Genomic DNA, 56719 nt, shown 5'->3' on the forward strand with positions numbered 1-56719 from the left:
CGCCCGGACGCCCCGGACCCCGCGCACGCCCCCAGGGGCGGGGTGCCGCCTCGCCAGGCCCCGCACGCGCCCGGGCCGATGCGGCCCGTCCGGTCCGGCGCGCCCCACGCTCAGGTCCGGCAGGGAACGCCGGTGCAGCGACCGCAGAGCGCCCCGCCTCGGGCGCCCCACCTGCGCACCGCGGATTCGCCCCGCACGCCGATCCCGGCCCAGCGCGCTCCGGAAACGCCGAACAGCCTTGCTGAGCAGCCAAAACTCGATGAGGCGAAGGTTTCGACGGCGGAGTCGATGGCGGCCGAGACGCCGCCGAAGGACCAGTGGCAGGCCGGGCACCACATGGTCGACCACACCCCTCGCCTCAACATCTCGCCCGAGCTCCGGGACAAGCTCGGGCCGTTCCGCCGCGACATCGAAGCCACCGGCGCAGGTCTGTCGTTCACCAAGCCCCCGGTGACGGACTACTTCGGCCGGGCCGAATGGGCGCACAAGCGCCCCAGGTGCTCGGTCGACCCGAACCGGTTCACGGTCGAGATGCACGGCGGCCCGAACGGCGTGAAGTTCAAGCACATCGATCTCGACGCCAAGGAACTCGCCGAGATCATCAGGGGCTCCTCGGGCTACAAGGAAGGCACGCCGATCCGCCTGGTCTCCTGCGAGACCGGCGCTGACGTGCCCGACGGCTCCAAGAACTTCGCCCAGCAGCTCTCCGAAGAACTGGGCGTGGAGGTGCTGGCCCCGAACACCAACGCGTGGGTCGACAACCACGGCAACATCTACGCCAGCGAATCCAGCGCCAAGTTCGACAAGGACGAGTCAGGCACCCCGAAACCCCGCCTCGACTCGCCCGGCGAGTGGACCGCCTTCCGCCCCGACGGCACCAAAGCCGTCCACAGCAGCCCCTACCCCCCAGGCCACCAACCGGAATGGGTCCGCCACGGCGTCCAAGCCGAGAGCGCCCAGATCCGAGGCATCTTCGGCCGACGCAAGGACGAAGATTTCTCCATCGACCCGGTCACCGGCCACAACTACAGCAACGCACCCCCACAGGGGCACTACGGCCCGCCACCGCAGAACCACGGCTACCACCCGCAGCAGCCGCAGGCCTACCCCCCACACGGGAATCCCGCGCCTCCACAGCAGGGCTTCCCGCAGCAGCAGCCGCCGCAGCAGGGCTTCCCACAGCATCAGGGCTATCCGCCCCAGAACTTCACACAACCGAACCAGGGCTTTCCGCAGCAGGGATACCCGCCCCAGGGCCACCCGCATTCGGCCCAACAACAGGCCTACCAACCCCCGGGCCAGCAGCAGAACCCACAACCGAACCCACCCCACAACGGCGGCTACCTCCCGCCGCAGCACCAACACGCCCAACCACAGCCGGGTTACCCGCCAGCACCTCATCAAGGCGGTTACGGGCCAGGTGCGCAGTCGCACCCGGGCGGTTACGAACCGCCGCAGGTGCCCTCGGGGCCGCGTGTGCCCCAGTCGCAGCCGGGAACTCAGCCTCCGGCCCCTGCGTCGCCGCCTCCCCCGGGGCCACGGATGGGGCCCAGCACCACGCCGCCACCAGCCGCCCCGCGCCCGCAACCGACCGCTGCTCCGCAGGCTCCCCGATCTCAGCCGATGCAGCAGACAACGGGCGCGCCCAGTGCTCCTCAGCCGCCGAGCATCCCGCAGGCCGGTATGCGCCAGGGCCCGACCGCTCAACCCGCTCTTGGGAACCCGCAGGCACCACGCCCTTCGCAGCCGCTCGACAACCCTCCCGGAGGACCTCGCCAGACCCCCTCGCATCAACAGCCTGCACCGCCGAAACAGCATCCCGCTTCACCCAGCCCGGAGCACGTCGCTCCGAGGCAGGCCGCAGAACCGCAGCGCGCGCACGATCGGGGGCCGACGCCGAACACCCCGGTGGCGCCGCAGACACCGAAGCTGGACGACTTCGAGCCGACCGCAGCCGCCCCGGCTCCGGAAGTTCCCGAAGTTCAGCGCCACCGCGCCCCGGAGCAGGAGAAAGGGTTCGACCCGCAACGCGGAACGGGTGCCGCTGCCTCCCAGACACAGCCCGAGAAGATCCTCGATGACTTCGCTCCGGTAGAAGCTCGGGAACGAGTGCTGAAAACCCCGGACGGCACGGACGCGAAGAAGGTGTTCGACGACTTCGCTCCGTCGAAGCCGGCCGACGCTGCTCCCGAACGTCCTCCTCATGCGGAGCGGGCTCCGGTCAATGATGACTTCGAGCCGAAGCCGTTCGGCAAGGAAGAACCGTCCTCAAGCCGGATCGAGGACATGCTCGGCGGGTCGGGCTCCTCGCACTCGTCGCCGGACGGAGATGTCCCCGACCGCCTCGACACGCAGTCGGCGGACGCGGACGCGCATGGACGAGCGGCAGCAGAGCCGGAAGTTCCAGCTGATGTTCGGATGGCGCTCGATCACTTCGATGGACGTTTGGCGCAGGACTACCTCGAAGATCCGGACTTCCGCGTGTCGGATCAGGATCGTGCCGACTTCCGCGACCAGTTCGGCAGCTACACCAACGGCAGGACCCAGGATTACGAAGACGTGCTGCCGGAGATGCGTGCTGCCCTCGAAGAGCGCTATCCGCGGGAGCAGTACCCGGAGGTTCACGAGATCACCGACGAGGAGTTGCTGGGCCTGCGGTTGTACACGGAGCAGGGGTACAAGATCGTCAACCGAGCACAGCGGGAGACCGACCTGTTCAAGTTCGCCAACGCGGCGCAGCACGCCGATCCCATGACGAGGTGCGTGCAGTCCGCGCTGAACCGCCTTCCGAAGGAAGAGGGCTGGGTTCGGCGGAACATCGGAGGGCACACCCCTGGAAGCTACGAGATGTACCAGCAGCGGTTCGCACCCGGAAAGGCCTCGGTGGAGAACGCCTTCTCCAGTTCCAGCGACCTGAGCTACAACTACATCCCGGACAAGGGCGCTCCCCGAGTGCGTATGGAGATCTTTTCGCGCACCGCTGCGGACATCGACTTCCTGTCCGGGAACAGGGGGGAATCGGAGTACCTCTTCGGGGCGCGTTCGTACTTCTTGACCCGCGAGGTCGAGACTCGCATCGAGGAAATCGACGGGGAGCAGATGGAAGTCATGTACGTCAAGGTTGAGGAAATCCTGCCGTCTGAGCTCACCCCCGAGATGCTCGAGCAGATCGGACCGAGGCTGTCCTACACGGACGACGGCGGGAACGTGGTGCCGCTCGCCAACGACCTGCTCGCTGGGAGGACGCCGTGAACCTGAGGCCGCTCGTTCGAGATGAGCGACTGGTGCCCGAGGTGATCAGCAAGTGGGCAAGAATCGACGACGCCGGGCGTCATGATCCTTGGGACCTTGTGGTCGTGCGGCGCGCGTTCGGGCGCAGCAGCGATGAGTTCTGCACGGTGCCCGCTGCAGTGCTATCCGAACTCACCGACTTGATGTTGGTTCACGGTGTCCGATCGAACTTTCGGGCTGCCGTGCGTGCCGCAGCGGTCGCTGATGTGGCGGTGCATGGAGGGGGCAGTTTTTCGGCGGCAGCGCAGCAGATGCTGTTCTGCCTCGACGCCGTTCTGCGTGCCGAGACGCTGTATCGCGAGGAGAGGAAGGTCAGTCCGCGCAACGCCGCGTTCTTCGGTCTGCTCCGGTGGCTGCACACGCAAGGTATCCCGTGGCCGTCGGCGGCCGGGGCTGCCGCCGCGGTCGTTCCAGAGCCGACAGGTTGGCTGGTCGCTGACTCGCGGCTGTTCGAACGGCGAGAAAGTGACCCGGTGTGCGCGACCGCCTTGGCCAGGTTCGCTGCGGAGGGGGTCGCCGGCTCCTTCCACAATCGCGTCAACGACGCGGTGACCGCCTCGGCTCTGCAGCGGGCCGTCGCCTTGTCGGTCTGGTCTGACGATCCCGGGGACGTGTTTGCACAGGCCGTGGCGAACGCCCTTCTCACGCACGGTGGGCCGGACGCCTTCCTCAGCGCGGGTGCGTTCGCGCTGGTGGTCAATGTCATGCTCCGGGGCGGGGATGTCGCGGATGCTCGCCACTTGGCGCTCGACGAGCTCAGGTCGTGGCCGGAGAACGAGAACGTCCTCTTGGCGTTCGATGTGGCTTGGGACGCCGTTGAGCACCGGTCGCCCGACATGCTGACCGCGGCGGGGGACCCAGGCTCTGCGCCTGGAGCGCTGGCTGCTGCGCTCGCCGCTGTCCGGACGAATCCAGATGATTTCGACGGAGCCATCGGTTTCCTGAGCAGGAGGTGTCCTGCGGCGGCGGGCCTGGCCGGTGCGATGCTGGGTGCCGCGCAGGGTGATGCCATCGTCCCTGCACAACGACTCGTGACCCTCGAACTCCGGGACGTTGTCGATCGGCTGGCTGAAGACGTCGTGGCGGTGCGGACCAGCCCGGAGTGGCCGTCGAGCTGGTCGACGGACTATCCGGCGTTCTGAATCTGGGGAGATGACGGTGGGCGAGAACAGTGCCGAGGTGCGGCGACATCTGGTGCGCGCGTGGCGGGAGATCAAGTCCCGGCCCGCGCTACTACCCCTGTCCTGGTTCACGCACGTGGACGACAGCTACAACAACCTGGAATCCCGTTCCCGGTTCGGGGGAACAGCACTTCCGGTAACCCCCAGAAGGGCCGATGAGTGGGAGTTCGTGACGTTCGGCCGCGTTCTGGGAATGCTCGTCGGCGGGGCATTCGGTGACGCCGCCGGGTCGATCGGCAGGATGCCGATCGAGGACCTGCTGAGCACGTTTCGCTCGGCGTCGCCGGATGGTTCCGAAGTGATCCGCGACATCGCGTCGTTCGCCGGTCTGGCCGGTGACGTTGCGGCGGTTCCGGTCGATGCCGCCGCGTTGGATCCGGCGCTCGTGCCGGGTCTCCGGACGAAGAATCCGGGCGAGCTTGGGTGTCTCGCCGCCTCGGTTCCCGCCGCGTTGGCGGGGGTATTCGACAGCGAGCGCGACCTGTTCCGCAGGACGAGGGCGGTCGCCCGTGCCCTCGGTGATGACGACGCGAGCGCTGGAGTGCTCGCAGTTGCGTTGCAAACACGACTCCGTGATGCCGGTACCGACCTGAACCGCTTCGTGCGGCGAGCGCTGAACCTGCTCGACGACGGCGACGCTGACATGCGAGCGCGGTTGGAAGCACTCCTCGACGTCGCTGGGACGGGCTTCGATCTCTCGTTGCCGGAGGCTATGGCCAGGCTCGACGGCAGCGAATCGGTTCCTGCGGTCGTGGCGCGAGCGTTGCTGCTGGCCTGGCGTTTCAGTTCGGCGGACCGAGCAGTGATGAACGCAGCTGCGGGCACCGATCGGCTCACTGCGGTGATCACAGGGCTATTGGTCGGCGCACGAGATGGCGCGGGGGCCTTCCCCTTGTTGTGGCGTCGCAGGTCGGAGGCCTTGCCGTCGCTGGAGGCGCGCGCTGAGCAGCTGTTTCGAAGGTTCGGGCCGGCTGACGGGTTCATTAGGCAGACCGTGTTCGGGCTCCGTGGCGAACCCACCGCCAGTCGGCGTTTCCTCGGCGCCGTCGTCGGAGCGATGATCGGCGAGGAACTCGGACGCCAGGTGTCGTCTGAGTCGCTGCCTGAGATCGTCGCTAGATTCGGCGACACCGATGCCGGCCTGCTGCGTCCTACCGAGGACGAGTTCATGCCCGACGGCATGGCCCTTCTGGTGGTGACGCTGGATGCCCGAATCAGGCTCGATCGGGCACTGGTCAGCGGCCAGGACCCGATCGGTGAGATGCGCGCCACCTATGAGCTCTGGGCGTCTGCGGAAGTCCCCGCACCCGAACGAGCTGGGTGGTTGGGCGAGCATCTGCCACAGCGACTGGCCCGCACGGGCGTTCCGCCCCTCCTCGCGGAGGGCTTGGCTGGGAACGCGTCCGGACGTCCCGAATTGCTCTACACGGCACTTCCTGCCGGCCTGTGGGCGTGCAGCAGTCGCGATGTCATCGCGCACGCGCGCGACGCGGTGGGAGCGCTGGGTGAGAGCGGGAATGGGATTGCTCCAGCTCAGGCGCTGGCGGTGATCCTCTCGCAGACCGTCGTGACGGGGAACTACATCCGCGGCCTCGGGCACGTGATCGAAGCGAATGCCGAGGAGTTCGGTCCTGGCCGCGAGGAGATGCTGCGCTTGATGCGAGCTGCTGAATCGTTGGCGCAGCGCACGATCGCACCCGAGCAGATCGCGAGTCTTGGCGACGGCTCGACGCCCGAGTCGGCACTCGCGATCGCGGCGTGCGCCGTCGAAGCCTCGGAAGGCCGCTTCGACGAAGCCCTGCGCATCGCGGTCAGCCACCCCGGCGACAGAGTGATCACCGGCGCGCTCGCCGGCGCGATCATCGGAGCGAGCTTCGAAGGCATCGACAGGCTCCCGCACTGGGTCGAAGCCCTCCCGGACTGGGCGCAACTCGTCTTCCGCATCGCAGAGGACGTTCCGGTGCAACTCGGTGACAACCCGCCTGACCACATCGATTGGAACCGGCGATACCCGCTGTCTAGCGAAGTGCCTGCGCACACCAATATGCCAGCCGCTGCGGGGAGTGAGCAGAAGTCTCGCTCGAGCCAGACGCATGCGAATGCCCCGGAGCCTTCGAGTGCGTCATCACCAGTTCGGGAGGTCACCGTGACGCAGCCACAGCCGCCGATCGATGCTCACGAGCGGTTCCTCGGCTCGATGCTGGGTGGGGCGATGGGGGATGCGCTGGGGTATGCGATCGAGTTCAGCGACATCGGGATGATTCGTCACCACCACGGCGAAAACGGGCTCGCCGAACCCGTGCTCCGGGATGGGGTCGTGCAGATCTCCGATGACACGCAGATGATGCTGTTCACGCTGGAGGGGTTGGTCCGGGCGCATGTCGCGCGGCGGGTGGAGCCGCGGGACAACGACCCGATTCCTGAGGTGCAGCACGCGTATCAACGGTGGTTCCACACCCAGAACCAGGCGTGGGAGGTGGCCGGCGGGCCGTACGCGCGTCAGCTGCAGCGGCCGGATGGTTGGTTGATCACGAACTGGGAGCTGTTCGCGAGTCGGGCTCCGGGCAGCACCTGCATGTCGGCGTTGGCGAACTTCGCGCAGACCGGTGTTTTCGCGACTCCGCAGCACCGGATCAACAATTCCAAGGGCTGTGGTGGGGTGATGCGGGCTGCGCCGGTGGCGGCGTGGTCCAACGATCCCAGCGAGGTCTTCCTCGTGGCGGTGCGGACTGCCGCGCTGACCCACAGCCATCCGAGCGGGTTCTTGTCGGCCGGGGTGTTGGCGGTGGTCGTGCATCAGCTGATCCGCGATGTTCCGCTGCGGGAGGCCGTGCGGTTGGCGCGGGAGTTGCTGACGCGGTGGCCGGAGCACGAGGAGCAGTTGCGGGTCCTCGATCGCGCGGTGGCGTTGGCTGAGCAGGGTCCCGTGCCGCCGGAGGAGTTGAAGGCTGAGCTCGGTGAGGGCTGGGTCGGGGAAGAGGCATTGGCGATCGGGCTCTACGCGGTGCTGGCCACCGACAACCTGCGGGATGCGCTGCTGCTGTCGGTGAACCACTCCGGTGACTCGGATTCGACGGGGATCGTGTGCGGCAACATCGGCGGCGCGGTGTACGGGACTCGGGCCATTCCGCCGGAGTGGTTGCAGCATCTGGAACTGCGCGAGGTGATCGAGACCGTCGCCAACGACGCCCTGGCGGAGTTCAGCCCCGGTCCTCTGACCGACCCCTCGTGGACCCAGCGCTACCCCGCCTGGTGAGCCCGGTGCATGTCACGCGGAGGACTCGGGGGCGTCCTGGTTTCCTCGGCGGAAGTGGGGTAGCGCGAAGCGACGAGCGACGGAGTCGGGAAGCCCTCATCTGGCACAAGGAGTGGACGAAGCGGCTCGATATTCGGGAGCACTATCCGGAGAAGCGCGACCGCGGATTGGCTTCGGCGCTGGACTTCGCCCCGAAGCCTCGGAAGCTCCAGTGGCTCGACCCCTATACGAAGGAGCCATTGCCGGAGCCGAACACCTTCCAACACCATCGTGGCTCCTTTGCAGGGGCGGCGATCGGTGATGCTGACGCGCCGGTTATCCGGGTTGGTGACGCGTGAGGGCGGAGATCCAGTTGACGGCGCTAGCGAGGTCGGTACCAGGGCGAGGGCACTGCGTGGGTCTGGTGCTGGTCGCCGATGAGCTGCTGGTAGGGGAGGTGGCATGAACGCGGGGTCCGTTTCGCGTGATGAGCGGCTTGTGCCCGAGGCGATTAGCCGGTGGTCGAGCATCGACGACACCGGTGGTGGGACGACCGTGATCGGGACCGTCGGCGAGCCCGAAGTGTGCCAGCGGTTCCTCGGCGCTGTCGCTGGGGCCATGATCGGTGAGGCGCTCGGACACCAAGTGTCCTCGATGACAGTCCCGGAAATTCAAGCGCGATTCGATGACCCCGATACCCTCCCACTGCAACCTGTTGAGGGTGACGAGTCGAGTCCGAATTGCATGGCGATGCTGGCGGTAGCGTTGGATGCCCGGACCAGGCTTGATCGCGCTCTGGTCAACGGCCAGGACACGTTCGGCGAGCTGCGCGCCGCGTACGACCTATGGGCATCGGGAGGCTCCACGGCGTCCGAGCGCGCGGGGTGGTGGAGCGAGCATCTGCCGCAGCTGCTCGCCAAAACAACCGTCCCTGCGCTCCTCGCCTCTGGTCTGGCCGGAACATCAACTGCACAGCCCGAAGTTCTCCTCGCGGCTGTTCCCGCCAGCCTCTGGTCGCGGCACAACGACGAAATCATCAAGCACGCGCGCGAAACTCCGAATCCAGTCCGGCGGAATGGTGTCGATACCTTCGAAGTCAGCTCCGATGATCGCCCCGGCAAGTGCGCCGGTGACCACTCGGTTTCCAGGGTGGCTGACCGCGACTCGCAGCGCCTCGTCGAAACGCCCTTCCGAGGACTGCAAAGCGCAGGAGGCGATCGCGAGTGCCGAAGCCGGTGTCTTACCGTCGCCGAGACTCGACATCGTCTCCGGGGTGACGTGGTGTCCGGCCAATCGGCTTGCGGACCGCATCGGGCGCAGGATCTCTTCGTGCCCGAACTTGGTGTACTCCGAAGCGATTTGACCGAGGCCGCGGCTGTACTGCCCGGTCATGATGGTGTTCGCGAGGATCAACGCCAAAGCCTGTGCCGACTGGATCGCCGGTTCACGTTCACCGAGAGCCGCGACTCATCGAGGCGATCACCAACGACGCCCTGGCGGAGTTCAGTCCCGGCCCGCCCACCGACCAGTCCTGGACCCAGCGCTATCCCGCCTGGCGATGTCGATGTACGTCGGTTACAGCAACGCGGTGGTTACGGGATTTGCCTTGGTATCAGCGGGGCGGTGTCGCTGTAGCGTCACCCGGGCTGGTGACGGATGACGAACACTGGGGAACAGGTGCACATTTCTACTGGTGAAGGGCAGGCAGGGATGTCTGGTTCGGGTGATCGGCCCAGCCAGGAGCCGCGCGCGGAGGTCGTCGAGCTCACTCCGGAGGAGGCCCAATTCATCGATGCCTGGCGCCAGTACTGGCGCGGCGGCTCGGTCAACGAGGCCGAATCGGCCGTGTTCGACGACATCGCGCGGAAGGTTCTGGGTGAGGGGTTCGTGCGGCAGCGGTTGGTCCCGGACGCATCGGGTTTTCTCGCGCAGCGACGAGTGGTTCCGGTATACGACGAGACGAGTTGCGGGGAAATCGCGCGCAATCTCCCCGGCGGCGTTCTCGGAGGGATGATCGGGGACGTTCTCGGGTCGCCGGTCGAATTTCAGACTTGGAACGACATTAAACGCGACTGCGGTGGATCGGGGTTGACCGACTACATCTACCCGCACTGGGGAAAGGGTTCGATCAGCGATGACAGCCAGATGATGCTTTTCGTCCTGGAGAGCCTGATCATGGCTCGTGTCAGGTTACGCGAGGCGGACTTCGACCAGCGGGTGCAGCCGCGTCTCGAGACTCAGATCGCGCTCGCGCAGTGGCTGCACACCCAGGGCGTCGAATGGAATGCCGTGCTGCCTCCCGATATGCGTCCTGAACCGGCGAAGCGCTACGGGAAGCTCATCGCGTACCCCGAGCTTTTCGTCCAGAGGGCCCCTGATGTCGTGTCGATGTCGGCGCTCGGTGCGTTCGCGTCGAGCACTGCCAGCGATCCAGGCGAGGGATTGAGTTCGTTCACCTTTCCAATTAACGATTCTCAGGAGGCCGGGGGCCTCGCCCGCGCTGCGATGACCGCGATCTGGACCGATGTGCCGGAACGCGCGTTCAAGATCGGTGCGACGACGAGCCTGATCACGCACGGTCACCCGTCCGGATACCTGCCGGGCGGAGTGCTCGCGGTCCTCGCTCAGCACCTCCTCCACGACCAGTCCTTCGATGTCGCGCTGCAGGCCGCGATGTACCAGTTGGGCCGGTGGCCCGGCCATGAAGACACCACGAGGGCCTTGAACGCTGCGATCGAGCTGGGGCGTTCCGGACAGGTGAGCGCCGAAGCCCTCGACGAGCGCTTCCGCCGTCCCAGGTCGGCGCCGGGTGTGCTCGGGGTCGCTGTAGCCGCAGTGCTCGCGTACCCCGAGGACTTCGCCGCGGCCGTCTGCGCGGCGGTCAATCATTCCGGCAACAGCGCTACCGCTGGGGCGGTCTGCGGCGTGCTCATGGGGCTGAAGCTCGGACGAAAGGCCATTCCGCAACCGTGGCGGTTGCACATGGAGCTTCGGTATGAAGCCGAAGAGCTCTTGCGTGATGTCGTCGCCGAGTTCTGCGCACCGCAGCCGCCCGAGTCCCAGGAGTGGCGCGAACGCTACCTGGTCTCGTTCTGAGCGCTCATAGAACCCGAAGGCATCGCCATGACACAAGACCGGACCGTCCGGATCCAGCTGGACGCGACCGAACGAGCCGCACTTGCCGAGTGGCGGTCGATCTCGGGTACCCCGGAGGCCAAGAGGGCGCTCGTCGCAGCACACCCCACTGCCCCTGCCACTAGATTCCCGCCGCTTGACGATCGGGTGTCGATGTCGCTGACTCCTGAGGAGCAGGAGGCTCTCGAGGAGTGGCGAAACCGGTGCACCGATCCGATCGTCCAGACGGTCACGGACGCGGTCGTGCAGCACCGCTTCGAGCAGCGTGGAATCGGGTTGCCTCGTCCAGAGGGTCACCTCGCGAAGAACTTGACGTCAGCCGTGCCCTCCGGTTTCCAGACGATGTGGAGCACGCCGAGACGAATTCCCGTACACATCACCGGTCTGCTGGCAGGAGCGACATTCGGCGATGGGTTCGGGCTCGCCCGTTTTCAAGGCGAACCAACTCCCGAGCAACCTGATTTCAGCTCGCCGCTGGTGCGCGGAACGCTGTTCGTGGCGGAGGCCGTTGTCCGCGCGCACACCCGGCTTCGCCGCACCAATGAGGACGCGATCGCCGAGGAAGTTTCGGCTGCCCTGGCCGCGTGGCGTGCCTTCGAGAGCGGCCGTGGCGTGCAGCCCCCGAGGGTGATCACCGGATACCTGCCGGCGAGACCCACAGGGATCGAGGCTGTTCCAGCAGAGGCGCACGCGCTCGTCCTTTCCGCACTCTCGCTGTGGTGGGGCGGCGCCGACCAGCGAGTCGGGAGACGACCGGATGAGCCACTTCTCGACCTCGTTCGCGAGGCCGCCCGCGGCCAGTACGAGAGCGGGTTCGGGGCGGCGGGTCTGCTCGCGGTCCTGCTGCGCGAGATTCCGGAACGTGGCTTGGCGAGCGCGTTGAACCACGTTCGCGAGACAGCGCGGAACCTCGGCAGCGCTGACCCGGTCGCCCACGCGGTCGTTCGCGCGGTGGAGCTGCGGATCGAGCACGTCAACGGTGACGTCCCATTGGAGGACGGGCTGACCGAACTGGCCGTTCCGGGCGGCATCACCTCCGCTCTGGCGGTCGGCATGTTCGCGGCGGCGTGCGCGTCGTCCTCCACTGAGGCGTTGAAGGTCGCGACCGTGCACGCCGATCCGGTAGTCGCTGGTTTCGTCTGCGGAGCTGTCAAAGGCACTGCTGAAGGCGCGGGCGCCGTTGACCGCACGGTTTGGCGCCACCTGGAAATGATCGCTGAGGGGGTCCGTCAACTCGCGTCCGACGCAGCACGCGAACTTGGGCCACTCCCTGCGAACACGCACGAGTGGTTCGCTCGGTATTCCCCGACCAGTACCACCCGGGCCGAGCAACCGTCGGACGTTGTGGCCTCAGCTGCTCCGGGAGGGAAGTCGGTCATGAACCAACTACCACCGCGCCCGGTTGACCCACCCATCGACGCGCACGAGCGCTTCATGGGGTCGATGCTCGGGGGTGCGATGGGGGATGGGCTCGGGTATGCGATCGAGTTCAAGGACATCGAGGTGCTTCGGCGGGATTACGGGCCTGCCGGGGTCACTGGGCCTGTGCTTCGGCAGGGGGTTGCTCGGGTTTCGGATGACACGCAGATGATGTTGTTCACGCTGGAGGGGTTGATTCGGGCGCATGTGGCTCGGCGGGTGAAGCCGACCGACAACGATCCGGTTCCTGAGGTGCAGCATGCGTATCAGCGCTGGTACCACACGCAGGGGCGGGACTGGTTGACCGCGGGTGGTCCCTACGCGCAGCACCTGCAGCGGCCGGACGGCTGGTTGATCACGAACTGGGAGCTGTTCGCGAGTCGGGCTCCGGGCAGCACCTGCATGACGGCTCTGTCGAACTTCGCGCAGACCGGTGTCTTCGCGACTCCGCAGCGTCGGATCAACGACTCCAAGGGCTGCGGCGGGGTGATGCGGGCTGCGCCGGTGGCGGTGTGGTCGAACGATCCTGCTGAGGTGTTCTACGCGGCTGTCGGGACTGCTGCGCTGACCCACAGCCATCCCAGCGGGTTCTTGTCGGCCGGGGTGTTGGCGGTGATCGTGCATCAGCTGATCCGCGAGGTTCCGCTGCGCGAGGCCGTGCGGATGGCGCGGAACCTGTTGACGCGGTGGCCGGAGCACGAGGAGCAGCTGCAGGTCCTCGACAAGGCGGTCGCGCTGGCCGAGCGCGGACCCGTTTCGCCCGAGGAGATCGCGCAGGAGCTGGGTGGCGGCTGGGTCGGCGAGGAGGCTCTGGCGATCGGGCTCTACGCCGTGCTGGCCACCGACGACCTGCGCGAGGCACTGCTTCTTTCGGTGAACCACTCGGGGGACTCGGACTCCACCGGGATGGTGTGCGGCAACATTGGCGGGGCGCTCTACGGGGCCCGGGCCGTTCCAGCGGACTGGTTGGGGACCCTCGAAATGCGCGGACTGGTCGAAACCGTGGCCGAGGACGCGCTGGCGGAGTTCAGCCCGGGCCCACCGACGGACCCGGGGTGGGCGCAGCGCTACCCCGCCTGGTGAGCAACGAGGAGAAGGCGATGACCGACCCGCAACGGCAGCTGAGCTGGGCCGATCGTTTCCGAGGTGCGCTGCTCGGCGGTGCCGTGGGCGATGCCCTCGGTGCCGGGGTCCGGCACACCTCGACCGCCGAGATACAGCAGTGGTTCGGTCCGCGCGGCGTCGTCGACTACCTCCCCGTCTACGGGCGGCGCGGTGCCGTCACCGACCTGACGCAGCTCACCGTGTTCACCCTCGAAGGCCTGCTGCGCGCCAAGGCCGAGGGCTGCACCGGCTTACCCACCGAGTTCGTCTTCGCCAACCACTTGCGCTGGCTGCACACCCAGGGCGTGCCGTGGGAGTACGCGATGTCGGCGTTCGCGGCGACCGAACCCGCGCCCACCAGCTGGCTGCTGGAACGCCGCGAGCTGTACTCCACCCGCAACCCGGCCGGCAACGCCCTCGGACTGCTCGGGCGCATGGCGGCGCGGTCCCCGCTGGGAGCCGACGGCCGTCTGCACCCGCCGGTCGACGCCGACGGTTCCGCCGACTACCCGGTGCTGGCAGCCCCGGCGATGGTGTGGTCCAACGTGCCCGAAGGCGTGTACGCGGCCGGCGCGGGCATCGCGAACCTCTACACCTCCGGCGCCAACTCCGTCGGCGCTGCCGGTGTGCACGCCGACGTGCTGGCGCAGCTCATCCGCGGTATCCCGCTGTGGGACGCCGTCACCAGTTCCGATCAGCGTCGGCTCAACGCCGCTTACCGGGTGGCCGGGGTACCCGCCGACGTGCGGCGGACCGTGCACGCGGCCATGTTCACCGGACAGCGCGGCGGAACACCCGGACCGCTGGACATCGACATCGAGTTCGACGTCGCCGACAAGCCCGGTGAGCTCGGCATCGCGCTCGCCGCGGTCGGCAGCACCCGCACCTTCGCCGACGCCGTGCAGGTCGCGGTGAACAACTCCGCCGATAGCGCCGTCACCGGTGCGCTCGCCGGACAGCTCGCCGGTGCGCTGCACGGCCCCGCCGCGATTCCCGCGCAGTGGCTGGACGAACTGGAACTCCGGCAGGTCATCGAGACGCTGTGCGGCGATGCGACCGAAGCGTTCGCGCCGCCGCCACCGCCGCAGTGGGCGCAGCGCTACACGCGCGGACCCCAGCAGACCGGACCCCGCCAGATCCCCGCCGGACCGGCGAAGACCGTCGATGGCTCCGCCGAGCAGACGATGGTGATGCCGGCGATCACGGCCGACACCCCGCCGCCCGCTACCAAGCACGCCTCGCCGCAGCCTGTCGCGCCGGAGCCGCCGGTCGCTCAGCGGCCCGTCGCGCCGAAGCCCCCGGTCGTCCCGGAGCCGCCGGTCGCGCAGTCCCCCGCGCCCGAACTGGCCGTCGAGCCGGAACCGCCTGCGCGGGAGGGGGTGCCGCACTTCGAGGCGCGGAGCACCGGCCAGCCCGGCGCTCCGACGTTCCCGGCTGCGTCGCCCGCTCCCGACGCCGAGCGGGAAACCGAGACCACCGCGGTTTTCGCGGCCATCGGCTCCGATCCCGAGCCGGAACCCGATCGGGCCCCCGTCGACCTCGAACCGCGTCCCCGCGCGCCCATCGACCTCGACCCGGGCGAAGCCGAAGAACCGGAGCCGGAGATCGCCGAACCCGCGCCGATCCCCGAAACACCCGTGGTCGACCTCGCACCCGATCCGGAACCCGCGTCGGAAACCGGGACGGCGCAGGTCGTGGAGGCCGCGTCGGACTCCGGTGAGCCCGCGCGCTCGACCGTCGTGGACGTGAGCGGCATCGGTTCGCCCTTCGACCTGATCACCGTCCCCACGCGCGACGACAACGAGCCCGAGCCGGACGCCCGCTTCACCCGCGACTCCGATCCCGAACTCCGCTTCGCCGACGCCGAGCATGAACCGTCGCCGATCGACCTGAGACCGGACCCCGACGTGGTCCCCGATGTGGTCCCGGCGCTGGCGAAGCTCTCGTCGATCGAGCCGGAACCCGAACCGGTCGACGAGGAAGTCGAAGTCGTCGCGGATGAGGCGGACGGAGTCACCGCCGAGCCGGAGGACCCCGAGCCCGAGACCACCGCTCCGCAAGTCGCCGAGACCGAGGTCATCGAGCCGGACGACACCGAGGCCGAGGACACCGAGGCCGACGTCGCCGAAGAAGTTGAGAACGAGGCGGCGGAAGAACCGCAGGAAGTCGAGCGGGACGAAGCCGAGCGGGACGAAGCCGAGCGGGACGAGGTCGCCTCCTCCGAGGGGCCGGAGGACGTCGCTCGCGCCCTCGTCGAGGAGCCAGCAGTGACTGTCCCCGCCGACCTCGTCGAACCAGCAGTGGACATCGCTCCCGCCACCGAGGACACCGCGACCGCCGAGGACACCGCCGCAGACGCCGCGGCCGAACCCGAAGACACCCCGGCCGACGCCGCCGAGGACATCCCGGCCGACGCCGCCGAGGACATCCCGGCCGAGCCGGAACTGCGGGTCGAGGCCCTTCCGGTATCGGTCGGCCGTCGCGTGCACGGCAAGAGCGATGGACCGGGCGATGCCGCGCCGTCGCTGACCGAGCGGGTCTTGGGCTGCTTCCTCGGAGGCGCCCTTGGCGACGCGCTGGGCGCGGACCTGGAGTTCATCACCGCCGCGCAGATCACCGAGCGCTTCGGCGCGTCCGGACCGAGCGGCCTGCGGGAGGCCTACGGCGTGCACGGGGCGATCACCGATGACACGCAGATGACGCTGTTCACCGCGGAGGGCCTGATCCGGGGCAGCGTCGCCGCGCGCACCCTCGGGGCCGGGGACCCGCTGCCCGAGGTGCAGCTGGCCTACCAGCGCTGGCTGCACACCCAGGGCGTCGAGTGGGACGCGGCGGCCGGCGAGTTCTTCGCCGACCACCCGGTGCCGGACGGCTGGCTCGTCGAGGTCGCGGGCCTGTTCCACACCCGCGCACCGGGCAAGACCATCTTCCGGGCGCTGACCGCCTTCGGCGACGGTCACCGGGCCGGTTCGCTGACCGACAAGATCAACGACTCCAAGGGCTGCGGCGGGGCGATGCGCGCGGCACCGGTCGCGCTGACCTCCACGGATCCGGCCGAGGTCTTCGAGTTCGCGGTGCGCACCGCCGCGCTCACCCACGGCCACCCGGCCGGATACCACTCCGCGGGCGCGCTGGCGGTGATCGTGCAGCAAGCGCTGCTGGGCCGCAGCCTCGACGACGGCGTGTGGCTGGCGCTGCAGGTGCTGGAGACCTGGGACGACCACGAGGAAACCTCCGCCACGATCAAGGCCGCCGTGGACCTGGCGGCCGAGGGCGTGCCGACGCCGGAGCGCGTCACCGAGGTCCTCGGCGGTGGCTGGGTCGGCGAGCAGGCCGTGGCGATCGCGGTGTGCGCGGCGCTGGCGGCCGGTGAGGACGTGGAACTGGCGCTGAAGATCGCCGTGCACCACGACGGCGACAGCGACTCCACCGGCGCGATCTGCGGCAACGTCGTCGGCGCGCTGCAGGGCGTGGGCGCGCTGCCGCTGGACTGGCTCGCCGAGCTGGAGCTGCGCGACGTCATCGAGCAGATGGCGCTGGACTGCGTCGCCGAGTTCGGCCGCGGCGGCTTCCAGCCCGGCCGCGCCGCCATCGACCCGCCGTCCGACCAGGACTGGAACGAGCGCTACCCGGTGCGGCCGCAGTGGTCGGCCGAACCGGCGACCGTCGGTGCCGACGCCGGGGGTTTCCCGTCGCCGAAACCGGCACCTCGCCGCCGCCTCGACGGGGTGGCGAGCACCGACACCGTTGAGGGGGACAGTTGATCAACGTCAGGCAGGGTGGCCCGTTACCGGTGCACCCGCCGTTCCCGGCGCCGGCCGCGTTCGGCGCGTTCCCGGACCGCACCGCGCAGGTGGCGGAGCTGCTGCAGGCGTTGCGGGCGGCGGCGGGTTCCACCGAGGTCCGCTGCACCGCGCTGGGGACCCGCTTCGAGACCGACGCCAGCGATGAGGTCTTCGAGTTGCTGCGCAGGATCCGCGACGTCGGCTACCGCCCGGACACCGGCGCCTGGACCTCCGCGGTGTTCTCCGGCGGCGAGCTGCACACCTCCCACGCCGAGCCGCAGTGGCAGAACGCGCCCGAGGACGGCCGTGCTCACCTCGACGAACTGCGGCTCTACCCGCGCCGCAACCCCGAGCAGTGGCTGCTCGCCCCGGCCTGGGACTACTTCGTCGACGCCGTCACCTACCCGGACGGGGCGACCGGCCCGCTGCGGATGCTCCCGGTGTTCGACGGCCGCGACGCGCAGGGCAGGCCGCAGGTGTTCCGGCCGGCGGTGCCGTGGATCGAGAAGCGCGAGGTGTTCAGCTACCTCAACGGCGGTGAGATCGTGCTGTCCGCGATGTCCACCGATGCCGACGAGCTCGACCCGGCGCGCGGCTCCGAGGTGCCCAAGCAGTTCCACACCGACGGCGTGTGGGTGTGGCCGCAGGCGATGGCCTACTACCTCGAAGAGCACGACATCGCCCCGCCGCCGGAGTTCCTCGACCACATCCGCCGCGCTCGCTACCAGGCGCCGACGACGGTCGCCGACGTCAAGTCGGCCGAGGCCAAGTCGCTGATCTTGGCCACCGATCCCGCCTCGATGCTGGCCCACCGGCCGGAGGACGCGTTCGCAGCGGTCGGCGCGCACCTGGCGGCGCAGGGCGTGAGCAGCCGGTTCTACAGCTTCCACGAGCCGGTCGGCGGCGGCTGGAGCATGCGGCCGGAGCCGGACGGCTGGTGGGCGGTGGAGGCCCACGACGACCGGCCGAACCCCAAGCAGCGCTTCCCGGACCCGTGGACGGCGGGGTTCTTCCTGATCGGCGCGATGACGGTCGAGCGCGACCGCTACCTCCGGGAGCCGGACGAGGCGCTGCTGGACTTCGAGTGCCCGTGGCCGGAGATGGCCGACGAGCCGCCGCTGTCGTCCTACGACCAGAAGTTCGTGGTCCAGCTGCAGCCCGGTGACGAGCTCGACCGCTTCGGCGAACCGGTCGGCAACACCGCGTTCGTCGCGGGCACCACCATCCCGCAGCGCAGCATGCCGCCGGGCCGCCAGCCGGGGCAGTACCGCCGCTACCGGGTCGCGAAGGCGTTCGACGCCATCACCGGCGTGGTCAAGCCCGAGCACGGCCAGGTCGGCGGCGGGACCGCCTACGTCCTGCCCAACTCCTTGGAGGTCCTGACCGAAGAGGGATGGCTGACCGAGGCCTGAGCCTTCGCCGAGAACGGGGTGTCCGCGCGGACACCCCGTTCTCGGCTGGCGGAGGGTCTTGTCACACGGGGTAGAATCCGTGAGAAGTCGATGACAGCTCGCACCTCATCTGTGGCGCGGAGCCCGCGCCGGGTGATCGAGCAGGTCAAGGGGACCCCGTTTTGACCCTCTGAGAACGGGGCGGGTATCTTTGTTTATCGGACCCGACGCCAATCGGGTCGATCCGCATGCCCGTGCATGACGTGGCCGCCCGAGCGGAGGGCCGCGGCAGCGCCGAGGATGTGTGGAACTCTTCCGAAAACCCTCTGGGGTCTACCTCGGTTTCGGCCGGAACGGGCGCTGTGAGGGCCGAGGAGCGGGCGACACGCCCGACCTCGTGTGCGGGGGAGTCCCGAAACACAGTGCCTGACAGGTGCTCGACGCCCAGGGCACGCCGAAGCTCGAACGAGCGGCTGCTTGGTCGAGTACCTAAAAGACGCGAACGCTGACAGAAAGCCGGTCCATGCCCACCATCCAGCAGCTGGTCCGTAAGGGCCGCCAGGACAAGGTCGCCAAGACCAAGACCGCGGCGCTCAAGGGGAGCCCGCAGCGGCGTGGCGTGTGCACCCGCGTGTACACGACCACCCCGAAGAAGCCCAACTCGGCCCTGCGCAAGGTCGCTCGTGTCAAGCTGACCAGCGGCATCGAGGTCACGGCCTACATCCCGGGTGAGGGCCACAACCTGCAGGAGCACTCGATCGTGCTCGTTCGTGGCGGCCGTGTGAAGGACCTGCCCGGCGTGCGCTACAAGATCATCCGCGGTTCCGCTGACACCCAGGGTGTGAAGAACCGCAAGCAGGCTCGCAGCCGCTACGGCGCGAAGAAGGAGAAGAGCTGATGCCCCGCAAGGGTCCGGCCCCGAAGCGGCCGCTGCACGCTGATCCCGTGTACGGCTCGCCGCTGGTCACGCAGCTGGTGAACAAGGTCCTCGTGGACGGCAAGCGCTCGCTTGCCGAGAAGATCGTCTACGCGGCGCTGGAAGGCTGCCGGGAGAAGACCGGCACCGACCCGGTCGTCACGCTCAAGCGTGCCCTGGACAACGTCAAGCCGACCCTGGAGGTCCGCAGCCGCCGCGTCGGTGGCGCGACCTACCAGGTGCCGATCGAGGTGCGGGCCGGTCGGTCCACCACCCTCGCGCTGCGCTGGCTGACCACCTACTCGCGGCAGCGTCGTGAGAAGACCATGGTCGAGCGCCTCATGAACGAGCTGCTGGACGCGAGCAACGGCCTCGGCGCGAGCGTCAAGAAGCGCGAAGACACTCACAAGATGGCGGAGTCCAACAAGGCCTTCGCGCACTACCGCTGGTGACATCTGGTGGGTCTTGCCCGCCAGCCGAACCGATTCGACAGCTTTGCACCTGTCACCGCGACTTGCACCTGCTGTTAGGGAACGGGGAAGAATCTCGTGGCACGCGACGTGCTGACTGACCTGACCAAGGTCCGCAACATCGGCATCATGGCCCACATCGATGCGGGCAAGACCACCACCACCGAGCGGGTCCTGTACTACACCGGGATCACGCACAAGCTCGGCGAGACGCACGACGGTGCCTCTCAGATGGACTGGATGGAGGAGGAGCAGAAGCGGGGTATCACCATCACCTCGGCTGCTACCACCACGTTCTGGGGCGACCACCAGATCAACATCATCGACACCCCGGGCCACGTCGACTTCACCGTCGAGGTCGAGCGCTCGCTGCGCGTCCTCGACGGCGCGGTGGCGGTGTTCGACGGCAAGGAAGGTGTCGAGCCCCAGTCCGAGCAGGTCTGGCGCCAGGCGGACAAGTACGACGTCCCGCGGATCTGCTTCGTCAACAAGATGGACAAGCTGGGCGCGGACTTCTACTACACCGTGAGCACCATCGAGGACCGGCTGCACGCCACGCCGCTGGTCCTGCAGCTCCCGATCGGTGTGGAGTCCGAGTTCGAGGGCGTCGTCGACCTGGTTCAGATGAAGGCTCTGACCTGGCGTGGTGAGGTGTCCAAGGGCACCGACTACGAGGTCGAGGAGATCCCGGCGGATCTGGCCGACAAGGCCGCCGAGTACCGGGAGAAGCTCGTCGAGGCCGTCGCTGAGACCGATGAGGCCCTCATGGAGGCCTACTTCAGCGGCGAAGAGCTGACGCAGGAGCAGATCAAGGAAGGCATCCGCAAGATCACCGTCGAGCGCAGCGCGTTCCCGGTGCTCTGCGGTACCGCGTTCAAGAACAAGGGCGTTCAGCCCATGCTCGACGCGGTCGTCGACTACCTGCCCTCGCCCCTGGACGTCCCCGCCGTGCAGGGCACCCTGCCGGACGGTGAGACCCCGGCGGAGCGCAAGCCGAGCACCCAGGAGCCGTTCGCCGCGCTGGTCTCCAAGATCGCGGTGCACCCGTTCTTCGGCAAGCTGACCTACATCCGGGTGTACTCCGGCAAGGTCGCCTCCGGTGCCCAGGTCATCAACTCGACCAAGGGCCGCAAGGAGCGCATCGGGAAGATGTTCCAGATGCACTCCAACAAGGAGAACCCGGTCGAGGAGATCCAGGCGGGTCACATCTACGCGGTGATCGGTCTCAAGGAGACCACCACCGGTGACACCCTGTGCGACTCCGCGAACCCCATCGTCCTCGAGTCGATGACGTTCCCGGCGCCGGTCATCGAGGTGGCCATCGAGCCCAAGACGAAGGCTGACCAGGAGAAGCTCTCCACGGCGATCCAGAAGCTCGCCGAGGAGGACCCGACGTTCCAGGTCAAGCTGGACGACGAGACCGGTCAGACGATCATCAAGGGCATGGGTGAGCTGCACCTCGAGGTGCTGGTCAACCGCATGAAGAGCGACTTCAAGGTCGAGGCGAACATCGGTAAGCCGCAGGTGGCCTACCGCGAGACGATTCGCAAGTCGATCGAGAAGTACGAGTACACGCACAAGAAGCAGACCGGTGGTTCCGGTCAGTTCGCGCGTGTGATCATCAAGCTCGACCCGATCGAGCAGACGTCCGACAGCGCGACCTACGAGTTCGACAACAAGGTCACCGGCGGTCGGATCCCGCGGGAGTACATCCCGTCGGTCGATCAGGGTGCGCAGGACGCCATGCAGTACGGCGTGCTGGCCGGCTACCCGCTGGTCGGCGTGAAGGTGACCTTGCTCGACGGTCAGTACCACGAGGTCGACTCGTCGGAAATGGCCTTCAAGGTCGCCGGTTCGATGGCGCTCAAGGAGGCATCCGCCAAGGCGTCTCCGGCGCTGCTCGAACCGATGATGGCGGTCGAGGTGACCACGCCCGAGGACTACATGGGCGATGTCATCGGAGACCTGAACTCACGCCGTGGCCACATCCAGGCCATGGAGGAGCGCAGCGGTACCCGCGTCGTCAAGGCTCTCGTGCCGCTGTCCGAGATGTTCGGGTACGTCGGCGACCTGCGGTCCAAGACCCAGGGTCGTGCCAACTACTCGATGGTGTTCGACTCCTACGCCGAGGTTCCGGCCGGTGTGGCTAAGGAGATCATCGCCAAGGCAACGGGCGAGTGACCCGCTGGTCGGCCTCGGGTGACCGGGGTCGGCCAAGAGGCGACGCCTCGCGAAGGCGACCGGGGAGCAATCCCCTCCAGAAGGCGGCGAGCGGGCCGCGACCACATCGGAAGCGATCCGCTCGTCACCTACCCGACAGGACTCCGCCTGGCACAACAAGTCGTACGGCGGAAAGTTAACAAGTCCAGGAGGACAATCCAGTGGCGAAGGCGAAGTTCGAGAGGGACAAGCCGCACGTCAACATCGGGACCATCGGTCACGTTGACCACGGCAAGACCACGCTCACCGCAGCCATCACCAAGGTTCTGCACGACAAGTACCCGGAGCTGAACCCCTTCACGCCGTTCGACGAGATCGACAAGGCGCCGGAGGAAAAAGAGCGCGGTATCACGATTCAGATCGCGCACGTGGAGTACCAGACGGAGAAGCGTCACTACGCTCACGTCGACGCTCCGGGTCACGCTGACTACGTGAAGAACATGATCACCGGTGCCGCCCAGATGGACGGCGCGATCCTGGTGGTCGCCGCGACCGACGGCCCGATGCCGCAGACCCGCGAGCACGTGCTGCTGGCTCGCCAGGTCGGTGTGCCCTACATCCTTGTCGCGCTGAACAAGTCCGACATGGTCGACGACGAGGAGATCCTCGAGCTCGTCGAGATGGAGGTCCGCGAGCTGCTGTCGTCCCAGGAATTCCCGGGCGACGACGTGCCGGTGGTCCGCGTCTCCGCGCTGAAGGCGCTGGAGGGCGAGGAAGAGTGGGCCAACAAGATCGTCGAGCTGATGACCGCCGTCGACGAGAACGTTCCGGACCCGGTGCGTGACACCGACAAGGCGTTCCTGATGCCGGTCGAGGACGTCTTCTCGATCACCGGCCGCGGCACCGTCATCACCGGCCGCATCGAGCGCGGCATCATCAAGGTGAACGAGGAGGTGGAACTGGTCGGCATCAAGGAGAAGCCGCTCAAGACCACCGTCACCGGTGTCGAGATGTTCCGCAAGCTCCTCGACGAGGGCCAGGCGGGCGACAACGTCGGTCTGCTGATTCGCGGTATCAAGCGCGAAGAGGTCGAGCGCGGCATGGTCGTCGTGAAGCCCGGCACCACCACCCCGCACACCGAGTTCGAGGCGCAGGTCTACATCCTGTCCAAGGACGAGGGTGGCCGTCACACGCCGTTTTTCAACAACTACCGTCCGCAGTTCTACTTCCGGACCACGGACGTCACCGGCGTTGTGACCCTGCCCGAGGGCACCGAGATGGTCATGCCGGGCGACAACACCGAGATGTCGGTCCAGCTGATCCAGCCCATCGCGATGGACGAGGGTCTGCGCTTCGCGATCCGCGAGGGTGGCCGCACCGTCGGCGCCGGTCGCGTCACCAAGATCACCAAGTGACGTGACGAGGACCCGCTTTCCTCACGGGAAGCGGGTCCTCTCTTGCTTTGCGGTGACTTCGGTCCCGCAAAACGACCCCCGATTTCGGGTGGTGCAGAGGATGTGCCATCCTGTATGGGTTGCTCGTTCAGGGCGGCCGGAATTCCAGACTCGCGGATCGGCGTGATCGGTCCTGGTAGTCGTGACGAAGCTCCGGCCGCCCTGGTGCGAGGGCCTCGCGCCCTTGTTCGGTGTTCGGCTCCGTTCTCCTTCGGAGCCCGATCCCCCGGCCGCATTCGGTCGGCCGAGCAGGGCACAAGAAGGTGTACGGGCTTTCGGGCCCACCCCGTCGGCGACGTTCGAGGGGACCGGTATGCGACAGCTGGGCGACACGCCCGACCGCGTGTACCGGGCACCTACACACTTGAACAGGGGCGGACTGAGAGCTGTGACGGCTCCCGGTATCGGGGACGACACCACGCTGAGGGCCGTGAGGGGCACCGATGGGTGCGCCCTGCACCCATGTACCTGACCGCGGCACGAGACTAGAGGAACGGCAAGCCACCATGGCGGGACAGAAGATCCGCATCCGGCTCAAGGCCTACGACCACGAGGCGATCGACGCGTCCGCACGCAAGATCGTCGAGACCGTGACGCGCACCGGCGCTCGGGTCGTGGGGCCAGTGCCGCTGCCCACTGAGAAGAACGTCTACTGCGTCATCCGCTCCCCGCACAAGTACAAGGACTCGCGGGAGCACTTCGAGATGCGTACGCACAAGCGGCTCATCGACATCCTCGAACCGACGCCGAAGACGGTCGACGCGTTGATGCGCATCGACCTGCCGGCCAGCGTCGACGTGAACATCCAGTAAGGCACGGCGACGAGGTAGCGGAGAGAACGAGACCAATGTCTGACAGGCAGATCAAGGGGATTCTGGGCACGAAGCTCGGCATGACCCAGGTCTTCGACGACCAGAACCGGGTCATCCCGGTGACCGTCGTGCAGGCCGGGCCGAACGTGATCACCCAGATCCGGACCCCCGAGAAGGACGGCTACGCCGCCGTGCAGCTGGCGTTCGGCGCCATCGACCCCCGCCGGGTGAACAAGCCGCGTGGCGGCCACTTCACCAAGGCCGGTGTCACCCCGCGCCGCCACGTCGTGGAGCTGCGCACCGCGGATGCCGGCGAGTACGAGGTCGGCCAGGAGATCAGCGCGGACCTCTTCGAGGCAGGCGCGGTGGTCGACGTGGTCGGCACCAGCAAGGGCAAGGGCTTCGCGGGCACCATCAAGCGGCACGGGTTCCACCGTCAGCCGATGAGCCACGGTGCTCAGGCGGTGCACCGCAAGCCGGGTTCCATCGGCGGCTGCGCGACCCCCGGTCGCGTCTTCAAGGGCATGCGGATGGCGGGGCGGATGGGTACCAACCGCGTCACCACGCAGAACCTGAAGGTGCACAAGGTCGAGGGCGACAACGGCCTGCTGCTGATCAAGGGCGCCGTGCCCGGCCCCAAGGGCGGCCTGGTGCTGGTTAAGAGCCCCGCGAAGGGTGGTGCGTGATGAGCTTGACGCTCGACGTCCGTACCCCGGACGGCAAGACCGACGGCACCGTTGAGCTGCCGGCCGAGATTTTCGACGCGCAGGCCAACGTGGCACTGATGCACCAGGTCGTCGTGGCCCAGCTGGCCGCGGCTCGCCAGGGCACGCACGCCACCAAGACCCGCGGTCAGGTCTCCGGCGGCGGCAAGAAGCCGTACCGGCAGAAGGGCACCGGTAACGCCCGTCAGGGCTCCATCCGCGCCCCTCAGTTCGCCGGCGGTGGCACCGTCCACGGCCCGCAGCCGCGGGATTACACCCAGCGGACCCCGAAGAAGATGGTGAAGGCCGCCCTGCGCGGTGCCCTCTCCGACCGGGTTCGCGCCGGCCAGCTGCACGTGGTCACCGGCGTTGTCGGCGGCGAGCAGCCGTCCACCAAGTCGGCCAAGACCGCGCTGCGGAACTGGACCGAAGCCAAGAAGGTTCTGGTCGTGCTCGACCGCCACGAAGAGCAGAACTCGTGGCTGAGCCTGCGGAACCTGCAGAACGTGCACCTGATCGACCCGGGTCAGCTGAACACTTACGACGTGCTCAACAGCGACGACGTTGTGTTCACCAAGGCCGCCTACGACCGTTTCGTCGCAGGTCCGGCCAAGGGCCGGTCGGTCAAGGCCGCCGCTTCTTCCGCTGAGGAGGCAGAGCAGTGAGCGCCGACCCCCGGGACATCATCCTCAAGCCGGTGATCTCCGAGAAGAGCTACGGACTGCTGGAGCAGTCGCAGTACACCTTCTTGGTGGACCCGCGCTCGAACAAGACCGAAATCAAGATCGCCATCGAGCAGATCTTCGACGTCAAGGTCGCCAGCGTCAACACGATCAACCGCAACGGCAAGCGCAAGCGCACCCGCACCGGGTTCGGCAAGCGCAAGGACACCAAGCGGGCCATCGTCACCCTGACGCCGGAGAGCAAGGCGATCGAGATCTTCGGCGGTCCGGCCGCCTGACGGTGCTGATTAGGACGAGGTTGCTTTAGAAATGGGCATTCGCAAGTACAAGCCGACGACGCCTGGCCGTCGTGGCTCGAGCGTGTCCGACTTCGCCGAGATCACCCGGACGGAGCCGGAGAAGTCGTTGATCGTCCCGCTGAACCGCAAGGCGGGCCGCAACGCTCAGGGCAAGATCACCACGCGGCACAAGGGTGGCGGTCACAAGCGGGCCTACCGCTTGATCGACTTCCGCCGCAACGACAAGGACGGTGTGCCGGCCAAGGTCGCGCACATCGAGTACGACCCGAACCGCAGCGCTCGGATCGCGCTCCTGCACTACGCCGACGGCGAGAAGCGATACATCATCGCGCCGAACGGTGTGAAGCAGGGCGACCCGGTCGAGAGCGGCGCTCGGGCCGACATCAAGCCGGGTAACAACCTGCCGCTGCGCAACATCCCCACCGGTACCGTGATCCACGCGATCGAGCTCCGCCCCGGTCAGGGCGCGAAGATCGCTCGCTCGGCCGGTGCCCGGGTGCAGCTGGTGGCCAAGGACGGCCCGTACGCCCAGCTGCGGATGCCTTCGGGTGAAATCCGCAACGTGGACGCGCGCTGCCGTGCCACCGTCGGCGAGGTCGGCAACTCGGAGCACGCCAACATCAACTGGGGCAAGGCCGGCCGCATGCGGTGGAAGGGCAAGCGCCCGACCGTCCGCGGTGTCGTCATGAACCCGGTGGACCACCCGCACGGTGGTGGTGAGGGCAAGACCTCCGGTGGTCGCCACCCGGTCAACCCGAACGGTAAGCCGGAGGGTCGTACCCGTCTCCGCAAGCCGAGTGACAAGCTCATCGTCCGCCGCCGGCGTACCGGCAAGAAGCGCTGAGCAGGGAGGTAAGCAAACATGCCACGCAGCCTGAAGAAGGGCCCGTTCGTGGACGACCACCTGCTCAAGAAGGTGGACGCGCTTAACGAGTCGGGCAAGAAGACCGTGATCAAGACCTGGTCCCGTCGGTCGACGATCATCCCGGACATGCTGGGCCACACCTTCGCGGTGCACGACGGTCGCAAGCACGTCCCGGTGTTCGTCACCGAGGCGATGGTGGGGCACAAGCTGGGCGAATTCGCCCCGACCCGCACTTTCAAGGGCCACGTCAAGGATGACCGGAAGTCGCGCCGCCGCTGAGCGGGTCTGTGACACGAACGAGTAAGAGCAAGGGGTAGCAGGATGACAGCCCGTTCCGACTCCACTGCCGCGGAAGCCCCGCGGGCAGTGGCGCGGGCCCGGTTCGTCCGCGTGTCGCCGATGAAGGCGCGGCGCGTGGTCGAGCTCATCAAGGGCCGGAGCGCCAGCGATGCCCTGGCTGTGCTTCAGTTCGCGCCGCAGACCGCCAGCGGTCCGGTGTCGAAGGTGCTCGCCAGTGCGATCGCCAACGCGGAGAACAACCTTTCCCTCGATCCCGAGACGCTGGTCGTGAACCACGCGTACGTGGACGAGGGTCCGACGTTGAAGCGGTTCCGGCCGCGCGCGCAGGGTCGTGCGTACCGGATCCGGAAGCGGACCAGCCACATCACGGTCGAGGTCGAATCTCGGCCCGCGGTGACCAAGTCCCGAAAGAGCCAGAAGGGGAGTGCCCGGTAGTGGGTCAGAAGATCAACCCGCACGGCTTCCGACTCGGCATCACCACGGACTGGAAGTCTCGCTGGTACGCCGACAAGCAGTACTCGGAGTACGTCGCGGAAGACGTCAAGATCCGCCGGCAGCTGTCTCGCGGGATGGAGCGCGCTGGGATCTCGAAGGTGGAGATCGAGCGCACCCGTGAGCGCGTCCGCGTGGACATCCACACCGCCCGGCCGGGCATCGTCATCGGCCGCCGCGGTGCCGAGGCGGACCGCATCCGCGGTGCGCTGGAGAAGTTGACCGGCAAGCAGGTCCAGCTCAACATCCTCGAGGTCAAGAACCCCGAGGCGGACGCCCAGCTCGTCGCACAGGGTGTGGCCGAGCAGCTGTCCAACCGCGTGTCCTTCCGGCGCGCGATGCGCAAGGCCATTCAGTCGGCCATGCGCTCGTCGCAGGTCAAGGGCATCCGGGTGCAGTGCGGCGGACGTCTGGGTGGCGCGGAGATGTCGCGCTCGGAGTTCTACCGCGAGGGTCGCGTCCCGCTGCACACGCTGCGCGCGGACATCGACTACGGCTTCTTCGAGGCCCGCACCACCTTCGGGCGCATCGGCGTCAAGGTGTGGATCTACAAGGGCGAGCTGGTCGGTGGCCTGAAGCAGAAGCAGCAGGAGTCCGAGGTCCGTCCGCCGCGCGGCGGTGGCAACGACCGCAACGAGCGTGGTGGCCGCGGTGACCGCGGTGGCCGTCGTCGTGGCGGTGCGGATCGCGGTGAGCGCGGTGCAGCTGACAAGTCCGCCAAGGCCGAGACCAAGGCCGCGGAGGGCGAGCAGCCGCAGGCTGCGCCGGCTGAAGAGAAGACGGAGGGCTGAGACGTGCTCGTCCCACGCAGGGTGAAGTGGCGCAAGAGCCACGCGCCGAAGCGTAAGGGCTTCGCCAAGGGTGGCACCCGGATCAGTTTCGGCGAGTACGGCATTCAGGCGATCGAGCACGGCTACGTGACCAACCGGCAGATCGAGTCGGCGCGTATCGCGATCACCCGGCACGTCAAGCGTGGCGGCAAGGTGTGGATCAACATCTTCCCGGACCGCCCGCTGACCAAGAAGCCGGCCGAAACCCGTCAGGGTTCCGGTAAGGGTTCGCCGGAGTCCTGGGTCGCCAACGTCAAGCCCGGACGCATCATGTTCGAGCTGACCTTCCCGAACGAGAAGACGGCGGTCGAGGCGTTGACTCGTGCGGCGCACAAGCTCCCGATGAAGTGCAAGATCGTGTCCCGCGAGGGTGGTGACTTCTGATGGCAGCGGGTGTCACCGCATCCGAGCTCCGCGAGCTGGACAACGAGGAGCTCGTGCAGCGGCTGAAGGAATCGAAGGAAGAGCTGTTCAACCTCCGGTTCCAGATGGCCACCGGTCAGCTGCAGAACAACCGGCGGCTGCGCGTCGTCCGACAGGACATCGCCCGGATCTACACCATCATGCGCGAGCGCGAACTGGGCCTGACGGTTAACCCCGAAGGCGCTGAGGAGGGCGCGGCATGAGTGAGAAAGGACAGGGCGTGGAGCGCAACAGCCGCAAGGTGCGCGAGGGCTACGTCGTCTCGGACAAGATGGACAAGACGATCGTGGTCTCCCTGGAAGACCGCAAGAAGCACGCCCTCTACGGCAAGGTCATGCGTCAGACCACCAAGGTCAAGGCGCACGACGAGGCCAACTCGGCCGGCGTCGGTGACCGGGTGCTGCTGATGGAGACCCGGCCGCTGTCGGCCAGCAAGCGCTGGCGACTGGTCGAGGTCGTCGAGAAGGCCAAGTAACGAACACCAGTGAACCGGCCGGTCGCCGGCAAGATCAGCGGCCGGCCGTTTCGCTCGTGGTAGTTGACCGCGCGTGTCAGGTCGGCAATTTGGCACGCCAGAGTGTGTCCGGACATGAGGTTCGGGCACTTAGGGTCAGGAGTCATACGTGATCCAGCAGGAGTCGCGACTTCGCGTCGCCGACAACACCGGGGCCAAGGAGATCCTCACGATCCGTGTCCTCGGTGGGTCGGGTCGGCGCTACGCGGGCCTCGGGGACATCATCGTGGCGACCGTCAAGGAAGCCATCCCCGGTGCCGGAATCAAGAAGGGCGATGTGGTCAAGGCCGTCATCGTCCGCCAGAAGAAGGAGAAGCGTCGCGCGGATGGTTCGTACATCCGGTTCGACGAGAACGCCGCCGTCCTGGTGAAGCCGGGTGGCGAGCCGCGAGGCACCCGCATCTTCGGGCCGGTGGCCCGAGAGCTGCGCGACAAGAAGTTCATGAAGATCATCTCGCTCGCGCCGGAGGTGTTGTGATCATGAAGATCAAGAAGGGCGACACGGTCGTCGTCATCTCCGGTAAGGACAAGGGCGCCAAGGGCAAGGTCATCCAGGCCATGCCGGCGGATCAGCGGGTCCTGGTCGAGGGCGTCAACCGGATCAAGAAGCACACCAAGGTCTCCCGGACCGAGCGTGGCGCGCAGTCCGGCGGCATCGTCACCCAGGAAGCCCCGATCCACGTGAGCAACGTGATGGTCGTGGACTCGGACGGCAAGCCGACCCGCGTCGGTCACCGCATCGACGAGGACGGCAAGAAGGTTCGCGTCTCGCGCCGCAACGGTAAGGACATCTGATCATGACTACTGCTGAGAAGATCGTCCCCCGGCTCAAGACCCGGTACCGCGAGGAGATCCGCCAGGCCCTGAACGAGGAGTTCAACTACTCCAACGTGATGCAGGTGCCGGGCGCGGTCAAGGTCGTGGTCAACATGGGTGTTGGCGACGCCGCGCGGGACAGCAAGCTGATCGAGGGCGCGGTTCGCGACCTCACCTCCATCACCGGCCAGAAGCCCGAGATCCGTCGGGCCCGCAAGTCCATCGCGCAGTTCAAGCTGCGCGAGGGTCAGCCGATCGGCGCGCGGGTGACCCTGCGCGGCGACCGCATGTGGGAGTTCCTGGACCGCCTGGTCACCATCGCGCTGCCGCGAATCCGTGACTTCCGCGGTCTCTCGCCGAAGCAGTTCGACGGCAGGGGCAACTACACGTTCGGCCTCAACGAGCAGTCGATGTTCCACGAGATCAACCCGGACAGCATCGACCGCCCGCGGGGTATGGACATCACCGTCGTTACCACTGCCACCAACGATGTCGAGGGCCGGGCGCTGCTGAAGCACCTGGGCTTCCCGTTCAAGGAGAACTGAGCGATGGCGAAGAAGGCGCTGGTCATCAAGGCGGCCCAGAAGCCGAAGTTCAAGGTTCGCGGCTACACCCGCTGCCAGAAGTGCGGGCGTCCGCGCTCCGTGTTCCGCAAGTTCGGCCTGTGCCGCGTTTGCTTCCGCGAGATGGCGCACGCGGGCGAGCTGCCCGGCGTGAGCAAGTCTTCCTGGTGAGCACTCGCCTGCTTCGGGGTCCCGGTTGCCCGGTCTGATCCGGCGACCCTTACCCTGAAGCAGGCGCTACCAGGGCTGATGCCCACGCTCCGCACGCGAGCCGTGCTTGCGCACGACTGAACAGGGCCCCGTCACCGTGGCGGGAGACCCCGAACTTCGTCCAGGCCAGAGTCCAGACGCTCACCCTCCGGGTGGGTCGTGGTCCGGGCTCATCGGAACCAGACGAGAAAGGTTGAGCAGGTCATGACGATGACCGATCCGATCGCAGACATGCTGACGCGTCTGCGCAACGGAAACTCGGCATACCACGACGAGGTCGTGATGCCGCACTCCAAGCTGAAGGCGAACATCGCCGAGATCCTCAAGCGGGAGGGCTACGTCGCCGGCTCCCGCGTCGAGGACGGGGAGACTCACAAGAACCTCGTCGTCGAGCTGAAGTACGGCCCGAACCGCGAGCGGAGCATCGCGGGCCTGCGCCGGGTCTCCAAGCCCGGTCTGCGGGTCTACGCCAAGTCCACGAACCTGCCCAAGGTTCTCGGTGGTCTGGGCGTCGCCATCATCTCGACCTCCGGCGGTCTCGTGACCGACCGGCAAGCCATGAAGAAGGGCGTGGGCGGGGAAGTCCTCGCCTACGTCTGGTAAGGGAGGAGGAGCGGCTATGTCGCGCATCGGAAAGCTGCCGATCACCGTCCCCTCCGGCGTCGAGGTGAACATCGACGGCCAGGCGGTGACCGTGAAGGGCCCCAAGGGCGAGCTTGCTCACCAGGTCCGCGAGCCGATCGTCGTCGAGAAGGACGAGGACGGCGCGGTGCTGGTCAAGCGCCCCAACGACGAGCGGGAGAGCCGGTCGCTGCACGGGCTGACCCGCACTCTCGTGAACAACATGGTGATCGGCGTCAGTCAGGGATACCAGAAGGACCTGGAGATCATGGGCGTCGGTTACCGAGTGCTGCAGAAGGGATCGAACCTCGAGTTCTCCCTCGGCTACAGCCACACCATCGTGATCGAGCCGCCGGACGGCATCCAGTTCGCGGTCGACGGCCCGACCAAGCTCTCGGTCAAGGGCATCGACAAGCAGCTGGTCGGCGAGATCGCGGCTCGTATCCGCAAGCTGCGCAAGCCCGACCCGTACAAGGGCAAGGGTGTCCGGTACGCGGGTGAGACCATCCGCCGCAAGGTCGGAAAGACGGGTAAGTGACCATGAGCGAGACAGCTACCAAGCGCAAGCCGGTTGGCAAGGACATCTCGACCAAGCGTCGGCTCGCCCGCGCCAAGCGTCACACGCGCCTCCGGAAGAAGATCCTGGGCACCGCCGAGCGCCCGCGTCTGGTCGTCACCCGGTCGCTGCGCAACATCACCGCGCAGGTCATCGACGACACCAAGGGCCACACCGTTGCGTCGGCCACGAGCCTGGAGTCCGAGCTCCGCGGCTTCGAGGGTGACAAGAAGGCCATGGCCACCAAGGTCGGCGAGCTCGTCGCCGCCCGTGCCAAGGACGCCGGTGTCGAGAAGGTCGTGTTCGACCGCGGCGGCAACGCCTACCACGGTCGCGTGGCCGCTCTGGCCGACGCCGCCCGTGACGGCGGACTGGAGTTCTGACAAGTGCGTAAGAACGAGACTGGAAGGGACGCCTGATGCCTGGACGCACTCGGCGTGAAGGCGGCGGGGAGTCCGGCGGCAAGGACCGCCGGGACCGCCGCGACGGCGGCCGTGGCGGGGCGGCCCAAGAGAAGACCCCGCAGTTCGAACGTGTCGTGACCATCAACCGCGTCGCGAAGGTCGTCAAGGGTGGTCGGCGCTTCAGCTTCACCGCGCTGGTCGTCGTCGGCGACGGCGACGGCATGGTCGGTGTCGGCTACGGCAAGGCCAAGGAAGTTCCCGCGGCCATCGCCAAGGGCGTCGAGGAGGCGAAGAAGAACTTCTTCCGCGTCCCGCGCCTGGGCGGCACCATCACGCACCCGGTGCAGGGTGAGGACGCCGCCGGCGTCGTGCTGCTGCGTCCGGCCAGCGCCGGTACCGGTGTCATCGCCGGTGGTCCGGTGCGCGCGGTGCTGGAGTGCGCCGGTGTCCACGACGTGCTGAGCAAGTCGCTGGGCTCGGACAACCCGATCAACATCGTGCACGCCACGGTGGACGCCCTCAGGCAGCTGCAGCGTCCGGAGGAGGTCGCGGCTCGCCGTGGCCTGCCGCTGGAAGATGTCGCTCCGGCGTTCATCATGCGTGCGCGTGCCGCCGGGACGGGGGTCTGATCGTCATGGCACAGCTCAAGATCACTCAGGTGCGCGGGCTGGTCGGCTCGAAGCAGAACCAGCGCGACACCATGCGCAGCCTCGGCCTGCGCAAGATCCGTCAGTCCGTGGTTCGCCCGGACGACTCGAACGTGCGCGGCATGGTCAATGCCGTCCGTCACCTGGTGACGGTCGAGGAGGTCGACTGACATGGTCATCAAACTGCACGACCTGCGTCCGGCCCCTGGCGCCAAGCGCGACAAGATCCGCGTCGGCCGCGGTGAGGGCTCCAAGGGCAAGACCGCCGGCCGCGGTACCAAGGGCACCAAGGCCCGCAAGACCGTCTCCCCTCGTTTCGAGGGTGGGCAGATGCCGATCCACATGCGGCTCCCGAAGCTCAAGGGCTTCAAGAACCGCTTCCGCACCGAGTACCAGGGTGTGAACCTCGGCAAGCTGGCCCAGGCGTTCCCCGAGGGTGGCACCGTCGGTTTCGACGAGCTCGTCGCCAAGGGCCTGGTCAAGAAGAACGAGCTGGTGAAGATCCTCGGCGACGGGGACCTGGAGGGCGTCAAGCTGGACGTCACCGCTCACGCCTTCACCGGCAGCGCTCAGGAGAAGATCACCGCCGCTGGCGGCTCGGTCACCAAGCTCGAGCGCTGATCCAGTTCAGGAGAAGACCCGCCATCCAACCGGGATGGCGGGTCTTCTGCTCTCTGGTGATTCCCACAAATTCACGGACGCGATACGGTATGCGTCCAGGGGATCACCCTTGGCAGTTCACTTAGCCGCATCGCGACTTCCGCACGGCGACATGTCCGAATCCTCGGGCACCTCTTCAGCCGAACAAGATCCACCGATGAGTTTCAAGCGAAGGTGGGTTCGCGCAGCGGCTCTTCGATGGTGTCGGCCCCATCGCAGAACTCCCTAGCTTTATCGACGCCGTTCCACCCGGACGGCGCTGGTAGATCGAGGGAGGAGCGACGGCAAATGCGACCACGACAGGCGGGACGGCGTGCCGTCCTGGTGATCGTCGCGGTGTTGGCCGCGGTTGTCCCGGGAGCAGCGGTGGCCCAAGCCGGCGGGCAGGTGGCCCCGAAACCGGATTCGCACTGCAGCTATCACTTCAGCACCGGCGAGGTCCTGTGCTTCAAGACGCTGGCCGAAGCCACCGCGCAGTCGAGGGACGCGCGTGGGGACGTCATCCAGGCGACGTTGTTCGCCGACCCCGACTACGGCGGTGCCAGCTTCACCGTCTACGGCTCCGGCATGTGCGAGAAGGACGGTGTCGTCAACTTCCAGATCAACCTGCCCGACGACTGGAAGGACGTCGTCTCGTCGGTTCAGCCGTGGGGCGGCTGCTGGATCTGGCTGTACCCGGAGCCAGACCTGGGTGGCGAGCGCGACGGGCCGTTCAAGGAGAACACGCCCGACGTCGGTTCGATGCTCAACGACCGCACCCAGTCCGTCGGTCTGAGCTGAGGGGGATCTCGCCATGCGAGCACGAACGATCCGGACCCTGGTGGCGTCGGCGAGCGCGTTCGGCGCGCTGGTCGTGCCCGGCACCGCCCACGCGACCGCTGAGAGCGCGGGTGTCGTCAACGCGCGGGGCGTCAACGCCGCCGAGGAGCCGACGGTCCGCGAGCTGCTGGAGAAGTGCGACAACGGCACCGACAGCTGCGTCTTCCACCCGGCCGGCGAGCCCGAGCACTTCACCGCGGACACCAAGCAGGTCGGCGACCCGGTCTACAACTGCACCCCGGATGACCAGCGCCACAGCGTCTCCTGGTCGGACACCACGTCGCAGAGCAACAGCGTCGGCTTGTCGATGACCACCGAGGCAGGCTTCGGCAAGGTCTTCGCCGTCAGCTACGAGCAGACCTTCCAGCACACCTGGGAGGAGTCGCACACCGAGTCGCAGACGACGTTCGTCGACACCGGCTCGCACCAGGTGGGCTGGGTCGAGCGGGCCGCCCAGATGCAGAAGGTGCGCGGCACCTACGAGCTGCACTTCGAGGACAAGTTCCACGACCACTACATCTGGTACGTCAACGACTTCGAGGCGACCGGTCCTGCCCAGGACTCGTCGACCGCGGTCAGCCAGCACTCCCGCGACATGACCCGAGAAGAAGTGGACGCCTGCCCGTGACCGCCCACCAGGCCTGACCCGGTCACCCTGGGTCCCCGGTCGCGGCGGTGGTCCGGGGCCTGGGCGGCCGTAGTCCGGGCACCGGCAACGACCGTCGTCCGGTTCTCGGGTGCGGGGTTGTCCGGTTGGTCTTCAAGTTGATCGAGAGGAACTCGATGATGAAGCGCATCGCGGTGAGCTGCGTGTCGGCGATCGGGGCGGCTCTGCTGCTGGCCCCGCCCGCCACGGCGGCCGATGAGCCCACGGTTCGCGAGCTGCTGGAGAAGTGCGACAACGGCACCGACAGCTGCGTGTTCCACCCCGAAGGCGAGGTGGAGTACTACCAGAACAGTTCAGAGGCGGTCGGCTCTCCGGTGTTCAACTGCACCGACAAGGAGCAGATGATGAACGTCGCCTGGTCCGACAGCACCGCGGAGAGCAACAGCGTGGGGCTTTCGATGAGCACCAGCTTCGGCGAGGTGTTCAAGGTGACCTTCAAGGCGACCTACGGTCACGAGTGGCGGTCCGAGCACACCGAGTCGCAGACCACCTTCATCACCGTGCGTCCCGGTGAGGTCGGGCAGGTCTACCACGGTCCGAAGATGCAGAAGGCCAAGGGAACCTACGAGCTGCACTTCGAGGACAAGTTCTACGACCACTACATCTGGTACGTCAACGACTTCGAGGCCAGCGGCCCGGCCGACGATCAGGGCGGGACGGTCACCCAGTCCACCCGGGCGATGACGGAGGAAGAAGAGCAGGCCAACTGCGGTTGACCCTCGAGTGATCGTCGATCTTCGACAACACCGCAGGTCAAGCTGGGAATAACGGCAACCGCGCCGAGGAGGGCGCGGTTGCCGCTGCTTGGCGGCGATGTTGCGAAACGTTGATCGTCGTGGAGGTTCGGTCGCTGTCCGTATCCACCTCGCGGCCTGCTAAAGTCGCGCGGTAGTGCCGTGGGTGACCACGGCCTTGTCCATGGAGTTTCCCGCCGTGCCGGCTGGCGAAGCCGGCCGCTTGTTTTCCGGCCGGTTCCGACCGGTTCGCGTACAGGAGGTTCGCGTGCTCGGCGCCTTCCGCTCGGCTCTGGCAACGCCGGACCTGCGCCGCAAGATCCTGTTCACGCTGGGAATGGTGGTGCTGTACCGCCTCGGTGCGACGATTCCGTCGCCCGGTGTGTCGTACCCCAACATCCAGCAGTGCATCGAGCAGATTCAGGGCAGCGGCGCTCAGAGTGTCTACTCGCTCCTCACCCTCTTCAGCGGCGGTGCGCTGCTGCAGCTGTCGGTGCTGTCGCTGGGCATCATGCCCTACATCACGGCGAGCATCATCATCCAGCTGCTGCAGGTGGTCATCCCTCGCTTCGAGCAGCTGAAGAAGGAAGGCCAGTCCGGCCAGGCCAAGCTCACCCAGTACACCCGGTACCTCACCATCGCCCTGGCGGTCCTGCAGGGCACCGGCATCGTCGCGCTCGCGGTGCGCGGGCAGCTGTTCCAGGGCTGCTCGGTCTCGCCGATCCCGGACGACTCGGTGCTGAACCTGATCACCATCGTGGTCGTCATGACCGCCGGTGCGGCCGTCCTGATGTGGATGGGCGAGCTGATCACCGAGCGCGGCATCGGCAACGGCATGTCGCTGCTGATCTTCGTCTCGATCGCCTCGCGGATCCCCGCCGAGGGCGGCAACATCCTGACCTCGCACGGCGGCTTGGTCTTCGCCATGGTCTGCCTGTTCGCGGTCGCGATCATCGCCACCGTGGTGTTCATCGAGCAGGCGCAGCGCCGGATCCCGGTGCAGTACGCCAAGCGCATGATCGGCCGCAGGATGTACGGCGGCACGTCCACGTACCTGCCGCTGAAGGTGAACCAGGCGGGTGTCATCCCGGTCATCTTCGGTTCGTCGCTGCTGTACCTGCCGCAGCTGATCGGTCAGCTGGCCGGCAACCAGGACAGCTGGTGGGCGCGCTTCCTGCAGACCTACATCGTCGATCCGGCCAGCTGGGTGCACATCCTGCTGTACATGCTGCTGATCATCTTCTTCGCCTACTTCTACGTGTCGATCACGTTCAACCCGGAAGAGCGGGCGGACGACATGAAGAAGTTCGGCGGGTTCATCCCCGGTATCCGCCCCGGTCGCCCGACCGCGGAGTACCTGAGCTTCGTGCTCTCCCGCATCACCCTGCCCGGCTCGCTGTACCTGGGCATCGTGGCCATCTTGCCGATGTTCTTCCTGGGCCTGACCGGTGGTCAGGGTCAGAACCAGAACTTCCCCTTCGGCGGCACCGCCGTGCTGATCATGGTCAACGTGGGTCTGGACACCGTGAAGCAGATCGAGAGCCAGCTCACGCAGCGCAAGTACGAGGGCTTCCTCAGGTAAGGTGGAGCGCCCGGGCGTGTGCTGCACACGCCCGGGCCAGCGTGCTTGCCCTTGCGCGGACTTCCGCATGGGTGTGTTCGCCCGCCCTCGTCCATGCGTAGGGTGGTTGGGATCGCAGCGCCGTCGGTACGGGGCGGTGCCGCGTAGCTCGTCAGCAGTTGGCGCGCGATGGTGAGGATTCGGAGGCAGACCCTTGGTGCGATTGGTTCTCGTCGGCCCGCCTGGTGCCGGTAAGGGTACCCAGGCGGCTGTGCTCAGCGAGAAGCTCGGTGTGCCGCACATCTCCACCGGAGATCTGTTCCGCGCGAACATCGGCAACTCCACGCCGCTCGGCCAGAAGGCCAAGAGCTACATGGACGCCGGTGAACTGGTGCCGGACGAGGTCACCAACGAGATGGTGCGCGACCGCCTCGGCGACGAGGACGCAGCCCCCGGCTTCCTGCTCGACGGTTACCCGCGCAACACCGCTCAGGCCGAGGTGCTCAGCGGCATGCTCGGCGAGAAGGACCTCGCGCTGACCGCGGTCGTGCAGTTCGACGTCCCGGAGGAGGAGCTGGTCAAGCGCATGTTGGCGCGCGGCCGCTCGGACGACACGGAGGACGTCATCCGCCGCCGTCTCGCGGTGTACCACGAGGAGACCGAACCGATCCTGGGCTACTACCGGGACAAGGTCATCAAGATCGACGCCATGGGCTCGATCGAGGAGATCACAGGCCGCGCGCTGGAAGCGCTGCGCAGCCACCAGTGAGCAATTGGCGCGGCCGGTCACCGATGGTGGCCGGCCGCCGCATCTTCCTCGCCGGGCGCGAACCGGCATCGTCCAGCAATACTTCGAAGGTGAGTGCCTTGTTGCGTCGGGGTAAGGGCATCGAGCTCAAGTCGCGCGGTGAGATCGATGCGATGCGAGCCGCCGGACTGGTCGTCGCGCGTGCGCTGGCGGCCGTCCGCGAGAAGGCCGTACCGGGTGCGAGCACCGGTGAGCTGGACGCGATCGCCGAGCAGGTCATCCGCGATGCCGGTGCGGTGCCCTCGTTCAAGGGATACCACGGCTTCCCCGGTTCGATCTGCGCTTCGCTGAACGAGAAGGTCGTGCACGGCATCCCGTCGGTGCGCGAGGCCGTCTCCGAGGGAGATCTGCTGTCGGTCGACTGCGGCGCGATCCTCGACGGCTGGCACGGCGACTCCGCCGTCACGCTGGCCATCGGTGAGATCAGCGAAGCCGACCGCGCGCTCTCGGCCGCGACCGAGGCGTCCATGTGGGCGGGCATCGAGAAGGTGCGCGCGGGCAACCGCCTCACCGACATCTCGCACGCCGTGGAGACCGCCGCGCTGTCGGCGGCTGCGACCGACGGCCGCGACTACGGCATCATCGCCGAGTACGGCGGCCACGGCATCGGCACCCAGATGCACATGGAGCCGTTCCTGCCGAACCTCGGCAAGCCGGGCCGCGGCCCGAAGCTGCGGGTGGGCATGGCGCTGGCGGTCGAGCCGATGCTGACCGGCGGCACCGCCGAGACCGAGGAGCTCGACGACGCCTGGACCGTCGTCACCGCTGACGGCTCCCGCGCAGCCCACTGGGAGCACACGGTCGCCATCACCGAAGACGGCCCCTGGGTCCTCACGGCCCCGGACGAGGCCTGAGCCCTCAGCTCTTGGGGCGGCGGCAGGCGTAGACGCGCGCCGGCGGCACGTTGCGCCAGACGGCGCTGCGGGGGAACACCTCGTCGAAGGTGTCGTCGAGCGCTCCGATGAACTCCTTGGTCTGCGCGCGCCAGAGCGTCGTCAGGTAGGTGACGGTGGTGAACACCCCGCCGGGGGTCATCACCGCGGCGGCTTCGTGCAGCAGCTCGCGCTGCTTGTCGCCGGGCAGCAGCGTCCACGGGATCGAGCTGATCACCGCATCGACCCTGTCCACGCCCGCGTCGGCGAGGAGTTTGCGCAGGTCAAAAGCATCCCCGTGGATCACTTCCAGCCACGGTTTGGTGCGGTTGAGGTAGCGGACCAGCTCCGGATCGATCTCGACCGCCAGATGCCGCGATCCGGGTGCGACGCGCTCCCGGATGGGATCGCTGAGCGCACCGGTGCCGGGACCGAGCTCCAGCACCGTGCTGGGGCCGTGGCTGGGCACCACGTCGGCGACCGCGCGTGCCACGTGCTCCGAGGTCGGCAGCACCGCGCCGACCTTCGACGGGTTCTGGACGGCGCGGCCCACGAACATCAGGTACTCGCGTGACTTGCTCACGGCTCTCCTGCCCTCCCCGGGTTTGATGCCGCCCGACCGTAACCGGTCCGCAATCAGACCTCCACGTCGACCGAAACTCGGCCGTTTGCGAAGAAGTACCCGGTTGTCGGAATGCTCAGACCAGGGGACGGCGGCAGAAGTAGTGCAGGATGGGCGGGAAGTTGCGCCACGTCGTGTGGGTGAGGACCTCGTCGAAGGTCTCGTGCAACCGCTCGCGGAACCGGCGCGCGTTGCGGGTGCGTTCGGCGGGGAGGTATGTCAGGGCCGTGAACGCGCCGTTGGGCGTGAGCGCCTTGGCCGCCTGGTCGAGGATGTGCCCCTGGGCGTCGTCGTCCAGCAGGGACCACGGGATGCTGCTGATGACCGCGTCGACCTTGTCGATCCGGTGTTCGGCCAGCACGGACACCAGGTCCCCGGCGTCGCCGTGCACGACCTCCAGCCACGGCCTGTGCTCGCGCAGGTGCGCGACCATGTCGGCGCCGAGCTCGATGCCCAGGTGGCGGGCGTCCGCGGGCAACCGGGCGTGGATGCCGTCGGACAGCGATCCGGTCCCGGGGCCGAGCTCGACCACCACGGGGCTGCCGGTGCTGGGCACGACCTGCGCGACGGTAGCCGCCACGGCGGCGGAGGTGGGTGTGGCGGCGCCGACCATGCGCGGGTTGTGGACCGCGCTGCTGAGGAAGGTCCGGTATTCGGCGAGCTTGCCGGTCAACGCCTGCACCGGATTGCCGGTGGGCTGCTGCTGCGCTGTCACGCTGCTCCTCGGGTGTTTCCGGGGTGGGCGCGCCTCGACACCGGTGTCGAGGGTTCGAGTATGTGGTCGAAAGTAGTGAGGGCCCGAAGATCGGTGCAAGCCGCCGGTGGCGGCGGATGCGGTGTGAGCAGCCCCGATGTGTGGTGCTCATCGGGCTGCGCGTACGATGGACTATCGGCGCACGAGTGGCGCCGGTTCGTTGTGCCCGGAGTGTCCGTCCGCGCGACTCTGCTCAAGAGTATCCGGATCGGGTGGTCATCGGTATTTCGAATCGGAACCCGCGTGTGTTGGTCATGCGTGCCGGGGCCTCCGGCTCGTGTGGCAGGGGCTTTTGCCCCGCAAACCGTCACCGTCACGAAACGCGGAGGACATGGGCAAGAAGGACGGGGCCATTGAGGTCGAGGGTCGGGTGATCGAGCCGCTTCCCAACGCGATGTTCCGTGTCGAGTTGGAGAACGGCCACAAGGTCCTCGCACACATCAGTGGCAAGATGCGCCAGCACTACATTCGAATCCTCCCCGAGGACCGGGTTGTGGTGGAGCTCTCGCCTTACGACCTCTCCCGTGGGCGCATCGTCTACCGCTACAAGTGACCTCCACGGTGTCCGGGGAGACCTGGACACGCGTCCAACAGGAGAGCACGACCGTGAAGGTCCAGCCGAGTGTGAAGCGCATCTGCGACAAGTGCCAGGTCATCCGTCGTCACGGACGAGTCCTGGTGATCTGCGACAACGCCCGACACAAGCAGCGTCAGGGCTGACCGCAGACCACTGAGGTCGCAGCGAGCGGAAACAGAGAAGAACTCCCACGACCTGTCGGCTCGCGAGTTGAGCCGGCTGACCTCCGGGCCAGGCCGGGGCTCCGCACATCCCGTGCGGGGGCGGCGTGGGAGCAGACCTGGACTGATCTAAGGAGAAGGAGCCGACATGGCACGGCTCGTTGGCGTCGACCTCCCGCGCGAAAAGCGCATGGAGATCGCGCTTACCTACATCTTCGGGATCGGCAAGACCCGGGCCAAGGAGATCCTCTCCGGCACCGGTGTCTCCGCCGACGCGAAGCCGCGTGACCTCGACGACGAGCAGCTGACCAAGCTGCGCGACTTCATCGAGGAGAACTACCGGGTCGAGGGTGACCTCCGCCGCGAGGTCCAGGCCGACATCCGCCGGAAGATCGAGATCGGCTGCTACGAGGGTGTGCGCCACCGTCGTCACCTGCCCCTCAACGGGCAGCGGACGAAGACCAACGCGCGTACCCGCAAGGGGCCGAAGAAGACGGTCGCCGGCAAGAAGAAGGCCGGGAAGAAGTAAGCCTCGCTAGGAGAAAGCTGGAGCTATGCCACCCAAGGCTCGCGCTGGCGCCGTCAAGAAGGTGCGGCGCAAGGAGAAGAAGAACGTTGCCCACGGGCAGGCTCACATCAAGAGCACGTTCAACAACACGATCGTTTCGATCACCGACCCCACCGGTGCGGTGATCAGCTGGGCATCGGCCGGCCACGTCGGGTTCAAGGGCTCTCGCAAGTCCACCCCGTTCGCCGCGCAGATGGCCGCCGAGAACGCGGCCCGCAAGGCCGCCGAGCACGGCATGAAGAAGGTCGACGTCTTCGTCAAGGGTCCGGGTTCGGGCCGGGAGACGGCGATCCGCTCGCTGCAGGCCGCAGGCCTCGAGGTGGGCACCATCCAGGACGTGACCCCGCAGCCGCACAACGGCTGCCGCCCGCCGAAGCGTCGTCGGGTCTGAGCCGCGGGAAAGGAGTAAGGATCACCAATGGCTCGTTACACCGGTCCCGCGACCCGCAAGTCCCGTCGTCTCAAGGTTGACCTTGTCGGCGGAGACCAGGCCTTCGAGCGTCGCCCGTACCCGCCGGGGCAGCACGGTCGCGCGCGCATCAAGGAAACCGAGTACCTGCTGCAGCTCCAGGAGAAGCAGAAGGCCCGGTTCACCTACGGCGTGCTCGAGCGCCAGTTCCGCGCGTACTACGAGGAAGCCAACCGCCGCCCGGGCAAGACGGGTGAGAACCTCCTGCAGCTGCTGGAGAGCCGGTTGGACAACGTCGTGTACCGCGCTGGTCTGGCTCGCACCCGCCGCATGGCGCGTCAGCTCGTCAGCCACGGTCACTTCCTGGTCAACGGCAAGAAGGTGAACGTCCCCAGCTTCCAGGTCTCGAAGTGGGACATCATCGACGTCAAGCCGAAGGCCCTGGGCACCACGCCGTTCCTGATCGCCAAGGAGACCCTCGGCGAGCGCCCGGTTCCGGCCTGGCTCCAGGTCGTGCCCTCGAACCTGCGCATCCTGGTGCACCAGCGCCCGGAGCGCGCGCAGATCGACACCCCGGTCACCGAGCAGCTCATCGTCGAGCTCTACTCGAAGTGACGCGTCCCGCCGGCGGCCTTCCACGAGGTGGCCGCCGGCGGTCCGCAACCAGCGGTGGCGGTGCAGGAATCCGTCGCCGGCCCGCGATCCGTCGCGGGCATGCCGTTCCATCGGCGTCAAATAGCGGGCGCCGTGAGGAAAGGAATACGAAGTGCTCATCTCCCAGCGACCCACACTGTCCGAAGAGGCCGTGTCGGAGACCCGTTCCCGGTTCGTCATCGAGCCGCTGGAGCCGGGCTTCGGTTACACCCTGGGCAACTCGCTGCGTCGTACGCTGCTCTCCTCCATCCCGGGGGCGGCGGTCACCAGCCTGCGCATCGACGGTGTGCTGCACGAGTTCACCACGATTCCGGGTGTGAAGGAGGACGTCACCGACGTCATCCTGAACATCAAGGAGCTCGTCGTCTCCTCCGAGGAGGACGAGCCGGTCACCATGTACCTGCGCAAGCAGGGCCCGGGTGAGGTCACCGCCGCGGACATCGTTCCGCCGGCCGGTGTCACCGTGCACAACCCCGAGCTGCACATCGCCACGCTGAACGCGAAGGGCAAGCTGGAGATCGAGCTCGTCGTCGAGCGTGGTCGTGGCTACGTGCCCGCGATGCAGAACAAGCAGACCGGTGCTGAGATCGGCCGGATCCCGGTCGACTCGATCTACTCGCCGGTTCTGAAGGTGACCTACAAGGTCGAGGCCACTCGTGTCGAGCAGCGCACCGACTTCGACAAGCTGATCCTCGACGTCGAGAGCAAGCCGTCCATCACGCCCCGCGATGCGGTGGCGTCGGCCGGACGCACTCTCGTCGAGCTGTTCGGGCTCGCTCGCGAGCTCAACGTCGATGCCGAGGGCATCGAGATCGGACCGTCGCCGGCGGAGGCCGACACCATCGCGGCCTACGCGATGCCGATCGAGGACCTGGACCTGACGGTTCGCTCTTACAACTGCCTCAAGCGGGAGGGCATCCACACCGTCGGCGAGCTGGTTTCGCGCAGCGAGGCCGACCTGCTGGACATTCGCAACTTCGGTGCGAAGTCCATCGACGAGGTCAAGATGAAGCTGGCCGGTCTGGGCTTGGCCCTCAAGGACAGCCCGCCCGGGTTCGACCCGTCCGCAGCCGCGGCCGAGTACCCCGCGGAGAGCTGGACCGCCGAGGACGAGGTCATCGTCGGCTCGGCGGGTCCCGTCGAGGACAACGGCTACGACGACGGTCAGGACTACGCGGAGACAGAGCAGCTGTAGCTGTGTTGCGCGTCCGGGGTTCACCGGCGCGCCCTCGAGAGGAGCAACCGATGCCCACCCCGACCAAGGGTCCGCGTCTCGGCGGGTCCCCGTCGCACGAGCGGCTCATCCTGGCCAACCTGGCCACCTCGCTGTTCGAGCACGGTCGGATCACCACCACCGAGGCGAAGGCGAAGCGGCTGCGGCCGATCGCCGAGCGGCTCATCACCAAGGCCAAGAAGGGCGACCTGCACAACCGTCGCGAGGTCATGAAGACCATCCGCGACAAGGACGTCGTGCACAAGCTCTTCGCCGAGATCGGCCCGTTCTTCGCCGACCGCGACGGCGGTTACACCCGCATCATCAAGGCGATGCCGCGCAAGGGTGACAACGCGAAGATGGCTGTGATCGCGCTGGTGGCGGAGAAGACCGCCACCTCCGAGGCCGAGGCCGCCCGCGGCACCAAGTTCGCCGCTGACGAGCAGCCTGAGGCTGCGGAGTCGAAGGGCGAAGAGACGGTCGAGACCACTGAGGCCGATGAGGCTCAGGTCGAGACCACCGAAGACACCGCCGCCGAGAAGAAGGACGAGTCCTGATCCTGGCCGGTGATGCTGTGCACGAGCCCGCTGTTCCCGCTGGGGATGGCGGGCTCGTTCGCGTGCGCCTCGACCTGTCCTACGACGGGACGGACTTCAAGGGTTGGGCCAAGCAACCGGGCCTGCGCACCGTGCAGGGGCTGGTGGAGGACGCGCTGGCCAAGCAGCCCCCTGGTCGCGAGGTGCCCAAGTCCGTCGTGGTCGCCGGTCGCACGGACACCGGCGTGCACGCGACCGGTCAGGTGCTGCACTTCGACGTCGTCCCGCTGGATCCCGAGGCGCCCGGTCGCCTGCCGGTCGATTCGAGCGGAATCCCGGACCTGACGCGCATGGTCCACCGGTGGAACCGGATCCTCCCGCCGGACGTGCGAGTTCTCGGCGCCCAGGTGGTCCCCCCGGAGTTCGACGCCCGCTTCTCGGCGCTGCGGCGCCACTACCGCTACCAGGTCTCAGACGCACCGTGGGGCGCTGATCCGCTGCGGCGCAAGGACACCCTGGCCTGGAACCGCCCGCTGGACGTGGACGCGCTGAACGAGGCGTCCCGAGGACTCCTGGGCCTCAACGATTTCGCGGCCTACTGCAAGCCCCGGGACGGCGCGACGACGATCCGCGAGCTCCAGCGCTTCACCTGGAACCGCGTGGAGGACAACCTCATCGTCGCCGACGTCTCGGCCGACGCCTTCTGCCACTCCATGGTCCGCAGCCTCGTCGGCACCCTCCTGATGAGCGGCGACGGCCGCCGCGCGGAGTCCCACCCGGCGGACCTGCTGGCGGCGCAGACCCGCACCACCGCAGTGGCCCCACCCCACGGCCTCACCCTTCGCGCGATCGACTACCCCTCGTCGGACGAGCTGGCGCGCAGAGCCAGCCAGACGCGGGCCGTTCGCGACCTCTCCTGACCAGCGCTGCGCGGTCAGGCTCGGTTCACCGTCCGGGGCGATCGGCCAGTTCGCGCCACTGCGCGCGCGTTCCTGAACGGCTTGTTCGACGCCCGGTCGCCCAGGGTGGGTGAACGCCCAGGCAACCGTCCCATGGCCGCACCCGTGGGCTCCTCCTCAACAACGGGTCAGCGACGAGGAACTCCGAGCTCGGCGCGAGATCCGGGCCGCAACGACGAATCCCCCGGCCGACGGCCGGGGGATTCGCGAGCGGAGAGGTCAGTCGCCTCGGCGTATGGGGCCGAGGATCTCCTTCTCCTTCTGGTTCGTCACCAGGCGGATCATCGTCCAGGTCATGTTGCCCAGCGCGATGAGCTGGTCGTCCTGGAGCTGCGTGAGCGGCTGCACCTGGTGGTTGCGCAGGCTCCAGATGCGCTGGGCTAGCTGGGCCTGGTTGAGCGGCAGGCGCTGCAGCAGGACCAGGTCCGCGGTGTTGGCCGCGGTGCCGCTGCTGACCTGCGGGTGCAGGTACGGCAGCACGTACATGGTCGTCTGCCACGGCGCGCGCGGCGGGAACAGCTCTTGCGGAACGGCACCGCCGTCGTGGATGACCAGCAGCGGGGTGTCCTCGGAGGACCGCGGCAGGTCGAACGGGGCTAGCCGGCGGATCTGCACCAGCGGAACGGGCTTGCCGTCCGGGGTTTCACCGGCGGCGCGTTCCAGCATCTTCCACGCGGCCGGACGCCCGGTCGCGATGATCACCCACGCACCGGTGGCCATGGCCCGCAGCGCGAGCTGGCGGGCCAGGTAGAGACCGCCCACGGTGACCATGCGGGTCGGCAGCGAGCGCAGGATCGACGCCGCCTGGGCCTCGCCCTGCGGGTCGGATCCGATGATCACACCACCGCGGTCGCCCGACGGGCTGATGGCGTCCAGGGTCTCCGGCGTGACGAGGAACTCCGGTGCGACGCCCTGGCTTCCCGGAACGTCGATCGTCCTGCTTCGGCTCATGCCGCACCTCCGAGCGGCAGCGTCGCTGCGTAACCCGCCAGCTGCGAACCGCGCAGCGGCGTGAGGGTCAACCCGAGTCGGTTGCTGATGGCCTTCAACCGCGCGTCGGCGGTGTCCAGCTCGGCGGGTGTGCGGGCCGAAACTCGCACCAGACCGCGCAGGCCGACCTCGTTCTCCTCACCGACCGGCGAGACCGACAGGGCGATGCTGGTGGACAGCGCCCGAATGCCGGTGAGCGCGTTGAGGCTGTCGTTCATCTGGTTCGGCCACGAGGTGATGGCGTAGCTGGAGTGGCCGACGCCACCGGCGGTGACGCCGTCCCAACGCTCCTTGAGGCCCACCGGCCGCTGCGACCCGAGCACGCTGTGCAGTTCGGCGGAGGAGATTCCCGCCTGCAGCAGCTCGTCGGGGTCCAGCGGGCGGGCCGGAATTCCGCGCTGCTCCAAGGAGGAACGCACCCGGGACAGGGCGCCGATCAGCGCGCGCTGGGCGCCGAGCACGCCACCGCCGCGCTCACCGACGGCCTTCGCGCACCTCTGCGGGTCGAGGCGCACGGCGATCCAAGTGGTGCGGCGGGCCGCGGCGGGAAGCCGGCCCAGCACCTCGAGGTAGGAGTTCAGCGCCGGGGAGTTCGACGGCAGGGCCGCGCTTCCCGGGTAGCAGTGCCAGATGACCTGGATCGCGTCGAGCACCACGCCGCGGTCCTCCAGGCACGGCACGAGAACGCCCAGCGGCAGGTTCGGCGCGTTGTCCACGGGGTTGAGCAGCGAGGGGGTCGGCTCGACCATCAGCACCGCGGTCCACTTGCCGTTGTGCCACGACATCCCGACCGGGTTCCGGTCGTGGTCCTGGGTGCGGGCGATCACGAGGTCTTCGACGACCAAGCGCAGCAGGGCGACCCGGTGGTTCTCGTCCGGGCCGATGATGCCGTCGCCGTCCTTGTCCTCAGCGGGTTCGGCGACATCGACGTTCGCCGGCTGCGAGGCGCGGGTGTGGTTGCGACCGCGGTATTCGAGCACCAGCCCGAACCACTGCGTGAACCAGCGGCCACGGCGGCGAAGCAGGGCGATGATCAGGGCCAGCAAGGCGATTCCGCCCGCGATGGACCACATGACCGGGTCTCGCGGGTTGATCAAGAAGACGCCGGCGCCGATTCCCAGGCCGACTTCGATGAGCACGATGTTGGCCGCCGGGATTCCGGCGAGCGTCACGCCGTTGATCCGCCGACGGCGCGCGCGAATCCGGGCGCGGGTCGGGTTGACGGCCCCGGGAGCCTTCGGCTGGGCCGGATGTTGTGTGGGCACGGACATCCGTTCGGTCTCTCCCCCTCGCAGGTAGGTGCGGCGGACGCGTTCGTCGGAGTTGAGCCGCGTGCAGAGAATACTGACGGAGTCCGCCGAACCGCACCCATTCGGTATATCTCAGCGACTATCCTGCGAAACCGTACCTCGGACGGGAGAGCTGTAGGCGAAGAATGGCATCAACACCCACAACGAAGTCACAGGTTCAGGCCTATCGGTTCGTGCTTCGCCGCATGGAGTCGGCGCTGGTGCGGAAAGACGCGGTGATGCTCCACGATCCGATGGGCTCGCACAAGCGGGCCACGGTCGCGGGTGCGGTGCTGGCGGCCGTCGGCGTAGTCGGGTTCCTCGTCTGGGGCCTGTTCGGCGGCAAGGGCACGGTTCCCGAACCAGGGAACATCGTCGTCGCGAAGGAGAGCGGCAGCGTTTTCGTCGTCACCTCTGACGACAAGGCGCAGAAGCGGTTGATCCCGATGCTCAACATGGCATCGGCGAAGCTCCTGGTGATGCAGCAGGGCGGCAAGCAGGGCAGCGGCGCGGTGCCGACGACCACGGTCAAGGAAGCGGCGCTGGCGGACTTCCCGCGCGGCCCGCTGACCGGCATGGTCAACGCCCCGACCTACGTGCCGAGCGCGGACAACCCGGCGGAACCGTCGTGGGCGATCTGCGATGTCGGCCAGGTGCAGGGGAATCTGAGCTCCTCGCGCGTGGAAGCCGCCACGAAGGTCGAGACGACGGTCATCGGCGGTGACGGCAACCACGGCACCCAGCTGGACCCGAGGCAGTCGCTGTTCGTCAAGGACCAGAGCTCGGGCGACGAGTACCTCGTCTACCGGGTCGGCCGCGACGACAACACGCACGCGGTGAAGTCGAAGGTCGCCAAGAGCGAAACCGTCGTTCGCGACGTCTTCGGTCTCAACGGCGTTACTCCGCGCACGATCAGCACCAACATGCTCAACGCGATTCCGAGCGTCCCGGAGCTGTCGGTCCCGGAGATCGACGGTGCGGGACAACCCGCCTCGTACCTGAACCGGTACAAGGTCGGTGACGTGGTCAAGCGCAGCGTTCCCGGTGAGCCGGAGCAGTTCTTCGTGCTGCTGCAGGACGGCAAGCAGGAGCTCAGCGCCGAAGGTGCGGCCGCCGTGCTGCACGCGGGCAAGGTTTCCAGTCGCGAGATCCCGAACGTCACCGGTGCCATCACCGACGCTCAGCGGACGGAAAACCCGCTCAACCTCGATTACTTCCCGATGTCGGTGCCCAAGCCGGTTTCCTTCCAGCAGGCCGACACGTCCTGCCTGAGCTGGAAGAACATCGGCGGAGCTCAGGTGATCACGGTCACGCTGAACGAGGGCACCCCGGCGGTGAAGCCGGCGGTGAAGCTGGCCCAGTTCGACGGTTCGGGCCCGCAGGTCGACTACTACTACGGCGCGGCGGGCAAGGCGGCCGTCGTGCGCGGCACGTCCAACGAGGCCGGTGCTGAGAGCGGCCCGATCTTCCTGGTCTCCGACCAGGGCGTGCAGTACGGCGTCAAGGACCTCGCCACCGCGCAGGGCCTGGGCGTCGCCAAGAGCGCGGGTGACATCAAGGCGGGTCCGTCGTGGCTGATGCGCAGCCTGCCGCGCGGCGACTTCCTCGACCCGGCCGCCGCCAGCGTCACCTACGACTCGGTGCCGGTCATGCCGGGCGGCGTGAACCGCCCGGCCCCGAAGCCGCAGGCCGGAGGAGCCGCCGGAGGCTGATCCGCGCAGGCGAGGTGGGAAGTTCCAGCGGGAACCTCTCACCTCGCCGGGAACCGAACCGCCGGTTTCGAACGTCCGAGGAACGAGCGAACCGCCCGCAGCCACGGTGAGCTGCGGGCGGTTTCGTCTTGGGAGCGAGATCCGATCTTGGAGGTGGGCGGATGTCGGGGATCAGGATCGACATCGAGTGGCTGTCGACCCACGCGCGGCAGGTGAAGGACGCCGGTGAGGACATCACCACCGGCCGGGCGAAACTGGCGGAGGCGGAGCTCACCGGTGCGTCCTTCGGCGAGATCGGCCGGAGATCTGGTGCGCCCGATGCGTATCAGCGGCTGCGCGAGCAGCTGCTGGACCGGCACCGCAAGGCCGCCGAGACGCTGACCAGCGCGGGTGACGAACTGCGCGAGGTGGTCGACCACCACTCCGCCGGTGACGACGACAGCGCTGTTGACCTGCGCAGGCAGGAGGCGTGACGATGTCGACCGAGCACCAGCACTACCTCGCGGGCATCGCCGAGGAGCTCGACGTCCCGTACTTCCCACCCAGCGCCGTCGACGAACTCGTGGGCAGGCCGGAGGATTTCCGCGCGGCCGCCCAGGTGTGGCGCGAGGCCGCCGAGGTCGTCGAGCAGTCCTCAGGTGACGTGGACGGAGAGCTGGGCGGGATCGACACGGCGTGGCAGGGCGCGGACGCCGAGGCGTTCGTCGCGCACGTCCGCGACGCCGGGCTCGCGGGCAAGGACCTCGCCGATGCGATGACAGGACTCGCCGATGCCCTCGATCACACCGCGGAGGGCGTCGGTGCGCAGGAGAGACGTCTGAACGAGCTGGTCGCCAGGACCGCCGACGACGTCAGGGCCGCGATGACGGCCGCCGACGCCGAGCGCGCCCGCGAGCACCTGGCCGACCTCGCCGAACCCGCCCGCGAGCTCCTGGAGTCCATAGCGGACTACTACATGGCCTTCACCCGGCTCTGCGACGACGTGGCCGGAGTCGCGACCCGCGAACCCGGTCGCTGGGAGGCTCAGCTACCGGCCGAGGTCTCCGCTGGAACTCCGGCTGCTCCGGGAACTTCCGAGGCCACCGCGACCACGGAACCCGCCGGGACCACTGCGGCGTCGGCGGAGTCCGGGCAGGGGGAGGACCAACCCGGCGCGGGTGCCGCTGCGGGTGGCATCGCCGCAGGCGCAGCCGTGGGAGCGGCAGGCGTCGGCATGGGAATGGTGCCGATGGGCATGATGGGCGGAACGATGGGCCAGCGAGGTGGCGGCAACCAGGAGCGCCAGAACTCCTCCCGCCTCAAGTCCAACCCGGAAGACCTCTTCGGTGCCCAACCTGACGCGCCCCCAGCGGTCTTCGGCGAGCAGGCGAACTCCCAGCAGTCCCAAGCGGATCAGAAGCCCGAGGAAGCGCAGACGACGCCGAGGGGGTTGGACCTGCCCTCGACCCTGCAAGCGGCACCGCCGAAGCCCTCGATCGACGAGGCCCTGGCTCCAGAGGTGGACTCCAAGCCGAAGCCGGAAGCGGGCACCGCGGGCATCGCCGACGCCCCACCTCCGAAGCCCCGAGGTTGATCCACTCCGCGTTCCCGCTGCGCAACCACCCACCACGCGTTGGGGGTGTTGTGATGTTCGGGTGAGAGGTACTTTGTGGGGCGCGCGGTGTGGATGTGAGGAAGGGCCGTCTCCCAGGGGAGACGGCCCCTTTCTCGGTCCAGCGCAGCGGAGGTCGCGCCTCAGCGGTTCTGGCGGGCCCGAGCGCGGACGCTGCGGACCGCGTTGGCGAGGAACGCCGTGAAGACGATGCCCGCGATTCCCGCTCCCGCACCGCCGATGGCGACGATGATGGCCGGGAAGTCCTTCTGCTGCAGGGCATCCGCCGCGAGGTGCGTCGGCTTCTTCGGCGGCGCCTGCTTGCCGTGCTCAGCCGGGACCACGTCTTGCAGAGCGGCCATCGGGTCGATCATGCCGTAGCCGACGATGTCGTTGCGCCCGTTGACGCCGCCCGGGTGCAGAGCGGTGGTCTTGATCCGCTCCATGACTTGGGCCGCCGACATCGTGGGGAACTTCTGCTTGATCAGCAGAGCCAGCCCGGACACGTACGGAGCCGCGAAGCTCGTGCCCTGGATCGGCCCCATCTGCCCGTCCTCGCCCTCGGAGATCTGGCTGACCAGACCGCTTCCGCCGTTGCCGGGGTCGAGCGCGATCAGGTTCTCACCGGGAGCCGCCACGTCGACCCAAGGACCCGGGACGGTGAACTCCGACGGAGCTCCCTGCTGGTTCAGCGAGGCCACGGTGAGCACCTCGTCGTCGAACCACGCGGGCAGCACGGCCGTCGACGGACTGCCGGGCGAGTTCTTCTGGCAGTTCCCGCCGACGTTCCCCGCAGCGGCGACGATCACGATGTCCTGGTTGTAGGCGTTCTTGACGGCGTTGTGCAACATCTGGTTGCCGTAGTCGTCGTACCTGCTCGCCTGCGCGATCGGCTGGCACGAGGACTGCGAGATGTTGATGACCTCCGCGCCCCGCGAGGCCGCGAGGTTGATCGCCTGCGCCATGGTCTCGGTGGTGCCGACCGTGGCGTTGGTCTGGTCGTCGACGAAGAGGTTGGACGTCTGCCGGATCGACAGGATCGTCGAGTCCGGCGCCACACCGACGTAGCCGGTCTCACCGGTCGGATCGGGATCGGCGGAGATGACGCCGGCCACGATCGTTCCGTGCCCGTCGCAGTCCTCCGTGCCCCGCCCGTCGGACGTGATCGAGGTGCCACCGGGCAGAACCGTGCCCAGCCGCGGGTGGTTGTTCACACCGGTGTCGATCACGGCCACCATCTCGTTGGCCCCGGTGTATCCCAGCTCGTGCGCCCGCTCGTAACCGAGGACCAGCTGGCTCCAGGGCTTCTCCGGGATCGTGCTGCCAGGACTGCCGTTCATGCAGCCTTGCTTCTGCGGGAAGTTCTGCGGCTTGAGCGACGTCCCGGTCTGCTTGCTGGGGTCCAGCCGCGGTGGTCCCACCTGCTGCGCGATGGCCGGGGCCATCGGTCCGCTGAGCCCGAGGACGCCCACCGCGGCGCACAGCGCGAGTCCGCGCCGTGCGCCGCGAGAGCGGGGGTGCTTGAAGCCCATGTGCGAGGTCCCTCTTAGAAGTTCAGGTTCAGGTCGCGGATGGCCATGTAGAGGTCCATCGCGGCCAGCGCCAGCGGGAGCACCAGGGCGATCAGGACGGCTTCGAGGATGTCGACCATCCGGCGCTGAACCGGCGAGAACCGGCGGTTCGGGAACACGACGCCGAAGATCACCGCGAGGCCGCCGAGGACCAGCAGCGGCGGGAACACGGCCGCCACGTACACCGGGTTGTCAGCGACCTGCACCAGCAGTCCGACGGTGATGCCCGCCGAGGCCAGCAGACCGTTGAACAGCAGCGCCAGCGCCTGGCTGCCGTTGGCGTAGTTGCGGCCGCGCAGCAGCAGGACAGCGGCGACGACGACGGCGAACGCCGAGCCCCAGATGGGGTTGGTCGCGGCGGCGACCATGGCGCCGATGGCCGCGACGACGCCGCAACCGATGATCAAACCGGTCATGTACTGGTGGGCCAGTCCGGTCTGCCGCTCGATCATCCGGTAGTCGGGGAACCCGGAGTCCTCCTTGAGGTCCTCCGCGCTGCCCGGAACGTGCGGCAGCGGCAGCTTCGACAGCTGGATGGTGATGCGCGGCAGCAGGGAGATCCCGGCCAGCGCCACGGCACCGGCGCCTGCGGCGACGCTGGAGGCGCTGACCTGCGAGAAGATCGTCGCGACGGCGAAGGCGATGGTGCCGAAAGCTCCGGCCGTGGCGGCCGCGATGAACGTCACGATGCCCGCACCGATCACCATGATCGAGATCGAGGCGAAGATGAACGCCAGCGCGCTGCCCAGCAGCAACCGCGGTTCCAGCGTGTTGCCGGGAACCATGTTGAAGCCGGCGACGAACGCCATCGGCAGACCACCGGCGCCGGCGATCACCGTTCCGGTCGTGGAGGCCGCGTAGGCGCGGGTGACCATCGAGCCGATGCCGGTCGCGAAGATCGCGATGACCATCGCGGTCACGGCCGCCGCCAGCTGGAACACGACCGCGGTGGTGCCGTGGATGGTGGTCGGGTGCAGCATCCCGGCGGGACCTGCGAGTCCGAGAGCGGCGGCGGCGGCGATGAGCCCCAGCGCGCCGGCGGCGTGGCCGACCTTCGCGGAGGTCTCCTTCGTCCACGGCCGGTAGCTGCCCGGTTCGGCCTCCGCGAGCGCGTCGACGACGTCGTCGTAGAGCGGCGGCGGCGGGTCGTCCGACCGGCGGCGCAGCTGCAAGATGTCGCCGTCGACAACTCCCTGCGAGGACAGCGACTGACTCGGATCGAGGGCCGCGCTCTCACCGAGCTTGGCCAACACCCAGCCGCCGTGCCGCGAACCGCCGTCCGGGGTCATCTCGCGGGCCATATCCAGCAGCATCGGCAGCAGGTCCGCCACCGATACGTCTGAAGGCAGCGCCAGGTCGATACGAGTTGTAGGCGCCACCACCGTCACGCGGCTGAACACCGTGGTCCCGGTCGCCACTTGGGCCCCCTACTCCCTGAAGTTGATTGCCTTGCATTCGTTTGTCGAGGGCTCGATCCAACCAAGGCCGGGTTTTCTTGTCGAAACCCACCCGCCCGATCGGAGAGCGCCCCTAGTATGGCCACACCGACCGTCCACGGGTGACGGGTTTGGCGGAACTCGTGTCAACTACTTGGTATCTGGTTGGTCACGCTGAGCCGTACCCCGTTATCCAGAGCTGCGCGGCAGTGAACAATGCTGGCTGCGAGTTCGACGAGCACCGGAGGTCTTCTGGTGTTTTCAGGCACGTCTGAGAAAGGTTGTTGCGTCCGGTGAGCACGCTGCAGTTCAAGCGAACGCCACGCCTGGCCGCTCCCAGGCCACCGGGCGGGGAGGTGCACCTCGAACCACCGCCGGAAATTCCGCGGACCATCCCGGGAAACATCGTTCAGAAGGTCCTGCCGGGCCTGATGATCGTGGCTTCGCTGGGAATGATGGCCTTCATGTTCACGCGGGCCCAGAACAACCCGATGATGATGATGATGCCGATGATGATGCTCATCTCAACATTCGGGATGATGGCCGGCGGCGGCCGCGACGGCAGTCAGAAGAAGGCCGAGATGGACGAGGACCGCAAGGACTACCTGCGGTACCTCGGCCAGATGCGCGACCGCGCCCGCGAGGCGGCGGACGAGCAGCGCTTGGCCCGTGAGTGGGTGCACCCCGATCCGCAGACCCTGTGGTCGCTGGCGGCCGGCAGCCGCCGGATGTGGGAGCGCCGCCCCAACGACAACGACTTCTGCCAGGTCCGCGTTGGCCGCGGTTCGCAGCGGCTGGAGACCCGCCTGGTCCCGCCGCAGACCGGCCCGGTCGACGAGTTGGAGCCGATCACCACGCTGGCGCTGCGCCGCTTCGTGCGCGCGCACTCGCTGGTGCAGGACCTGCCGATCGCGACGTCGCTGCGCGGTTTCGCCGCGGTGGGCCTGCAGGGCGACAAGGAGCAGGTGCGCGGTCTCGCTCGCGCGATGATCTGCCAGCTGGCCGCCTTCCACACGCCCGAGGACGTGATCATCGCCGTCGCCAGCTCCGGCCAGGCGCGCCGCGAGTGGGAGTGGGTGAAGTGGCTGCCGCACGCGCAGCACCCCACCGAGACCGACGGCATCGGCCAGATGCGGCTGATGGCGGGTTCGCTGGCCACGGTTGAGAGCATGCTCTCCGAGCAGCTGGCCGACCGCCCGCGCTTCCAGCGCAACGCGGCTCCGCCGGACGGTCAGCCGCACGTGGTGATCCTGATCGACGACGCCGAGATCAGCCGCGAGGAAGCCCTCTACGTCGAGGGCGGCCTGGCGGGCGTCACGATGATCGACCTGTCCGACCTGCTGGGGCCGCTCACGGCTCGCCGCGGCATGCGGATGGTCGTGGAGGAGGACCGCATCGGTGCCCGCGGTGGTTCCGGTGTGGAGTGGTTCGGCACGCCGGACACGCTGACCGAGGAAGAGGCGACATCGCTGTCCCGCCAGCTGGCCCCGTACCGGGTCGCCGGTGGTCCGGCCATCGACACCGACTCGGGCAGCTACGAGCCGCTGACCACGCCGTTGAACTACATCGAGCAGCTGGGTCTGGCCGGTGACGTGGTCACCTTCGACCTCAACGAGGCGTGGCGCCCGCGTCCCACCGACGACCTCTACAAGGTCGCGATCGGCCCCGGTGAGCAGGGCGAGATCGTGCACCTGGACATCAAGGAGACCGCGTCGGGCGGTATGGGCCCGCACGGTCTGTGCATCGGTGCGACCGGTTCCGGCAAGTCGGAGTTCCTGCGCACGATCGTGCTGGGCTTGATGGCCACGCACTCCTCGCAGATGCTCAACTTCGTGCTGGTCGACTTCAAGGGTGGCGCGACGTTCAACGGGTTCAACACCCCGCACGTGTCGGCGTCGATCTCCAACCTGGCGGGCGACGGCTCGCTGATCGACCGGATGCAGGACGCGCTGGCCGGTGAGATGAACCGCCGTCAGGAGGTCCTGAACAAGGCGGGGGCGAAGAACGTCTGGGACTACCGGAAGATGGCCGAGGCCGGCGACGAGCACGCGCAGGAGCCGCTGCCGGCGCTGTTCGTGGTCATCGACGAGTTCTCCGAACTCCTCTCCCAGCAGCCGGATTTCGCCGAGCTGTTCGTGATGATCGGTCGGCTGGGTCGTTCGCTGCAGGTCCACCTGCTGCTGGCTTCGCAGCGCCTGGAAGAGGGCAAGCTGCGCGGTCTGGACTCGCACCTGTCCTACCGGATCGGTCTGAAGACCTTCAACGCCGCGGAATCC

At 67.8% G+C, this 56719-nt stretch carries 58 protein-coding genes (1 of these 58 cut by a window edge); 50 read left to right on the top strand and 8 right to left on the bottom strand.

Annotated elements, in window-relative coordinates; genetic code table 11:
• Positions 1 to 132: 132 nt before the first annotated feature.
• From E1161_RS16820 to E1161_RS16830, 3 genes are read left to right on the top strand one after another with little or no spacing between them, the layout of a single operon-like run.
• Entirely contained in the window at positions 133 to 3252 is a 3120-nt protein-coding gene (locus tag E1161_RS16820) for a hypothetical protein (RefSeq protein ID WP_132624340.1), read from the top strand.
• Between the two features lie 32 nt (positions 3253 to 3284).
• Positions 3285 to 4433: an ADP-ribosylglycohydrolase family protein gene (locus tag E1161_RS16825; protein ID WP_132624342.1), complete on the top strand. Its 1149-nt coding sequence runs from the start codon at positions 3285 to 3287 to the stop codon at positions 4431 to 4433.
• Between the two features lie 16 nt (positions 4434 to 4449).
• Positions 4450 to 7728, top strand: a complete 3279-nt coding sequence (locus E1161_RS16830) for an ADP-ribosylglycohydrolase family protein (RefSeq protein ID WP_165939827.1) — start codon at positions 4450 to 4452, stop codon at positions 7726 to 7728.
• Positions 7729 to 8670: 942 nt separating this feature from the next.
• Here the strand turns inward: E1161_RS16830 and E1161_RS16835 are convergent.
• On the bottom strand, positions 8671 to 9144 hold the full coding sequence (locus E1161_RS16835) for an ADP-ribosylglycohydrolase family protein (protein WP_132624346.1): 474 nt from the start codon (positions 9142 to 9144) through the stop codon (positions 8671 to 8673).
• Between the two features lie 219 nt (positions 9145 to 9363).
• On the opposite strand from E1161_RS16835, the gene E1161_RS16840 reads away from it, so the two are divergent.
• Positions 9364 to 10803 (top strand): ADP-ribosylglycohydrolase family protein, encoded by a 1440-nt coding sequence (locus tag E1161_RS16840; RefSeq protein ID WP_235875089.1) that lies wholly within the window; start codon positions 9364 to 9366, stop codon positions 10801 to 10803.
• Between the two features lie 354 nt (positions 10804 to 11157).
• Here E1161_RS16840 and E1161_RS28120 read toward each other — a convergent pair whose 3' ends face one another.
• The gene (locus E1161_RS28120; RefSeq protein WP_235875090.1) at positions 11158 to 12045 is read right to left on the bottom strand and encodes a hypothetical protein; all 888 of its coding nucleotides are present in this window, start codon (positions 12043 to 12045) and stop codon (positions 11158 to 11160) included.
• 255 nt (positions 12046 to 12300) lie between these two features.
• On the opposite strand from E1161_RS28120, the gene E1161_RS28125 reads away from it, so the two are divergent.
• The 34 genes from E1161_RS28125 to map all read left to right on the top strand — a co-directional run bounded on the left by E1161_RS28125 (position 12301) and on the right by map (position 39383).
• A complete protein-coding gene (locus tag E1161_RS28125) occupies positions 12301 to 13344 on the top strand; it encodes an ADP-ribosylglycohydrolase family protein (RefSeq protein ID WP_235875098.1) in 1044 nt (347 codons plus the stop codon).
• A gap of 17 nt (positions 13345 to 13361) precedes the next feature.
• A complete protein-coding gene (locus E1161_RS16850; RefSeq protein ID WP_207920278.1) occupies positions 13362 to 17129 on the top strand; it encodes an ADP-ribosylglycohydrolase family protein in 3768 nt (1255 codons plus the stop codon).
• Entirely contained in the window at positions 17126 to 18562 is a 1437-nt protein-coding gene (locus tag E1161_RS16855) for a TNT domain-containing protein (RefSeq protein ID WP_132624350.1), read from the top strand. Before E1161_RS16850 ends, E1161_RS16855 begins: the two co-directional genes overlap by 4 nt.
• A gap of 502 nt (positions 18563 to 19064) precedes the next feature.
• The gene (gene rpsL, locus E1161_RS16860) at positions 19065 to 19439 is read left to right on the top strand and encodes a 30S ribosomal protein S12 (protein WP_009948619.1); all 375 of its coding nucleotides are present in this window, start codon (positions 19065 to 19067) and stop codon (positions 19437 to 19439) included.
• Positions 19439 to 19909 (top strand): 30S ribosomal protein S7, encoded by a 471-nt coding sequence (gene rpsG, locus E1161_RS16865; protein WP_093414201.1) that lies wholly within the window; start codon positions 19439 to 19441, stop codon positions 19907 to 19909. Before rpsL ends, rpsG begins: the two co-directional genes overlap by 1 nt.
• 96 nt (positions 19910 to 20005) lie before the next feature.
• The gene (fusA, locus tag E1161_RS16870; RefSeq protein WP_132624352.1) at positions 20006 to 22108 is read left to right on the top strand and encodes an elongation factor G; all 2103 of its coding nucleotides are present in this window, start codon (positions 20006 to 20008) and stop codon (positions 22106 to 22108) included.
• 200 nt (positions 22109 to 22308) lie between these two features.
• On the top strand, positions 22309 to 23502 hold the full coding sequence (gene tuf / locus E1161_RS16875) for an elongation factor Tu (RefSeq protein ID WP_132624354.1): 1194 nt from the start codon (positions 22309 to 22311) through the stop codon (positions 23500 to 23502).
• A 545-nt stretch (positions 23503 to 24047) separates the two neighbouring features.
• Positions 24048 to 24353, top strand: coding sequence for a 30S ribosomal protein S10 (gene rpsJ / locus E1161_RS16880; protein ID WP_009948626.1), 306 nt, complete (start codon positions 24048 to 24050; stop codon positions 24351 to 24353).
• 35 nt (positions 24354 to 24388) lie between these two features.
• The gene (gene rplC / locus E1161_RS16885; protein ID WP_132624356.1) at positions 24389 to 25039 is read left to right on the top strand and encodes a 50S ribosomal protein L3; all 651 of its coding nucleotides are present in this window, start codon (positions 24389 to 24391) and stop codon (positions 25037 to 25039) included.
• Entirely contained in the window at positions 25039 to 25722 is a 684-nt protein-coding gene (rplD, locus tag E1161_RS16890) for a 50S ribosomal protein L4 (RefSeq protein ID WP_132624358.1), read from the top strand. The genes rplC and rplD overlap by 1 nt, the downstream gene beginning before the upstream one ends.
• Positions 25719 to 26018: a 50S ribosomal protein L23 gene (gene rplW / locus E1161_RS16895; RefSeq protein ID WP_093414194.1), complete on the top strand. Its 300-nt coding sequence runs from the start codon at positions 25719 to 25721 to the stop codon at positions 26016 to 26018. Before rplD ends, rplW begins: the two co-directional genes overlap by 4 nt.
• A 31-nt stretch (positions 26019 to 26049) precedes the next feature.
• On the top strand, positions 26050 to 26883 hold the full coding sequence (gene rplB, locus E1161_RS16900; RefSeq protein ID WP_132624360.1) for a 50S ribosomal protein L2: 834 nt from the start codon (positions 26050 to 26052) through the stop codon (positions 26881 to 26883).
• 18 nt (positions 26884 to 26901) lie between these two features.
• Positions 26902 to 27183: a 30S ribosomal protein S19 gene (gene rpsS / locus E1161_RS16905; RefSeq protein ID WP_093414191.1), complete on the top strand. Its 282-nt coding sequence runs from the start codon at positions 26902 to 26904 to the stop codon at positions 27181 to 27183.
• A 42-nt stretch (positions 27184 to 27225) separates the two neighbouring features.
• On the top strand, positions 27226 to 27639 hold the full coding sequence (gene rplV, locus E1161_RS16910) for a 50S ribosomal protein L22 (RefSeq protein WP_132624362.1): 414 nt from the start codon (positions 27226 to 27228) through the stop codon (positions 27637 to 27639).
• Positions 27639 to 28487 carry a 30S ribosomal protein S3 gene (gene rpsC / locus E1161_RS16915; protein WP_132624364.1) on the top strand — a complete coding sequence of 283 codons (849 nt, stop codon included), beginning with the start codon at positions 27639 to 27641 and terminating at the stop codon, positions 28485 to 28487. The genes rplV and rpsC overlap by 1 nt, the downstream gene beginning before the upstream one ends.
• 3 nt (positions 28488 to 28490) lie before the next feature.
• On the top strand, positions 28491 to 28910 hold the full coding sequence (gene rplP, locus E1161_RS16920; RefSeq protein WP_132624366.1) for a 50S ribosomal protein L16: 420 nt from the start codon (positions 28491 to 28493) through the stop codon (positions 28908 to 28910).
• Complete coding sequence (gene rpmC, locus E1161_RS16925; RefSeq protein WP_132624368.1) at positions 28910 to 29152, top strand: 50S ribosomal protein L29; 243 nt, start codon at positions 28910 to 28912, stop codon at positions 29150 to 29152. Before rplP ends, rpmC begins: the two co-directional genes overlap by 1 nt.
• Positions 29149 to 29424 (top strand): 30S ribosomal protein S17, encoded by a 276-nt coding sequence (gene rpsQ, locus E1161_RS16930; RefSeq protein WP_132624370.1) that lies wholly within the window; start codon positions 29149 to 29151, stop codon positions 29422 to 29424. The genes rpmC and rpsQ overlap by 4 nt, the downstream gene beginning before the upstream one ends.
• A gap of 148 nt (positions 29425 to 29572) precedes the next feature.
• Positions 29573 to 29941 (top strand): 50S ribosomal protein L14, encoded by a 369-nt coding sequence (rplN, locus tag E1161_RS16935; RefSeq protein WP_132624372.1) that lies wholly within the window; start codon positions 29573 to 29575, stop codon positions 29939 to 29941.
• Between the two features lie 2 nt (positions 29942 to 29943).
• On the top strand, positions 29944 to 30258 hold the full coding sequence (rplX, locus tag E1161_RS16940) for a 50S ribosomal protein L24 (protein ID WP_132624374.1): 315 nt from the start codon (positions 29944 to 29946) through the stop codon (positions 30256 to 30258).
• A 2-nt stretch (positions 30259 to 30260) separates the two neighbouring features.
• Positions 30261 to 30824, top strand: coding sequence for a 50S ribosomal protein L5 (rplE, locus tag E1161_RS16945; RefSeq protein ID WP_132624376.1), 564 nt, complete (start codon positions 30261 to 30263; stop codon positions 30822 to 30824).
• A 3-nt stretch (positions 30825 to 30827) separates the two neighbouring features.
• Positions 30828 to 31013, top strand: coding sequence for a type Z 30S ribosomal protein S14 (locus E1161_RS16950; RefSeq protein ID WP_132624378.1), 186 nt, complete (start codon positions 30828 to 30830; stop codon positions 31011 to 31013).
• Positions 31014 to 31256: 243 nt separating this feature from the next.
• On the top strand, positions 31257 to 31655 hold the full coding sequence (gene rpsH / locus E1161_RS16955; RefSeq protein WP_132624380.1) for a 30S ribosomal protein S8: 399 nt from the start codon (positions 31257 to 31259) through the stop codon (positions 31653 to 31655).
• Between the two features lie 16 nt (positions 31656 to 31671).
• Complete coding sequence (rplF, locus tag E1161_RS16960) at positions 31672 to 32211, top strand: 50S ribosomal protein L6 (RefSeq protein WP_132624382.1); 540 nt, start codon at positions 31672 to 31674, stop codon at positions 32209 to 32211.
• 2 nt (positions 32212 to 32213) lie between these two features.
• Positions 32214 to 32612, top strand: a complete 399-nt coding sequence (gene rplR / locus E1161_RS16965; protein ID WP_165939829.1) for a 50S ribosomal protein L18 — start codon at positions 32214 to 32216, stop codon at positions 32610 to 32612.
• A 35-nt stretch (positions 32613 to 32647) separates the two neighbouring features.
• Positions 32648 to 33262, top strand: a complete 615-nt coding sequence (rpsE, locus tag E1161_RS16970) for a 30S ribosomal protein S5 (RefSeq protein ID WP_132624386.1) — start codon at positions 32648 to 32650, stop codon at positions 33260 to 33262.
• 5 nt (positions 33263 to 33267) lie between these two features.
• On the top strand, positions 33268 to 33450 hold the full coding sequence (gene rpmD, locus E1161_RS16975) for a 50S ribosomal protein L30 (RefSeq protein WP_132624388.1): 183 nt from the start codon (positions 33268 to 33270) through the stop codon (positions 33448 to 33450).
• 1 nt (position 33451) lies between these two features.
• A complete protein-coding gene (gene rplO, locus E1161_RS16980; RefSeq protein ID WP_132624390.1) occupies positions 33452 to 33901 on the top strand; it encodes a 50S ribosomal protein L15 in 450 nt (149 codons plus the stop codon).
• 327 nt (positions 33902 to 34228) lie between these two features.
• Positions 34229 to 34720, top strand: coding sequence for a hypothetical protein (locus tag E1161_RS16985; RefSeq protein WP_132624392.1), 492 nt, complete (start codon positions 34229 to 34231; stop codon positions 34718 to 34720).
• Between the two features lie 13 nt (positions 34721 to 34733).
• The gene (locus E1161_RS16990) at positions 34734 to 35387 is read left to right on the top strand and encodes a hypothetical protein (RefSeq protein ID WP_132624394.1); all 654 of its coding nucleotides are present in this window, start codon (positions 34734 to 34736) and stop codon (positions 35385 to 35387) included.
• A 155-nt stretch (positions 35388 to 35542) separates the two neighbouring features.
• Positions 35543 to 36142 carry a hypothetical protein gene (locus tag E1161_RS16995; protein ID WP_132624396.1) on the top strand — a complete coding sequence of 200 codons (600 nt, stop codon included), beginning with the start codon at positions 35543 to 35545 and terminating at the stop codon, positions 36140 to 36142.
• Between the two features lie 286 nt (positions 36143 to 36428).
• Positions 36429 to 37742 (top strand): preprotein translocase subunit SecY, encoded by a 1314-nt coding sequence (secY, locus tag E1161_RS17000; RefSeq protein ID WP_132624410.1) that lies wholly within the window; start codon positions 36429 to 36431, stop codon positions 37740 to 37742.
• Positions 37743 to 37935: 193 nt separating this feature from the next.
• Positions 37936 to 38490, top strand: a complete 555-nt coding sequence (locus tag E1161_RS17005) for an adenylate kinase (RefSeq protein WP_132624412.1) — start codon at positions 37936 to 37938, stop codon at positions 38488 to 38490.
• Positions 38491 to 38588: 98 nt separating this feature from the next.
• The gene (gene map, locus E1161_RS17010; RefSeq protein ID WP_165939830.1) at positions 38589 to 39383 is read left to right on the top strand and encodes a type I methionyl aminopeptidase; all 795 of its coding nucleotides are present in this window, start codon (positions 38589 to 38591) and stop codon (positions 39381 to 39383) included.
• Positions 39384 to 39387: 4 nt separating this feature from the next.
• On the opposite strand, the gene E1161_RS17015 is transcribed toward map, so the two are convergent.
• Positions 39388 to 39984, bottom strand: coding sequence for a class I SAM-dependent methyltransferase (locus E1161_RS17015; protein WP_235875091.1), 597 nt, complete (start codon positions 39982 to 39984; stop codon positions 39388 to 39390).
• Between the two features lie 115 nt (positions 39985 to 40099).
• A complete protein-coding gene (locus tag E1161_RS17020; protein ID WP_328591278.1) occupies positions 40100 to 40738 on the bottom strand; it encodes a class I SAM-dependent methyltransferase in 639 nt (212 codons plus the stop codon).
• A gap of 370 nt (positions 40739 to 41108) precedes the next feature.
• On the opposite strand from E1161_RS17020, the gene infA reads away from it, so the two are divergent.
• The 8 genes from infA to truA all read left to right on the top strand — a co-directional run bounded on the left by infA (position 41109) and on the right by truA (position 45815).
• Complete coding sequence (infA, locus tag E1161_RS17025) at positions 41109 to 41330, top strand: translation initiation factor IF-1 (RefSeq protein ID WP_009948665.1); 222 nt, start codon at positions 41109 to 41111, stop codon at positions 41328 to 41330.
• 53 nt (positions 41331 to 41383) lie between these two features.
• Positions 41384 to 41497: a 50S ribosomal protein L36 gene (gene rpmJ / locus E1161_RS17030; RefSeq protein ID WP_010315372.1), complete on the top strand. Its 114-nt coding sequence runs from the start codon at positions 41384 to 41386 to the stop codon at positions 41495 to 41497.
• A 166-nt stretch (positions 41498 to 41663) separates the two neighbouring features.
• Positions 41664 to 42044, top strand: coding sequence for a 30S ribosomal protein S13 (gene rpsM, locus E1161_RS17035; RefSeq protein WP_093414155.1), 381 nt, complete (start codon positions 41664 to 41666; stop codon positions 42042 to 42044).
• A gap of 25 nt (positions 42045 to 42069) precedes the next feature.
• A complete protein-coding gene (rpsK, locus tag E1161_RS17040; RefSeq protein WP_093414154.1) occupies positions 42070 to 42474 on the top strand; it encodes a 30S ribosomal protein S11 in 405 nt (134 codons plus the stop codon).
• 27 nt (positions 42475 to 42501) lie between these two features.
• Entirely contained in the window at positions 42502 to 43107 is a 606-nt protein-coding gene (rpsD, locus tag E1161_RS17045) for a 30S ribosomal protein S4 (RefSeq protein WP_132624414.1), read from the top strand.
• A 151-nt stretch (positions 43108 to 43258) separates the two neighbouring features.
• Positions 43259 to 44341 carry a DNA-directed RNA polymerase subunit alpha gene (locus E1161_RS17050; RefSeq protein WP_132624416.1) on the top strand — a complete coding sequence of 361 codons (1083 nt, stop codon included), beginning with the start codon at positions 43259 to 43261 and terminating at the stop codon, positions 44339 to 44341.
• A gap of 50 nt (positions 44342 to 44391) precedes the next feature.
• Complete coding sequence (gene rplQ, locus E1161_RS17055; protein WP_132624418.1) at positions 44392 to 44916, top strand: 50S ribosomal protein L17; 525 nt, start codon at positions 44392 to 44394, stop codon at positions 44914 to 44916.
• A gap of 17 nt (positions 44917 to 44933) precedes the next feature.
• On the top strand, positions 44934 to 45815 hold the full coding sequence (truA, locus tag E1161_RS17060) for a tRNA pseudouridine(38-40) synthase TruA (RefSeq protein ID WP_132624420.1): 882 nt from the start codon (positions 44934 to 44936) through the stop codon (positions 45813 to 45815).
• Positions 45816 to 46073: 258 nt separating this feature from the next.
• Here truA and E1161_RS17065 read toward each other — a convergent pair whose 3' ends face one another.
• Both E1161_RS17065 and eccE read right to left on the bottom strand, forming a co-directional pair.
• Positions 46074 to 46805 carry a hypothetical protein gene (locus E1161_RS17065; protein WP_132624422.1) on the bottom strand — a complete coding sequence of 244 codons (732 nt, stop codon included), beginning with the start codon at positions 46803 to 46805 and terminating at the stop codon, positions 46074 to 46076.
• Positions 46802 to 48115: a type VII secretion protein EccE gene (gene eccE / locus E1161_RS17070; protein WP_235875092.1), complete on the bottom strand. Its 1314-nt coding sequence runs from the start codon at positions 48113 to 48115 to the stop codon at positions 46802 to 46804. The genes E1161_RS17065 and eccE overlap by 4 nt, the downstream gene beginning before the upstream one ends.
• A 164-nt stretch (positions 48116 to 48279) precedes the next feature.
• Between eccE and eccB the strand changes: the two genes are divergently transcribed.
• The 3 genes from eccB (at position 48280) to E1161_RS17085 (ending at position 51418) form a co-directional block, all read left to right on the top strand.
• Positions 48280 to 49845 (top strand): type VII secretion protein EccB, encoded by a 1566-nt coding sequence (gene eccB, locus E1161_RS17075; protein ID WP_132624424.1) that lies wholly within the window; start codon positions 48280 to 48282, stop codon positions 49843 to 49845.
• Between the two features lie 161 nt (positions 49846 to 50006).
• The gene (locus E1161_RS17080) at positions 50007 to 50318 is read left to right on the top strand and encodes a DUF2563 family protein (RefSeq protein WP_132624426.1); all 312 of its coding nucleotides are present in this window, start codon (positions 50007 to 50009) and stop codon (positions 50316 to 50318) included.
• A 2-nt stretch (positions 50319 to 50320) separates the two neighbouring features.
• The gene (locus E1161_RS17085; RefSeq protein ID WP_132624428.1) at positions 50321 to 51418 is read left to right on the top strand and encodes a WXG100 family type VII secretion target; all 1098 of its coding nucleotides are present in this window, start codon (positions 50321 to 50323) and stop codon (positions 51416 to 51418) included.
• A gap of 161 nt (positions 51419 to 51579) precedes the next feature.
• Here E1161_RS17085 and mycP read toward each other — a convergent pair whose 3' ends face one another.
• Together mycP and eccD are read right to left on the bottom strand one after the other, a co-directional pair.
• Positions 51580 to 52968, bottom strand: coding sequence for a type VII secretion-associated serine protease mycosin (gene mycP / locus E1161_RS17090; protein WP_132624430.1), 1389 nt, complete (start codon positions 52966 to 52968; stop codon positions 51580 to 51582).
• Positions 52969 to 52982: 14 nt separating this feature from the next.
• Entirely contained in the window at positions 52983 to 54425 is a 1443-nt protein-coding gene (gene eccD / locus E1161_RS17095) for a type VII secretion integral membrane protein EccD (protein ID WP_132624432.1), read from the bottom strand.
• 311 nt (positions 54426 to 54736) lie between these two features.
• Between eccD and eccCa the strand changes: the two genes are divergently transcribed.
• A protein-coding gene (gene eccCa / locus E1161_RS17100; protein WP_132624434.1) for a type VII secretion protein EccCa crosses the window boundary here: on the top strand, positions 54737 to 56719 show its start. The gene runs 2103 nt beyond the window's last position; 1983 of the gene's 4086 nt are visible here — the first part of the coding sequence; its start codon is at positions 54737 to 54739; the stop codon falls past the right edge of the window.

The organism is Saccharopolyspora aridisoli (assembly GCF_004348445.1).
Classification (GTDB): Bacteria; Actinomycetota; Actinomycetes; order Mycobacteriales; family Pseudonocardiaceae; genus Saccharopolyspora; species Saccharopolyspora aridisoli.

What these genes read in the sequence shown, in the direction of transcription:
- rpsH (WP_132624380.1), top strand. Translation starts at nt 31,257, where the DNA reads ATGACGATGACCGATCCGATCGCAGACATGCTGACGCGTCTGCGCAAC.
- E1161_RS17065 (WP_132624422.1), bottom strand. Translation starts at nt 46,805, where the DNA reads ATGAGCCGAAGCAGGACGATCGACGTTCCGGGAAGCCAGGGCGTCGCA.
- E1161_RS28125 (WP_235875098.1), top strand. Translation starts at nt 12,301, where the DNA reads ATGGGGGATGGGCTCGGGTATGCGATCGAGTTCAAGGACATCGAGGTG.
- rplQ (WP_132624418.1), top strand. Translation starts at nt 44,392, where the DNA reads ATGCCCACCCCGACCAAGGGTCCGCGTCTCGGCGGGTCCCCGTCGCAC.
- eccE (WP_235875092.1), bottom strand. Translation starts at nt 48,115, where the DNA reads ATGTCCGTGCCCACACAACATCCGGCCCAGCCGAAGGCTCCCGGGGCC.
- eccB (WP_132624424.1), top strand. Translation starts at nt 48,280, where the DNA reads ATGGCATCAACACCCACAACGAAGTCACAGGTTCAGGCCTATCGGTTC.
- rpmD (WP_132624388.1), top strand. Translation starts at nt 33,268, where the DNA reads ATGGCACAGCTCAAGATCACTCAGGTGCGCGGGCTGGTCGGCTCGAAG.
- E1161_RS17085 (WP_132624428.1), top strand. Translation starts at nt 50,321, where the DNA reads ATGTCGACCGAGCACCAGCACTACCTCGCGGGCATCGCCGAGGAGCTC.
- rplC (WP_132624356.1), top strand. Translation starts at nt 24,389, where the DNA reads ATGTCTGACAGGCAGATCAAGGGGATTCTGGGCACGAAGCTCGGCATG.
- rpsK (WP_093414154.1), top strand. Translation starts at nt 42,070, where the DNA reads ATGCCACCCAAGGCTCGCGCTGGCGCCGTCAAGAAGGTGCGGCGCAAG.
- E1161_RS17080 (WP_132624426.1), top strand. Translation starts at nt 50,007, where the DNA reads ATGTCGGGGATCAGGATCGACATCGAGTGGCTGTCGACCCACGCGCGG.
- E1161_RS16850 (WP_207920278.1), top strand. Translation starts at nt 13,362, where the DNA reads ATGACCGACCCGCAACGGCAGCTGAGCTGGGCCGATCGTTTCCGAGGT.
- rpsJ (WP_009948626.1), top strand. Translation starts at nt 24,048, where the DNA reads ATGGCGGGACAGAAGATCCGCATCCGGCTCAAGGCCTACGACCACGAG.
- rpsM (WP_093414155.1), top strand. Translation starts at nt 41,664, where the DNA reads ATGGCACGGCTCGTTGGCGTCGACCTCCCGCGCGAAAAGCGCATGGAG.
- rplO (WP_132624390.1), top strand. Translation starts at nt 33,452, where the DNA reads ATGGTCATCAAACTGCACGACCTGCGTCCGGCCCCTGGCGCCAAGCGC.
- E1161_RS16985 (WP_132624392.1), top strand. Translation starts at nt 34,229, where the DNA reads ATGCGACCACGACAGGCGGGACGGCGTGCCGTCCTGGTGATCGTCGCG.
- rplX (WP_132624374.1), top strand. Translation starts at nt 29,944, where the DNA reads ATGAAGATCAAGAAGGGCGACACGGTCGTCGTCATCTCCGGTAAGGAC.
- rplB (WP_132624360.1), top strand. Translation starts at nt 26,050, where the DNA reads ATGGGCATTCGCAAGTACAAGCCGACGACGCCTGGCCGTCGTGGCTCG.
- rplR (WP_165939829.1), top strand. Translation starts at nt 32,214, where the DNA reads ATGAGCGAGACAGCTACCAAGCGCAAGCCGGTTGGCAAGGACATCTCG.
- E1161_RS16840 (WP_235875089.1), top strand. Translation starts at nt 9,364, where the DNA reads ATGACGAACACTGGGGAACAGGTGCACATTTCTACTGGTGAAGGGCAG.
- infA (WP_009948665.1), top strand. Translation starts at nt 41,109, where the DNA reads ATGGGCAAGAAGGACGGGGCCATTGAGGTCGAGGGTCGGGTGATCGAG.
- mycP (WP_132624430.1), bottom strand. Translation starts at nt 52,968, where the DNA reads ATGGGCTTCAAGCACCCCCGCTCTCGCGGCGCACGGCGCGGACTCGCG.
- E1161_RS16995 (WP_132624396.1), top strand. Translation starts at nt 35,543, where the DNA reads ATGATGAAGCGCATCGCGGTGAGCTGCGTGTCGGCGATCGGGGCGGCT.
- rpsQ (WP_132624370.1), top strand. Translation starts at nt 29,149, where the DNA reads ATGAGTGAGAAAGGACAGGGCGTGGAGCGCAACAGCCGCAAGGTGCGC.
- rpsG (WP_093414201.1), top strand. Translation starts at nt 19,439, where the DNA reads ATGCCCCGCAAGGGTCCGGCCCCGAAGCGGCCGCTGCACGCTGATCCC.
- E1161_RS16990 (WP_132624394.1), top strand. Translation starts at nt 34,734, where the DNA reads ATGCGAGCACGAACGATCCGGACCCTGGTGGCGTCGGCGAGCGCGTTC.
- E1161_RS16950 (WP_132624378.1), top strand. Translation starts at nt 30,828, where the DNA reads ATGGCGAAGAAGGCGCTGGTCATCAAGGCGGCCCAGAAGCCGAAGTTC.
- rpsS (WP_093414191.1), top strand. Translation starts at nt 26,902, where the DNA reads ATGCCACGCAGCCTGAAGAAGGGCCCGTTCGTGGACGACCACCTGCTC.
- rplE (WP_132624376.1), top strand. Translation starts at nt 30,261, where the DNA reads ATGACTACTGCTGAGAAGATCGTCCCCCGGCTCAAGACCCGGTACCGC.
- rplD (WP_132624358.1), top strand. Translation starts at nt 25,039, where the DNA reads ATGAGCTTGACGCTCGACGTCCGTACCCCGGACGGCAAGACCGACGGC.
- rpmC (WP_132624368.1), top strand. Translation starts at nt 28,910, where the DNA reads ATGGCAGCGGGTGTCACCGCATCCGAGCTCCGCGAGCTGGACAACGAG.
- rplV (WP_132624362.1), top strand. Translation starts at nt 27,226, where the DNA reads ATGACAGCCCGTTCCGACTCCACTGCCGCGGAAGCCCCGCGGGCAGTG.
- rpsL (WP_009948619.1), top strand. Translation starts at nt 19,065, where the DNA reads ATGCCCACCATCCAGCAGCTGGTCCGTAAGGGCCGCCAGGACAAGGTC.
- rplF (WP_132624382.1), top strand. Translation starts at nt 31,672, where the DNA reads ATGTCGCGCATCGGAAAGCTGCCGATCACCGTCCCCTCCGGCGTCGAG.
- rpsE (WP_132624386.1), top strand. Translation starts at nt 32,648, where the DNA reads ATGCCTGGACGCACTCGGCGTGAAGGCGGCGGGGAGTCCGGCGGCAAG.
- rpsD (WP_132624414.1), top strand. Translation starts at nt 42,502, where the DNA reads ATGGCTCGTTACACCGGTCCCGCGACCCGCAAGTCCCGTCGTCTCAAG.